Below are 51489 nucleotides of genomic sequence, written 5' to 3' on the forward strand. Positions count from 1 at the left end.
CGTGATCCGTCCGGGCGGGGCGGGGCAGCCGGAGGGCGCAGGCCGGCGGCCGGCGATGCCTGCTGTCGGACAGCCTCGCGCCGCAGTGCCTGCTCGAGCACGATCAGCCGCGTCGCCATGCGGGTCAGCTCGTCATGCACGGAGCCCTGAACGCCCTGCACGGCATGCTGCACCTCGCGCAACGCGTCGCGCTGGGTCTCCGCCTTGAGCACCCTGAACTCGGCCTCGATCGAGGTCAGGCGGTTGTTGACCGCCCTGATCGCCTCGGCGATCTCCTTCTGGCCGTCCTGCAGCGCGCGCACGTGATCGACCAGCCGCAGATGATCGGTCAGCTCCTCGACCGTCTTGCCGATATTGCTGCGGCCCCACATTACTTCACCGACCTCAGCAGGGTCCTGATCGTCGCCAGATGGTCCTCCGGCGATCCGAGCCGCGCCGAGATCGCGCTCATCAGATCCTTGCGCAGTTCCGACAGTTCGTCCTCAGGCACAATGCGCTCGACGGGTTCATCATAGGCCATCCGCCGCGGCTCGACCTCGACGGGGCGCGGCGCGACGTCGAAATAGGGTGGCCGCTCGTACACCGGGATGTGCGGCGCCTGACGCGATGACGTGACGCGCGCGAGACTCGGAAACCGTGGTGGCGGCGCGCGCGCCGGACGTTCAATCTGATCGATCAGCGCCGCCAGCGCGACGTCCATGTTGCTGTCGTCAGGCTCATCGTCGACAACGTAGGACGGCTTCCGCAGTGTCGCCCCATTCGCGGGCGATGATGACGTGAATGACGATGCGTGGTCGCGGAGTCGCGCGATGACCCGGCGGACTCGCGCGCCGAGACCTGGCTTCTCCCTGGCCGGTGTTCGCATCAACATGTCACTCTCCAGCTGAACAGCTTAGGCGAGCAGGGAAAAGCTTAGCAAGAGGCAGTCGTCGAGCTGCCAACAGGATGTATGGCGGTAGCCGGCGCAGATGCTTGCGCGCGCCGGTCCCGCACGTCCGTTGCCGGGGTGTCGTCTGCGCCCGCCTATAGTGCGACAGTGTGCATAAGAAGCGGCCGGCGCAGGCAGCCGGCGCTCGGGTTCCGGGGCGAGAGGTAAGGAACAACCGTGTGGTCGGGCCGTTCGGACATGACTGCGTCCCCTCCAACGCTCCGAGGTCCCCCGATGTATCACCACGTCAAGAAGCTGATGTTCACGGTTCGTGTCGACGAGCCCGATCCGCGCTTCGGCAACATGCTGCTCGAGCAGTTCGGCGGCGCCAATGGCGAGCTCGCCGCCGCCATGCAGTACTCGATCCAGGGCCTCAACTGCGAGGATCCCGACCGCAAGGACCTGTTGATGGACATCGGCACCGAGGAGCTCAGCCATCTCGAGGTCGTCGGCACCCTGGCGCGTCTGCATCTGAAGCCGTCGAAGTTCGATCGCGAGGCCGCCGAGGCCGATCCCTTGATCGCGATTGCCGGCGGTGGCGGTGTGAACCTGTTCAACTCGCAAGGCAATGCCTGGACCGCCGATTATCTGAAGATCACCGGCGAGCTCGACGTTGACCTGCGCAGCAACATCGCCGCCGAGGCGCGCGCCAAGATCGTCTACGAGCGGCTGATCAACTTCACCGACGATGCCGGCACCAAGGACGCGCTGCAGTTCCTGATGACGCGCGAGATCACCCACATGAAGGCGTTCGCGCTGGCGCTCGAGAGCATGGGCAAGCCGGCCTTCAGCATCGGCCGCCTCGCGCCGACGCCGGGCCTGGTCGACCAGTTCTTCAACGATTCCACGGGCTCCGGCGATCATGGCGAGATCGATACCCGCGGCCCCTGGAACGAGGGCGGCGACTGGGTCTTCACGGAGTCGCCGGCGATCCAAGCCGGTGAGCCCGGCGCGGCGTCGTCGATCGTCACCGAAAGCTCGCCGCCGGCCGACGAATCCGGCCTGAGCGATCTGCTGATGGACGAGCTGCGCGACATTCTCCATGCCGAGAAGCAGATCACCAAGGCGCTGCCGAAGATGGCCGAGGCCGCGCGCTTCGACCAGCTGCGCGAATTGTTCGAGCAGCATCTGGTCGAGACCGAAGCGCAGATCGAGCGCATCAACGAATGCTTCGAGCTGCTCGGCAAGACGCCGCGGGCAAAGCCCTGCAAGGGCATGATGGGCCTCATCGAGGAGGGCCAGGAGATCATGACCCAGGCCGAGGACAAGGAGGACGCCGCCGCCGATCTCGCGCTGATCGGCGCCGCGCAGCGCGTCGAGCACTACGAGATGTCGGGCTACACGACCGCGCGCAATCTCGCCTCCCAGCTCCGCCACAGCGCCGTCGTCGCGCTGCTGTCGAAGTCGCTGGCCGAGGAGGAGAATGTCGATCAGCTCCTCAACCAGGTCGCGCGCTCCTTGATGTCGGTCGCCAAGATGCCGGCTGCGATCGAGCAGGCGTGAGGCGGGGAGCGGGACCTGCGCGGCGCTTGCGCCATACAGGCCGCCGTGGCGCGCAGACGCCACCGTGGAGCGCAGCGCAGACAATGCGTCACAACAACTGTCATCGCCCGCGCAGGCGGACGATCGAGTACTCCGAAACGGTCGACTTCAGTCGAGACGCCGCGGCGTACTGGATACCCCGCCTGCGCGGGGTATGACGACCATTTTCAGGGCGCCGCGTGTGCCCTGAAGGAGGGGTCGAGCGTCACGCCTTCGGCCGATATGCTCTGCATCTTGCGAGCGCCGCTCTCTCCCCGGCCGTCATTCCCTGGCATTCACGCGCGAACGGCGCAGCCGTTCGACGCAGCGCGCGGGAGCCCGGAATCCATAACCACAGGCGATCATGGCCGGACGAGAGCCATCCCTTGCGAATCTTTCGCCCGCTTACTCCGTATAGCTGTGCACCCGCTCCGCCCTGCGGAAATGGTTCGTCGACAGGCAACGCCGCGCCCGGCTGATCTGCGCATCGGTGGCGCCGCGGCTGCGCGCATACATCTCGGCCACCTCGGCCGTGTATTTCTCCACGTAGTAGCGCACCTCCGAACAGGACATCCGGGTCTCAGGACCGGCCTCGTTGGCCGCCTGTACCTCGGACCCCATCGCCAGGATCAGAATCCCCGCACCGATCGCACCCCGCAACATCGACATCCTCCCCATTGTCGCAGCTGCCTGCTAACAGGCGTGACTCGGAGCGAGGGCGCAAATTAACAATGACACGCGCGTGACATCATCAGCGCAGTGTGGCTTCGCGGTGTCACCGGACGTGACGGTTGAGCATCGCTTGCAACCGTCGCCGGGCGGAATGGCCTGTCCCCGTGCCGCCCTGACAGTGTTGAGAGATCGAACGGTTCCGGCTTCGGAACCTACGCCTCCGGTCGAGACGGCATCATCAGCCCTGAGCGAAGGCGTGTCGCGCGTCCTGCGAGGCCTCAGGTCGTCACGGTCGTGCTCGCCGTGCCCGCGCTGCCCGAGACGCCGTTGCTCGCGGCGCTGTTGGTCGCGCCTTGCGCGTTGTAGGTCTGCGCGCCCTTGCTGCTGCCGTCCGAGCTGGCGGCAGTCTTGGTCACCTCGGTCGAACCGTCGGAATAGGTGATCGTCGTGGTGGTGACGCCGTCGAGCGTGATCGAGATCTCGCTGACGACGGTCTTGCCCGACGACGAGCCGCCGCTGCCGGAGGAGCTTTCCGACGTGCTGTCAGCCGAGCTCGTGGCCGACGAGGATGACGTCGCAGACGTCGCCGAGGTGGATGATGTGGCCGAGGTGGTCTGCGACGAAGGCGCCGCGAGGGGCGTCGTGACGGAGCTGATCGACATGGGACTCTCGCATGAAGAAAGGGCAGGTGCCGCACGGGGCGCGGCACGCTTCTTCAACGCAGCCTCCGCGCCAAGCTGGCGCAATGAGTTGCGTCTGAGTGTGTCCGGATGCTGCGGTCTTCATGCGGGGGCATCGCAACTTGCGGCCAGCCGCGCCGTCCGCGGTATAGTCTTCTGTCGCAGGGTGGCACACCGAGACGTTGCGGATCACCTTCGCGCCTCTCTTGCTCTCCCGGCGCAAGTTCGGACTGATGGCGAAGAGCGGGGAGAGTGATTGCCAAGCGCCGGCGCCGCGCTCTAGTCTCCCTCACGCATGACCGTCGCACTCTCTCCCCAGCAAGCCTCGCTCGTCGCGGAAACGGGTGCGCTGCACATCGCGGCCGCGCTCGATGCGTCCGCCCTGCGCGCTCTCTTCGAGGCGCTGTCCGGCCACGCACCGGAGCAGGCGGGCAGCCGGCTGCACGGCGTCGCGGCGCTCAGGCCGTTCCTCGCCAATGCCGGACCGGTCGGCGCCGCCGCTGCCGCGGTTCTCGGTGACGCCACTCGCCCGGTGCGGGCGGTCTATTTCGACAAGACGGCCGCGTCGAACTGGGCCGTGCCCTGGCATCAGGACCGCACCATCGTCGTCCGCGAGCGCATCGATGTCACCGGGTTCGGGCCCTGGACCATCAAGGGGGGCCTACAACACGTCGCGCCGCCCTATGAGGTGCTCGCGCGCATGGTCACCCTGCGCGTCCGTCTCGACGTCGTGCCGGACGGCAACGCGCCGCTGCTGATCGCTCCAGGCTCGCACCGCCTCGGTCGCATTTCGGAAGGCGATGTGGCCGCGACGGTCGCGCGCTGTGGCACGGCGACGTGCTGCGCCGACGTCGGTGACATCTGGCTCTACGCGACGCCGATCCTGCACGCTTCGGAGCCCTCAACCCAGCCCGGCCATCGCCGGGTGCTGCAGATCGATTTTGCCGCGGACGAACTGCCGGGCGGGCTGGAGTGGCTCGGGGTCTAGACGAAGAGAGGGGCCGAGCAGCCGCAAAGTCACCTGCGGTGGCGTGCGTGCGGAAAGCGTGTTCATTCGCCTGCGCGCTGACGATCCGCAGCCATCCTATTTGCCTATTTGCCTATTTGCCGAGGATCTTCTCCGCCGCGGTGACGATGCTGACCGTCGGATGCTCGGCGCAGTACTTGCCGAACTTCTTGGCGTTCTCGAGGAACACCTCGGTGTCGAAGATCGCCTCGTCCTGGTCGCCCTTGTACCAGCCGTCGAGCCAGATCAGCACCATCTTGATACCGTCGTCGCCGCTTTCGACGAACTGCTTGCAGCTCATGGTGGAGAGATCGAGAACGACGGCCGACGCCGGCGCGGACGACAGCATCAGGGCCGCGGCAAACAACGTCGCAACGACAGATTTCATATTCTTGCTCCGAATGGATTTGGTGAAAAACAACGAACTATGCAGAGGCTTCGCGAATGAGGAGCCGAACTGCGTGACCACGGTCGAGCCGGCACCTGAGCAGATAGAACTGGCTGGATCGATGGCGGAAGTCAAGAACGGCAGCGGCTTCAATCAGAGGAAGCGCGGCGGGCTACGCCTTCGGCTAGCTGGCCCATGCTCGCTCCATCTCTCCGAGGTAAGTGAGCACAGTTGAAGGCGAAGTTTTCGATTGACTCAATTGCAAGTAGATCAATGAGCAGCTAAGGTCTTCGTGCTGAACTTTGGGAGGTGCCGATGGAAAATCGCGAAGTACTCCTCGAGCAGGTCAGGCGCGCATACAAGGCGCGCGACACGGGGGCGTTGGACGACCTGATGGCAGAGTGTCATCCGGACGTGGTGTTCACACTGGCTGGCGACCGGAACGCCACCAAAATGTTGGGGTGTATGTGTGGTCACCCCCAAGTCAAGGAGGGCTTGGCCAAGCTCATCGATACGTTCGAGTTCGCGCAGCGAAATATCCTGACCGAACTGGTGGACAACGATCGCGTGGCCGTGCGTTCCCGCCTCACCGTGCGAAGCTGTCCGACGAATATGACGCGGGAAACCGAGATACTCGACCTCTTCAGAATTCAGGATGGGAAGATCGTCGAACTAATAGAGTTCGCCGACACGGCGCTCATCCAGACGATGGCGTCGTAAGCCGGTTGAGCGCTACGTGGCGACCACCAGAGCGGCTCGCACTGCGACCTGCGTGGTGCGGCGTCGGATCATTGTCCCGGAAATGGACATTGTCCCGGAAGTGAATGGCTGACTGGGGCAGGGCTTGAACTTTATCGGCAATCGACCTGGTTCCTTCGGGTTTGCCGGAGCGCAGGGAAGCGCGCTTCCGACCCGTCGGCCAAATCAGCTCGGTCGGGCCAACCCCTGTCAAGTCGTTCTGAAAAACATAAATCGCTTTGCGGCTTGCCCAAATCAGCATTATGGTTCGCGCATCCCGTTGCACGGTAGGGGACGGTTCGCGGTCGTCACGGACGTTGGCAGCGGGATGCGGTGGACGCGGGCGGCGCAGTGCTGTTGGCACGGACGAACGTTAGCCTGCGGACGGTGAAGGCGCGTGGTTCCGATACTCCGATGCTAGTATCCAGCGCAATGCGCGAGAAGCGCATTGTCGCGACATGGTGGCCAGAAAGCCCGGTGCACCAGGAAGAGCGCGCTATAGCCCGTTAAAACCATCGCGCGGGGAAGGCCGGGTGTTCTCGGCCAGACCTGTGGTGACTGCCGCCTGCTTTTTTTCTGCAGGCGGGCCACGGGCGCGGCCAGCGCCCGGCCTTCCCTGCGCCCTCCACTCGGTGAGGGCGGGTTTCGAGAGCATAGCTCGGGCGCGGAATGCGTCGCGAGGACGCGGATGCTCATCTCATCGCGACAGGCTGTTCGGATAGATGTTTGAGATGTGGATCAATGAAGCGGCGAACTCGGGACACCCTCCCCTGGAGGGGGAGGGTCGATCGCGTGCGTAGCGCGGGATCGGGATGGGGTGATCTCTCCGTTGGCACAAGCATCCGCGGACAGATCACCCCACCCCGCCTCACGCGTCGCTGCGCGCCCCGCGAGGCGACCCTCCAGGGGAGGGTGGGAGCCCGGCAGCGAGCTTTGGTGCGGGAGGCTGAACTCGCTGGTCTGGGTCGCGACGCTCGCCGCTCACGCCACCAGCACGGCCTCCGCCGCGAGCACGGCGTCGGCGCCGTCGGTGACGGTCTTTTCCAGGGACGGGGCCTGCACCGCGAAGGTCTCGGCGAAGAACCGGGCGAGCGCGACGTGACGCGCCCCCTCGGTCTCGCTCTCGCTGCGCGCGGCCAGCGCCTCGTTGGCCAGCATGCAGCCGCCGAGCGCCGAGCCGAACAGGCGCAGGTAAGGCGTGGCGCCGGCGAGCGCATCGTTCGGCGCGGTGCCGAGCTTGTCCAGCAGCCAGCGGCTGGAGCGGTCGAGCGCGCCGAGCGCCTCGCGCAGCTTGGCGCCAGTGGTGCCGAAGGCCGGATCGTTCGAGGCCTCGACGCGGCGGACGATCTCGGTGAGCTCGTCGAGCAGCTTGAACACCGAGGCGCCGCCGTTCGCACCCAGCTTGCGGGTGACGAGGTCGATCGCCTGGATGCCATTGGTGCCCTCGTAGATCGCGGTGATGCGCGCGTCGCGATAGTGCTGCGCGGCGCCGGTCTCCTCGATGAAGCCCATGCCGCCATGGATCTGCACGCCGAGATAGGCGACCTCGTTGCCGATGTCGGTGGAGAACGCCTTTGCGATCGGCGTCAGCAGCGCGCCGCGCGCGGCGGTTTCAGTGCGCACCGCCGGATCCTTGGCGCGCACGGACACGTCGAGTGCGACGGCGGTCGCGTAGCAGATCGAGCGAGACGCGGCGGTGAGGACGCGCATCTGCATCAGCATGCGCTTGACGTCGGGATGGGCGATGATCGCGTCCGAGCCGGTGCCCTTAGCTCCCACGGCGCGGCCCTGTTTGCGCTCCTGCGCGTAGGCCAGCGCCTGCTGATAGGCGCGATCGGCGACGCCGACACCTTCGAGGCCGACGCCGAGCCGCGCCTGGTTCATCATCGTGAACATGCAGCGCATGCCGGCGTTTTCTTCGCCAATGAGATAGCCGATGGCGCCGCCGTGATCGCCCATCGTCATGGTGCAGGTCGGCGAGGCGTGCATGCCGAGCTTGTGCTCGATGCCGGAGGCATAGATGTCGTTGCGGGCGCCGAGCGAGCCATCGGCGTTGACGAGGAATTTCGGGATCAGGAAGAGAGAGATGCCCTTGGTGCCGGCCGGCGCGTCCGGCAGCCGCGCGAGCACGAAATGCACGATGTTGTCGGTCATGTCGTGGTCGCCATAGGTGATGAAGATCTTGCTGCCGGTGATGCGGTAGGTGCCATCCGCGGCGCGCTCGGCGCGGGTGCGCAAGGCGCCGACGTCGGAGCCGGCCTGCGGCTCGGTGAGCTGCATCGTTCCGGTCCATTCGCCGGAGATCAGCTTGCCGAGATAGATGTCCTTCAGCTCCTTGCTGCCGTGGGCGTCGAGCGCCTCGATGGCCGACAAGGTCAGCAGCGGGCACAGGCCGAAGGCGACGTTGGCCGCGCTCCAGATCTCGGTGCAGGCGGCGTTGATGGCGAGCGGCAGGCCCTGGCCGCCATGCGCCTCGGGACCGGACACCGCGTTCCAGCCGGCCTCGGTCCAGCGCTTGTAGGCGTCCGGCCAGCCGGGCGCGGTGGTGACCTTCTTATCGGCGAGCTTGACGCCGTTCCTGTCGCCGATGTGGTTGAGCGGGGCGAGCACGTCGCTCGCGAATTTGCCGGCTTCCTCGAGCACGGCCGCGGTGATGTCGGGGTCGAAATCGCCGTAATGGCCGGCCTCGACCGCCGCCTTCAGCCCGGCGCCGTGGTTGAGGGCGAGCAGCATGTCGTTGAGCGGGGCGCGATAGGTCATGGCGTGTCCTCGGGGCTCGATGTGGCCGGTTTGGCCGCCGTCATCCCATGAAACCGGCCGGGTCTCAACTTTTTCGCGTGGCGCTGCGGCCGGGCGCCGCGGCGGCTTCCAACGAGCAGGATAAGGGCTTGCCGGCATTGACGAATTGGCCTGGGCGGCGGATCACCGGAGGGGCCTGCAAAATTCCTGCGGCGGCGCGGTTGAAATGGGCGGGCGCGCTCTGTAGACCACGGGCGCCGACCCGGAATCGCATGGCGCCCGCGCGCCACGCCGATCCGCCGGGCCTGATGGGGCGTAGCCAAGCGGTAAGGCAGCGGATTTTGATTCCGCCATTCGGAGGTTCGATCCCTCCCGCCCCAGCCAGATTTCTTCGCGATTTTGTTGTTCTGAAACTCTCAGGCGTCCCAGGAGTCTGGCCCTCCGAAGGCGGTTGCTGCGAAAAGATTGCCCTGCACTCTCTTGATGCCCGCTTGTTTCTGGCAGCCAATTTACTTGGAGCCGAGCGAGAGTCTGCGCTCCGCCCAGCCCGTCTTGCCACTTCTCGCGCAGGCATCAGACGCTGGCGAGCGAGATTCCGTCGACCGATCCACACCGAGGCCCGTCACCTCAATCCGGGTCGTCCAGCAGGGATCGGCGGACAGCATCCTCGGACAGGAGCCGGTCGAAATAGGCGATGGTCCTGGTCAGGCCTTCGGTAAGGCCAATCCTCGGCTGCCACGACAGGACAGCTTCGGCGCACGCAATGTCGGGCCGTCGCCGACATGGATCATCCACCGGTCGCTTCCCGCATACGATGGCAGACCGCGAATTGCACAAGTCGATGATGGTCCTGGCGAGTTCCTGGATCGAGATCTCGGCGGGGTTGCCGAGATTGACCGGCCCGGTCACATCGTCGGGTGTCGCGGCGAGGCGGACGAGCGCATCGACCATGTCGTCGACATAGCAGAACGATCGCGTCTGCGATCCGTTGCCATACAGGGTGATCGGCTTGCCGAGCAGCGCCTGGACGATGAAGTTCGAGACGACGCGCCCGTCGTGGGGGTGCATGCGAGGCCCGTAGGTATTGAAGATTCTGGCCACCTTGATCTGTAAGCGGTGCTGGCGCCAATAATCGAAGAACAGCGTCTCGGCGCAGCGCTTACCTTCATCATAACAGGACCGCGGACCGATCGGATTGACGTTGCCCCAATAATCCTCCGTCTGTGGATGCTTCTCCGGGTCGCCGTAGACTTCCGAGGTCGAGGCCTGAAGGATCATGGCCTTGAGCCGTTTCGCCAGCCCTAGCATGTTGATGGCGCCGTGAACGCTGGTCTTGGTCGTCTGCACGGGATCGTGCTGGTAATGGACCGGCGAGGCGGGGCAGGCGAGGTTGTAGATGCTGTCGACCTCGACATAGAGAGGAAACGTCACGTCGTGCCGAAGCAGCTCGAAATTCCTATCGTCGAGAAGGGGCTCGATATTGCGGCGTGTGCCGGTGAAGAAATTGTCGACGCAGACGACCTGATGGCCGTCGGAAATCAGTCGCTCGCACAGATGCGAACCGATGAAGCCGGCGCCGCCCGTAACCAAACTGTTCTCGCTGATGCGCCTGGACGCTCTTCTCGACACGATCCTTGCTCGTTAGAATGTTCAGCAACCAATAACAACCATAAGATGAGTCGAAGGGCAAGGCGACGGTCCCGCGGACTGTCGGCACAAGGAATGAACCGGCCGATGGTGAATTGTCTTTCGCGGCGCTGGCCGCCGCTTCACCCGCCTGCGGGCGCGTCGGTCTGAATTCATGGCGCGCATTCTCTATGGCGTGCATGGGACCGGCCGGGGGCACGCGATCCGCGCCTTGACCCTGGCTCAGCATTATTCCCAGCACGACTTCCTATTCGTCTGTCATGGAGAAGCGGCGCGCCTGCTCGGGGGCCAATTCCGGGTATTCGAGTGTCCCAATCCGGTTACGCCCGTGGGCTCGCATCGGGTCGATGCTCCGGCGGCGCTGCTGCGTACCGCCGCGACACTCAGCAATGGCGCACATTGGCGCCGCCGGGTCGAGCAGGCGGCCGAGGCCTTCGTCCCGGACTTTGCCATGACCGACTACGAGTTCTTCGTGCCGCGGGTGGCGCGCAGGATGGGTGTGGCCTGCCTGTCGCTCGACAACCAGCATGTCATCACCATGGGACGGATCGCATGCCCTCTGGGCCAGATGTCGAGCCGGTTAGCGACGGCTGCGGCGGTCCGGCTTCTGTTCAGTTCGGCCGACCAGTACCTCGTTTGCAATTTCTTCGACGTTCCCGCGCGGGCGGCGAGCCCCTGGCTTCGGCAACTGCCGCCGCTGCTGCGGCGCGACGTCGTTGCGCGCCGGCCGACGACGGGTGACCGCGTCGTCGCCTATCAGGGCTATCCGACGTTCCCGGCCTTCGTCGAGCATCTCGCCACGCTTGGCCGGCCTGTCCGCGTCTACGGCCTGGGCGAGCGCTGCAGCCTGGGGCGCGTCGACTTCAAGGCATTCGACGAGCAATCGTTTCTCGATGATCTGGCGTCCTGCGCCTTCGTCGTCTGCGGCGGTGGCCATACGCTCATCTCCGAGGCGCTGCATCTCGGCAAGCCGGTGTTGTCGATTCCGGTCCGTGGCGCCTTCGAGCAGTTTCTCAACGCGCACTATCTGGAGCGGCTCGGTTACGGCATGCGTGCCGATCTGGCGACTTTCTCGTCGCGGATCCTGCACGAATTCGAGGTGCGGCTGGAGAGCTATCGCGCCCGGATCGGTCACGGAGATTTCTGCGGCAACGATGCGGCCTTTGCTGCGATCGACGCGTTCATCGACGGCCGTTGGCGCCGCTCCCCGCGCTCCGGGCCTCGAGCACGGACTTGAACAGCGTTTCGTAGGCTTCGACCACGCGATCCGAGCCGTATTGCGACAGCGCGCGGATCGCGCCCGTCGCGGCAACGCGGGCCCGTTCCTCGGGATGGGCTATGACGTGGCCGATGACCTCGGCGAGCGCGTCGGGATTGCCGGGCGGCACCAGCCAGCCGTCGACGCCGGAGGTGATCAGGCTGCGAAGCCCATCGACCGGCGAGGTAATCACCGGTTTGCCCATGGCCATGGCCTCGAGGACCGCGAGCGGCAGACCCTCGAAATAAGTCGGATGAACGAAGATATCCATCGCGGCGATCCAGTCGCGAACGTTGCCGCGGTCGCCGGCGAAGACCACGTGATCGGCGATGCCGAGCGCGCGCGCCTGCTCCATGAGTTGCGCGCGATCGGGTCCGTCGCCGACCAGCCAGAGGCGAACGTCCGAACACGCCAGCTTTGCGAACGCCTCGAGGAGATCGGGGTGGGCCTTCTGTGGGTGCAACCGTGCGACCATGCCGAGGATGGTGGTGGCGCCGCCGCCATGGTCTCGGCGCAGGGCGGATGCTGCAACGGAACGGTCACGGTCGTCCGCATCGACCCCGTTCGGAATGACCTGAACCTGGTCGCGCCGGACACCTTCATGCGCGAGCGAGAAGGGAACGATTTCGGCGCTCTGGAAGGCCACGCGGTCGGCCCAGGCCGCGGTCTTGCGATCGAACCACAATTGCAGCTGCGGCTTGTCCGCGTAGCGGGCGGTCACAGTCGAGACAATCGGGGCGATGCCGGCGACGCGGGCGGCGGTACGTCCGATCAAATCGCCCCACGGGAGTTCGGTGTGGACGAGATCCGGCCGGCGCCGCCGCAATTCCGCGGCGAGGTGCCAAAGGCCGATCAGGCCGTACAGGCGCGGCCGCCCGATGATCTCGACGCTGGCTCCGGCGGCGCGCATGGCAGCGACGACCTCTTCGTTGAATATCTCGTTGAGGCAAATGATGTGCTGGATGTGGCCGCGCGCCGTGAGGCCGGCCACCACGCTGCGCAGCATGGTTTGAGCTCCGCCGCGGTCGAGATTGTCGAGGATATGAACGATCTTCATCGCAACGGGGCTCCCACGCGCAGTGCCGCGTCCTTCAGGCCGTCGCGATACAATGTCGCGTAGGCATCCGCCATGCCATCCAGTGAGAAATGCTCGCGAACGTGCCGCAAGCCTGCCTGGCCGATGTCGGCTGCCCGGGCGGGATCCGCCAGGATATCCATCATGCAACGTGCAAGAGCGTCGGCGTCGCCCGGTCTGACCATCCAGCCGGTCTTGCCGTGGATCACCAGTTCGCGGATGGCGTCGACATCGGAAGCGACCACCGGCCGGCTCGCGGCCATGGCCTCCATCAGTGCATTGGGCATGCCTTCCCACAAAGAGGGAAGCGCGAAGAGATCGACGGCATCGAGGATGTCGCGCACGTCGCGCCGGGTGCCCGCGAAGCGGACGAACGTCGTTATCCCGAGCTCGTCAGCTTCGCGCTCCAAGGCTGCTCGACACTCACCGTCGCCGACGAGCCACAGAACCGCGCCGGGGTAGCGTTCGCGAACGAGACGGAAGGCGCGCAACAGATATTGTTGTCCCTTGGACGGATGGAGGCGGGCGACGGTCGCGAGCACGGTCGCTTCCGCGGACGTCTGTAGTTCCCTGCGCACGTCGCCGGGTGGCCGGCGCGCCGTCGTGATCGAAACGCCATTGGGAATGTAGACGACCTGGCCTGCGCGTATACCCTCGTGGCGGATCGCAAACGGCACCGCCTCGCGGTCATTGAAGACGACCGCCCTGGCCAAGTGTGCGGTGCGGCGATCGAGCCACCTCTGCCAGCTTGGTTTGTCGACGTTCCGGCCACGGATGGTAGAAAAGACCGCCGGTACCCCCGTCAGCCATGCCAGCAAGCGGCCGATCATGTCGGAGGTCGGCAGTGCCGTCTGCACGACCTGTGCCGGCCAGGTCCGGAGCTCCTGCGCCAGGCGCAGCAATCCGGGTCCTGCCCACAGACGGCCTTCGCCGATGATTTGAACTTCGGCGTAAGGCGCCAGACGTTCGAGGATTTCGGGATGTGCGATTGCACGCATGCCGTAGACGCGCACTGCGAAACCGCGCGCGGCCAGCGCCGGCACCAGGAGAGTCAGCCAGTTCTGGGTCCCGCCGACACCAAGATCGTCGATGAAAATCGCGAGATTGATGAGCTTCTGCATTGCTGCTCAGTGAGCCTACGCTTCGTGACGACAGTACCGCGTCGGTCGGTTCCGTCGGCGGTTGGTCGGGGCGTCCACACGGCGGGGTCGGATGGCTGTGGACGTGGAAAATTGTCCAAAGACGTCATTGCCGCGAACCATTGACCGTATTCGGCCGCTGCCCGCAAGAGCGGCGCGAAATGTGGACGGCCGGCGGCGTTTTCATGACATGCTCGCCAAGATAGTATAATTTTCGTATGTCTAGTGTCGGCGGTAAGAGACAGTCGCCGGCAATACGGCTTTGGGGGCCGTGGTGGGAACGATTCCTAGGAAGGACCGTCCCCCCGGAGTGGAACTGCTGCCAGGGGCGAAGCGTGCTAGTTGGGGTCATTGACAGATATCTGACACGGCAGATTTTGCTTGCTTCGGCCGTCGCCGTTGCGGCTGTCGTCGCGCCGGTGATTCTGATCTCTCTGATCAGCCATCTGGGCGAAGAGGCGCTCTATACCAGCTTGGTGTGGCCCGCGCTCGCCAGCACTGGGCCGATGATCCTCTTCCATGTTCTCCCGGCGTTGGTTGCGATCGCGATCGTCTGGTCCTACGGCAGGTTTGCAGCAGATGGGATCCTGATCGTGATCTATTCGAGCGGTCGCTCGACCTTCGCTGCGCGGTTGCCGGGTTTTGCCGTCGCGTTCGCCGCGGTGGCGCTCGGCTATTTGCTGACCTGTTGGGTCGTTCCGCTAACCTCAGGGCATCTCCACGACGTGCTGTTCTCGCTGCGGCGCGGGGTAAATCCGGCGTTGCTCAAGGTCGGCGTTTTCAATCAGTTCGATCATGGTCGTCAGGTCTTCTATTTCAGGAACTACATCAAGGGCAACGAGCTTGCCGATGTCTTCATCCGGCAGGAGATGTCCGACGGCGAGGAGCGGGTCTTCAAAGCTCGTTACGCGGTGTTCGAAAGGCAGGGGGAAGAAAGCGGCTTAGTGCTGCTCGACGGGACCGTTCAGAGCTTGCGGAACGGACAGTCGGAGGTCAGGAGCGTCGCCTATGCTCGTATATTCGTACCACTGAACGAATATGGCTTCGGAGGCGTCAAGCGTGACTATACGATCATCGACGAAGTGCCCCTGCAGGACTTCCTCGATGGCCGCTCCAAGGCCATGGCCGACCCGGGGACGGCGCGCGAATGGATTCATGAGGCTCTCAACCGCCTGGGAATCCCGCTTCTCGCGCTCCTCCACACCTGGCTCGGCCTCGAACTGCTTCCCGTCTGGCGCAGCTTCGGCGACCGCCGAGGTCCGCGTGCCTTGCTCGTCTGCGCCGCGATCGGGGCGCTGCATTTCTTCATGGTGCTCACCATCGAGCAGACGCTGGTGGACTTGCGGACGACATGGGCGGTCGGCGGGCTCTTTCTGGCCGAGTTGGCGCTGGCACTCATCCTCGCCCTCAGGCGCCGCGGCGGGGCGATGGCCGCACCGTCCGCCACGCCCGCCGTTTCGATGCGGCTCGGAATGACCGGCGTGCCGGCGCTGCACGCCGGACTAGCTTTGTGGGACGGGGGCGCCGCCGTTTTTGCCAATGGACCGCACGATCAATTGCCGAACGCGATCGCGCCGCCGTGTCCTTGACGGGTAGTTCGGGCGACTCATCGATTACTTGGACGGATCGGCTTATGGACAACGGCGGAAACGGGATATTGGCGCGTGCAGATCGCCTCGGCAGCTCGCTGGAGAGGCTGGCCGATTCGCGAACCAACCCGCTGAGCATCGTCGTCGATGATGTCGTGGACACCGTCACCGCTATGGTCGCAGGCCGCCGAACGTTGATGTTCGGTACCAACAGCTATCTTGGGCTCAACTTCAATCCGGCGTGCATCGAGGCCTCGGTCGAGGCTGCGCGACACTACGGGACGGGCTCCACGGCTTCGCGGGTCGCTGCAGGCAATCACCGTCTCCACGTGATGCTCGAGGAGGACATCGCGACCCTCTATGGTCGGCGCGACGCGGTGATTTTCAGCACGGGATTCATGGCCAATCTGGGCGTGACTTCGGCGCTCGCCCGCAAGGGCGACATGATTTTTGTCGATGCCCATTGCCACGCCAGCATCTTCGATGCCTGTCGGTTGAGTGGCGCCCAGGTGGAGAGCTTCGCTCACAATGACCGCAGCGATCTCGACAGCCGATTTGCGCGCAGCAACGTCCCTGGACCGCAGACGTTGGTGATCTGCGAGGGGCTCTACAGCGTTCGAGGCGACCTTGGCGAGCTCAAGGGGCTGACGACCGTCGCGCGGCGCCATGGAGCGGTGGTCATCGTCGACGAGGCCCATTCGCTCGGCATCTATGGGCGCTACGGCCGCGGCATCGCCGAACACCTCGGCGTCGAAGCCAATGTCGATGTGATCGTCGGCACCTTCAGCAAGAGCCTTGGCGGAATCGGTGGCTACGCCGTGAGCGATTCGAGTGCGTTGCGCGCGCTGCGCTTCATGAGCAGGCCGTATCTCTACACCGCATCGCTCCCACCTCCGATCGTGGCGGCGGCGCGGCGGGCGCTTCACCTCATCGGAGGGGAGCCGAAATTGCGGGACGACCTCTGGCGCAACGCGCGAGCCATGCATGACGGCCTCGCCGGGATCGGCATCCGGCCATGCGCGGACCCCGGCCCCGTGGGGAGCATCCGGATGCCGGGGCTGGCCGCCGGCTATGAATTCTGGAAGGCACTGCTCGATCGCGGCATCTACGTCAATTTGCTGGTGCCGCCGGCGACACCCGACGGAGACGTGGTGTTGCGCTTCAGCGTCTCCGCTGCCCACACGCCGGATCAGATCCGGGCGGCGGTCGACGCCGTAGCCGAGGTGTCGAAGTTGGTGAAGCTGGCTTGATTGGAAGATGATGCTGGCGCCGCACGGCGTCGCGGCTTCGGATCGGGCTTGATGGGACGACGACGGTCGGGAAGTCATGGCAAAGACGAGCAGCCTGGGGATACTAACTGCGGCGCGCTACGCGCGACGAGTCCTTCCGCATCCATGGATCGCAACCAAGCTGATCCAGATGGAGGCTGACAAGCGGATTTTCAGCAAGTTCCGGATCAGTCGTGCGGAAGGCGAGGCCGGTAGGATTCGCCAAGCGAGCTTCCGTCTGACCGACCGCTGCAATCTGCGCTGCCATACCTGCGGCCAGTGGGGCGACAATGGCTATCTGCTCAACTCCAGCCTTCGGCATCTGAAGGAGCGCGAGATCCCGACCGGTCGCTATCTCGAATTGCTGCACGACCTCGTCGACCATGGTCATGGCCCGCTGGTCTACTTCTGGGGCGGCGAGCCGATGCTCTATGACGGCATCCTCGACCTGATCGAGGGCGCTACCGAACTCGGGCTGCCGGTGAGCATCGCGACCAACGGTACGCGGGTGGCTGCCTCCGCCGAACGGCTGGCCAAGGCGCCGCTCTTCCTGTTGCAGGTGTCGGTCGACGGCCATCGCGCTGACCTGCACAATGCGCTGCGACCGGCCGCGGGGGGCGGCGGCGACAATTTCCACGAGCTTTGCCGCGGGCTGGATGCGGTTGCCGAGGCGCGAGCGAAGCACGGCCGCGGGCTGCCCTTCATCGCCGCCCTGACCGTGATCTCGCAGGCCAACTGCAAGCATCTGGTCGACATCTACGATGCCTTTCGGGACAAGGTCGATCTGTTTGTCTTCTATCTGTCATGGTGGATCGACCAAGGTAACGCGGAGGCGCACGAGAAGGATTTCTTTCGCCGCTTCGGCTTCTATCCGACCCGCCATCACGGCTGGGTCGGAAACTGGAAGCCCAGCAGCACGGAGGCGCTGGACGATCAGCTACGGGCGGTGATGGAACGATCGTCCGGCTGGTCATCGCCTGCGGTCGCGTTGATTCCGCCGATCTCCGGCTCTGACAAGCTGACGACGTATTACACCGATCACCAGGAGCACTTCGGCTATGACGAATGTGCGGCGATCTTCCAGGCGGTCGAGATCAACAGCAACGGCGATGTCTCGCCGTGCCGCGACTACCACGACTACGTCGTCGGCAACGTCAAGACGTCGACGATCACCGAATTATGGAATTCCGAGCCGTACAGGAAGTTCCGGGCGAGCATCGGTCGCGACGGGCTCATGCCGGTCTGCGCCCGCTGTTGCGGTCTGATGGGATACTAAGCGGCTGCGGTCGGCAGGATCTGGAGGGAGTTCATGGCAGCGACACGATGCAACGTCCTCCTCGTTTATCCTCGCTTCGATCTGACGTCGTTCTGGAGCCTGACGACGACGTGCCGGATCGCCGGCAAGCGGCGCATGGAGCCGCCGCTCGGCCTGATCACCGTCGCGGCGATGCTGCCGAAGGAATGGTCGGTCCGCCTCATCGATCGCAATGCGGAGGAGGTCGGCGAATGCGATCTCGCCTGGGCCGACATGGTCATGACCGGCGGCATGATCCCGCAGCGGGCCGACACGCTGCGCCTGATCGAACTCGGTCAATCCCGCGGCAAACCGGTTGTCGTCGGCGGGCCGGACATCACCTCCAGTCCGGATGCCTACAGTCATGCGGACTTTCGCATGCCGGGTGAGGTCGAAGCGACGATGGCCGCCTTCATAGAGTCCTGGGATGCGGGCGAGCGCCGCGGGCTGTTCGAGGCGGAGAAATTCACCGTCGATGTGACCAAGAGTCCGCTCCCGCGTTTCGACCTTCTCAAGCTCGACCATTATCTGGCTTTGTCCGTCCAGTTTTCGCGGGGCTGTCCGTTCATCTGCGAGTTCTGCGACATCATCGAGCTCTACGGACGGGTGCCGCGCGCCAAGACCGTTGAACAGTTGCTCGGCGAGCTGGAGAATCTCTACCGGCTCGGTTATCGCGGCCATGTCGATTTCGTCGACGACAATCTGATCGGCAACAAGAAGGCGGTGAAGCAGTTTCTGCCGCATCTATGCGCCTGGCAAAAGGCGCACGGCTATCCCTTCACGTTCAGCACGCAGGCCTCGATCAACCTCGCCGACGACGACGTCCTCCTGCACTTGATGCGCGACGCGAATTTCGGGGCGGTCTTCATTGGGATCGAAAGCCCCAACGAGGACGCACTGCTGTCCACCCAGAAGAAGCAGAATATGCGGCGCAATCTCGCCGACTGCGTCCACAAGATCTACCGTGCCGGAATGTTCGTGACCGCAGGTTTCGTGGTTGGATTCGACAACGAACACGAGCGGATCGCCGACGAGATGGTCTCCTGCATCGAAACGGCCGGGCTGCCGATCTGTATGGTCGGCCTGCTGACCGCGCTGCCGCAGACCCAGCTCTCGCGACGACTCGAACGCGAGGGGCGGCTGAACCCTGAGGTCGATTTCAGCTTCGTCAGCAGCGCCGATGGCGGCGATCAATGCACCGAGGGCCTCAATTTCCGAACCGCCCGGGCGCGGCGCGACGTGTTGGGCGACTACCGCTCGATATTGGAACGGGTCAATCGGCCTGCGGCCTTCTTCGGCCGGATCCGGGCGGTCGCCCGCCTGCTGGTCCCGGCTCGCATCAATGCCTCGGTGCCCTGGCGGGTGGTTTTGAACGATGCGGCGACGGTCGTGCGCCTGCTCTGGTTCGTGGCCGCGCGGCGGCCGGACCTCCTGAGCGGATTCCTTGCGACCATCGCCGAATGCGCAATCCGCAATCCGAGGGCGCTCAAACAGGTGGTCTCGCTATTTCTACTCTACCTCCATGTTGGGCCGTTCTCCAAAGAGGTGATCGCAAGCCTGAACCGGCAGATCGGATCAATCGATGCCGGCCTTGCGCGGCGGCATGAACCGCCGGCGGCGATCGGTCAGGCGGCGGTCCGATCGGGCCTCTGATCAGGCGGTCTTGTCAGGCGGTCTAGTCAGGTGGTCTAGTCAGGTGGTCTAGTCAGGTGGTCTTGGCGGGAACGTCGAACGGCAGTCCGGCCCAGGTCACGCGGCGGTCGAGCAGCGCCTTCAGCCACATCACGGGAAGCAGGACTTCCCGGCACAATCCAGAGAGTGGGGACATCCAGGACCAGCCCCAGCCTTTGGCCGCGAAGAAGGTGACGTCGAGCAAGACCCAGCCGAGCAGGGTCGCGCCCGCCATCAGCCACCATGGCATTCCGAAGGCTGCAGCGCCCACGGCACCGCACAGGGCCGTGAAAGCGCCGCTGACCAGCGGTTCGGCGCAGAAGGCCAGCGACGCCTGGATTCGACGAATGACCATCCAGCGCTGGTGGCGGTCCCAGACTTCGCTGAACGGCCGCCGGCCGATCGGCTGACGGATCTCCTTGGCGGCGAACACCGTTCGCAGGCCGAGGCGTGCCAGCCCTTGCGACAGCGCGTGATCGTCGCCGAAGGCCGAAGCCATCAATCCGATGCCGCCCGCCCGCGCCAGATCTCGCCGGTCGAACAGCATGACCTTGCCGAAGCCGACGTTTGCGCCGGCGGCGGACAGTGCCAGCGTCAGCGGAGCGGCCTGCCCATTGAGGAATGCTCGCTCGAGTTCGGCGGCGAATCCGGTCGGGGCGACGGCAACCGGGATCGCGCAGACGAGGCCGACGCCGGCGGTCAGGTTCGTCATCAGATCGGCGAGTTGGTCGGGGCTCAGGAGAATGTTCGAATCCTTGATCAGGATCAGGTCGTGCTGCGCCGCTGCGATGGCCGGCGCGAGATTGCTGACTTTCGGGTTCGGAGTGATGCGCTCGTTTCCGGTCAGGATCCGCGCGCCGACCGCCGGGAATTGCGCAGCGACCTGCCGGGCGATCTCGATCATCGGCGAGTGGTCTTCCGCGGCGGCGACCAGAATCTCGCTTTGCGGATAGACTTGCGCGAAGGCGGACGTGAAGGCCGCTTCGGCTTCGAACTCCAGCCGGCGGATTGGGATCACGATCGAGACCGGCGGTCGATCATGTCGCGTAGCCAACCTGTGCCGTAAGCGAGGGTGCGCCAATGCGGCAGAGATGGTCGTGATGCGAAGAGCGCAGGAGATCGCCCACCATGCCGCTGCGGCGACTGAGAGCATCGGGAGCGCGTCCATCTCCGGCGCCTGTCACTCGTTGTAGAGTTCGGTGCGCTCGGGCACGTCGACATGGACTGCGGCGAACGCAAGGTCGGTCAAGCGCCGCGGCAACAGGCGGGTCAAATGCAGACCGAAGGCCAGCAGGCGGGGGAATGCGATGACCGCATCGCCGCGCTCCAGCCGCCGCCGTATGATGGCGGCTGCACGGTCGGCACTCATGATGAGGGGCTTCGGACAGACGGTGTCGCGGTTGAGCGCCGTGTCGACGAATCCAGGCGCAACGGTGCTGATGGTGACGCCCTGGGCGGCAAGAGTAGGACGAAGCGACTCGGCATAGGCGTGAAGGCCGGCCTTGCTGGCGCTGTATGCGGGACAGGAGGGCAGGCCGCGCAAGGCGCCGATCGACCCGATGACGGCGATCGTCCCGCGCCCGCGCATGCACATCCGCTCCGCCAGGGGATCGATGGTGTTGATGGCGCCGATCAGGTTGATTGCGATCACGTTGCGCACGACGGCCGGATCTTCCCGCAGCCGGCCGATGCCGAGCCCAGCGGTGACCCCGGCGCCGGCGATCGCGAGCCCGATCGGGGCGGCGTCGTCGATGGCGCGGATCCATCCCGCCATTCGATCGCGATCCCGGACATCGATTGATGCGGTCGTGACGGCTGCGCCTTTGGCCCGGCATTGTGTTGCCGTTTCTTCCAGGCGGCCCTCGTCCCGACCGGACAGCGCCATGTGGATCCCCGGCGCGGCATAGTTCATCGCGAGCGCGCGGCCGATGCCGCTGCTGGCTCCGGTGATGACGATCGAGCTGGGAGCGGACATGATGTGCGATCCTCAGCCGTCGTGGCGCGCCGCGATTTCAGCGACGCATGCTGCGTACCCCGCATCGGTCGAGACGATGACGCGCAGGATCAACTGCTCGGCGCGACCGCTACTCGGCACGTCCGATGGCATTCGCTTGACAACACGACCGGAGAAGAGGAGGCGGCTGCCAACTGGAACGGGCAACAGGAAATTGCCATGGATGCGATTGATCCGCAGTGCCGGTATCCAGTCGCGGAGCGCGCCTTCGATCTGCCCCATCGCCAGCATGCCGTGGATTATCAGGCCGTCGAGACCCGCGGCGCGAGCCGTCGCGGGATCGCTGTGGAGCGGATTGTCGTCGAGCGATGCCGCCGCGTAGCTCTCGGTCTGCGCGATGTCGATCGGCCCGGTCTCGATCACCGGAAAGCTCGAGTCCGGCATCGGGCGCGAGCGGAGTGCGGCGTCGCGTGCTGCGTCGGGACGAAACGTGCGCAACAGCGTGTCGAGCGTTGCGACGATCCGCCCTTCGGAATCGCACACGGTCCCGCGCAAGAGCGTCCGGTCCGTTGGGGTCCGCTCGCGACGGGCTTCGACTGCGAAGCCGTAGTCGCGATCGGGGCCGAGGCCTTCATGATAGGTGAAGGTCTGCGATTGCTGCACGACGATTTCATCGGTGAGCCCGAGCCTGCCGATCACGGTTGGTCGGATTGCGGGAAGGCTGAGCCAGCGGATCGGAAACGCAAACGGTACGGGGCCGAAGCCGCGCTGCAGCCCCAGCGCGGACACGAAGGCAGCGACGTCCGCCCTGTCAGCCCGGACCGCAATCGGACCGATGCTGACCTGATCCTGCGCGCTGTCCGGCCCGCTCACATCAGATCCCTCAGGGTCAATCCGCCCGCGCGACAGCGAGGCATGCGTTGACGCCTCCGAAGGCGAAGGAGTTCGAGATGGCGACGCGGATCGGCATTGCGCGCGCCGCATTGGCGACCGGGTCGATGCCGCATTTCGCATCGGCACCGAGCCAGTTGATGGTCGGCGGCGCAATGTTGTCGCGCATCGCCATGATGGTGATCGCCAGTTCGATCGCCCCGCCGGCGCCCAGTGCGTGGCCGTGGATCGGCTTCGTGGACGACACTGCGAGGCGGGGCAGCCGGTCGCTGAACACGCGCTGCAGCGCCTCGGCCTCGGCGATATCGTTGGCGACGGTGCCGGTGCCATGGGCGTTGACATAGTCGATATCGCCGGGCGTCAGCCCGGCGTCGGCGATCGCCTGTTCGATCGCGGACCGAGCGCCATTGGGGTCGGGACGAACGATGTCGAAAGCATCGCTCGACGTGCCATAGCCGACGATCTCGGCCAGCGGTTCGACGTTGCGTCGGCGCGCGGTCTCGAGTTTTTCGATCACCATGATGGCGGCGCCCTCGCCGAGCACCATGCCGTTGCGGCCGGTGGAGAAGGGCCGACAGGCATCCGGGGTCAGCACTCGCAGCAATTCCCAGGTGCGGATATTCAGCGCGGTCATCGACGATTCGCTGCCGCCAACGATCGCCCGCTCCACCGCGCCGGACCGGACCAGCGAGGTACCTACTCCGATCGCCTGGGCCGACGAGGCGCAGGCGCTCGTGATGGTGAAGGTCGGGCCAGTGCAGCCGTAGCGTATGCTCAGGTGCGAGGTGGCGGCGCTGCTCATGATGCGCGGAATGGCCAGCGGATTGAGACGGGACTTCGTCGCGTAGGCGCTGTAGCACTGCTCGTCGATGGTGGTGATGCCGCCGACGCCGGTTCCGAGAATCACGGCGGTCGTCGGCCCCTGGCGCTCCTCGCGCGCAAGGCCTGCCTGGGACAGGGCTTCGTCCGCAGCGACGATGGCAAGCTGCGCGTATCGGTCGCAGAACGGCAGAACCTTGGCCTCGACATAGCTCTCCGGGGCGAAGGATTTGATCTGCGCTGCGAGCTTGATCTGGTTCGAGCCCGGCCGCTCGAACTCGAGCGGTCCCACGGCGCTTTGTCCGTCGCGGGCTGCGCGCCAGAGGGCGTCAATGCCCTTGCCGGTCGCGCAAGCCGCGCCCATGCCAGTGACGACGACGCGAGGGCGCGACACGTCAGCTGCGCTCCACCAGAATGCGGGCTTCGATCTGTTGCACGAATCCGCTCAGGTCCTTGACGTCAGCGATGCCGCCGTCGATCGGCACATAGACGCCGAACTTCTCCTCGATCGCCATCAGGATCATGACGACGTCGATGGATTGGATCTCGAGACTCTCCAGCGTCGCATCGGGGGTCGTCTTGGCCGGGTCGATCTTCCCTTCGCTGACAATGACTTCAAGGATCTGGTCGGCCAGGGAGGCGGCAAGAGCGGCCTTTTCCACATTCGATTGGGTCAATCGTGCCTCCGATTGCGTGCCAAGTTGCGCTGCCTAGTTACGGCAACTTCAAGTCAGTCTACAATGCTCTTCTCGTAGACTCCATAGGTGTGGGACTGTCGCAATCCGATCCGCGTCAGGGATTGCGCCAGGGGGTTGTTGTCGAGAACCCACCCCGCTATTGCCCGGTCGATGCCCAGCGTCGATCCGCGCTTCCAGAGTTCCTCGACCATGACGGCCGCAATCGCTGCGCGGAGAGCGCTGCTGCGGTATTTCGAGGCCATGCCGAGCAGGACAATTCTGAAGGAACGGTACTTCGCGCGTTTGATGCGGATGAACAGCTTGAGCCAGCCGACGAGGCTCGGGACAGGCCCGAGCCCGGCGGCGACATCGAACAAGTTGGGAATCGCCAGCATGAATGCTGCGGGCTCGCCATCGACCTCGATGAAGAATCCAGCGTCCGAAAACAGCATCGGCTTGAATTGGGCCGTCAGTGCACGCACATCGGACTGCGTGGTCGGGGTGAAGCCCCAATTGTCCTGCCAACCATCGTTGAAGATCTGCCTCGCCAGCTCCATGTCGGCGTCGAGGGCGTCGAGATGAATGTCGCGCGTGGTGATGCCGGCGTGACGTCGCATGGAGGAGAATCGTTCGAAACGCCCCTCGGTGCCGACGTCCATTCTATTGTACTCGAAGCAGAGCAACTCTCGGACGAGCGCGTATCCGGCGTCGCGAACGCGACCATCGAGATAGCCGGGATGCCATGGGAACAGCGTCATCGGCGGCTCCTGTTGCCCTTCCAGGAGGAGGCCAGATTCGCCATTGATCGACAGCAGGAACGGTCCCCGAGCCACCTTGCGCCGCTGCTGACGCAGCCAAGCCTCCGCGGCCACGAACAGCGCGTTGACGACGTCGCCGTCGTCGATCGCGTCGAGACACCCGAACAGTCCGATGTCGGCCGCTTCCGGCCCGGTGGCAGCGTGATCGATCTGGGCCGAGATGCGTCCCTGCGGCCGACCATTCCGCATGGCGATCCAATAGGCTGCCTGCCCATGCGTGAAGAATGAGTTGTGCCGGGGATCAAGCATCTGCCGCCGTTCGTAGTCGAGCGGAGCGACGAAACCCGGCATCCCGTTGTAGATCACTCGCGGCAGGACGATGAAATCGTGTAGTTGCGCGCGGGTGTGGACCTGCTCGATCGTCAGCGGCGACGAGGTCGTGCGGCGATGCACCACCGCAGAAGAGGAGCGGCCGTTCTCGCCGGTTGCGGTCATGTGCGGTCTCGGGGCAAGGCAGCGGGATGGGGGCTGCCGTGGCGGTCGGGCCCTTCGGCCCCACCGCCGAGGAACCAAAGCCACTGGGCCGCGGTTCGAGCCGTATTGTAATGCGCGCGCATCTGGGCATGTCCCTGACGCGCAATGCGATCCAGCCGCACATCATCGTTCCAGATCTGCCGAATCGCGTCGCGCCATTGATCCGCGGTCTGCGCCGACGGCATGCCGCAGATCTCGCTGAAGGCGACAACATCCGGCGACCGGGCGTCGCCGATGGCCGGACATCCCCGGGCGAACAGGCCACGCATGCGGCCGGCAGACTTGAGATAGGAATCGGGAACTGACGGCCGCGCCGGGACGATGCCCAGCCGGGCCTGGGCTGCCAGCGCGCACAGCGCTTTGGGCGACCAGGCGGCGTAGCGGACTGGCAGAGCACCCCACTGTTCGCTCCGCTCCGGAAGGTTCGTGAGGATGACCAGTTCGGCATCGGTGTCGCGGCCGAGCGAAGCGAGCGCGTCCTTCAGGGCGACGAGACCATCGAGGCTTTCCCGCGTACCATGCCACAACAAGAGTGGCGGTCGTTGCGAGGGTGCCGCAGCGTCGAGCGCGGCGCCGCCGCTTTCGATGAGATCGACCGTTTCGGTCTCCTCGATGAACCAGGTGCGGGAATGGGCAGTCCCTAAGAACGATGCGAATACCGGAGAGGAAACCGAGACGACATGAGCGAAGCGGTCGAGATTCGCCCAGACCCGATCCGCGTCGTCGGGCTGCAGCAGGACGGTACGATGCGGTGAGCACAGGCCACGCGGCGGGACCGCCTTGAGGCAGAGCAGCCAATCCACCGGCGCTGTGGGGAGGCCTCCGGCATCGATCTGCCAAGGCAGACCGAGAGCTGCGACTTGACGGCGCAACTCCGGTACGACCCGATCGACATGGATGGCGGTGCTGGGCCATGGATTGGGTGTCCAGAAGTGAATGCGGAGTGGCGCGCGGCGCGGGTCGGGCGGCGGTTCCTCCGGGACAGGTACGAACCGGCCCGTTGTCCGTCCGCCGTGATGCGCCGCCAGCATGTGCCGGAAGCGAAGCTTGGCCGGCAGAAGCGGCGCCCAGCGGGGCAATGTGTTGTCCCAGATCAAGAAAGAATACCGGTACGAATTGTATTCAACGATTCCGTCGTTCTTCTCTACCGTTCTTCGCCCCGGATTGATAGATATCGGACATCTTCAAGGTTGCAATTGCCAGGGCCTGCTCGTTGATGTTTGATGGCATGGCCTTCGTCCGCAGTCTGCGCAGATGCCATCACTCGCCATCAAAGTCGAGAACGTCTCCAAAGCCTATACGGTCTGGTCGTCGCCGGCGGCGCGCCTACATGGGCCGATGCTCGGGCGGCTTGGCCAACTGCCGTTCCTGCCGGCCGCGGTGCGAGACACCTGCGAGCGATTGTCGCATGGCGCCGTGCGCAACTACTACGCCCTGCATGACGTCTCGCTCGAGGTGCGGCGCGGCGCCAGTGTCGGCATCATCGGCCGCAATGGTTCAGGCAAGAGCACGCTCTTGCAGCTGCTCGCTGGGACGCTGACGCCGAGCCAGGGCGAGATCGCCGTCGTCGGCAGCATTGCCGCCATGCTCGAGCTTGGCAGCGGCTTCGATCCGGACTTTTCGGGGCGTGAGAATGTCTATCTGAATGCGGCCATCCGCGGTATGAGCCGGCGGCAAACCGACGCGAAATTCGACGAAATCGCCGCGTTTGCGGACATCGGCGACTTCATCGACCAACCGACCAAGACCTATTCCAGCGGCATGACCGTCCGTCTGGCGTTCGCCACCTCCGCCTGTCTCAAGCCGGAGGTGCTGCTGGTTGATGAGGCGCTGAGCGTCGGCGACATCTTCTTCCAGCAGAAATGCATCCGCCACATGAGGGAGGCGATGGCCGATGTCACCAAGGTCTTCGTCACGCACGACCTCCAGGCGATCCGCAGCGTGACCGAATACGCCTATGTGCTCGACCGCGGCGAAATCGTCTTCGCCGGAAGCTCCAGGGATGCAGTCGATTTCTACATCAGGATGTCGCACCGCGTCTCCGACGGACGCGACCGTTCCGTGGCGGACGCCGGCTCCGCAGCGCTGGGCAGACGCTCCGCGCCGGGCGCGGACATGGACGCGAACAGGTTCGAGCGGCTGCCATGGATTGATCTCAAATCGTCGCAATTGAGCGGGGCGGGGGACGTTCTGATCAGGCGGGTCGCCGTCACCAAACCTGATCTTGCTCCGGCCGGTATGGTTCAGGCGGGGGACCGGATCAGCGTCGACCTGTTGCTGGGGTGCGCCGCAACGAAGACGCACGTGATCGTCGGCTATCTGCTCAGCGACCGTCACGGCAATCAAATCTGCGGCGAGAACAGTTGTAGCCTCGCTCGCGGCGTCGTCGCACTCGATCCCGGCGAACACCTGGTGCGGCTCGAATTTGTCTGGCCGGAAATCCAGCCGGGCGACTACACCCTTACGGTCGGCATTGGCGAGGGGACGGATCCGCTGCGGCACGTCGTCCAATGCTGGGCTCATAACGTCGTCAAGCTCAACGCCATCAGTCCTGGTCGGGCGATCCACGGCATCTTCAACAACCCGATAACGAAGCTCGACATCGTGCCGCTTGGCGGTTCCACGGCCTGGCCAGCCCCCGGTTCGGCAGCGCCTCCATCAATCCGGTGTGGCGTATGATCGAGCCCGAGCATTCCGCCGACTTGTCGCAGCAACCAGCCTGGGTCGTCAGCGAACCAGCTTACGAGTCGGATGTCCTGAACCCGCAGCTCGCGATATCCCCCTGGCAGGGGCACCGCGACTTCGCCTATGATCTGGTCGGCTTTTCGCGGCCGCGCCTGATCGTCGAACTCGGCGTTCACTACGGCTGCTCCTATTTTGCCTTCTGCCAGGCGGTCAAAGATCGCGATCTGCCGAGCCGGGTCGTCGGCATCGATACGTGGGAAGGCGACGAGCACTGCGGCCACTACGGCGGCGAAGTGTACGAGACGGCAGCGAAGACGATGGCTGGCTCGTTCGCCGATGATCGCTTTGTGCTGTATCGCGCCCGCTTTGATCAGGCGACGGAAGCGTTCGACGACGATTCGATCGATCTGCTGCATATCGACGGCCTGCACACCTATGATGCGGTTCGCAGCGATTTCACCACCTGGTTGCCAAAGCTTGCCCCGGACGGAATCGTCCTGATGCACGATATCGCGCCGTCATCGGGCTACGAGTCCGCCCGTTTCTGGGCAGAGATCAAGCAGCGCCATCCGCACCTCGAATTCCTGAACCGGTGGGGGCTCGGCATCCTCTTTCCCAAGGGCGAACGCTGGTACCGCGCCGGGCTCGCGGAAGGCGTGCCGGACAAGATCCGCGGCTATCTCTACCGCGGCGAATGGCTCGTCGAGCGCTACCGCGCCGCCATCGACTTGCAATGGCAGAGGGAGCAGACCGACCGCTGGTGGCAGGAAAGCGAGAGATTCAAACAGCGCGTCGGCGAGCTGGAAAGACGGCAGCCTTCTGGCTGGTTGCGCGCGATCGGCCTCGTTCGTCGCTCCGACGGTGATTGACGAGATGGATTGGGGATATCGGCAGATGGATGACACTGTTGCGGTGATCACGCGGACCAGGAACCGTCCGTTGCTGTTGCCGCGCGCCCTGGACAGCGTGCTGGACCAGAGCTTCGAGAATTGGATTCACGTCGTGGTCAACGACGGCGGCGATCCTGCCACGGTCGACGGACTGATCGCCCAGCGCACGGGCCGCTATGCAGGTCGTTGCCACGTCATCCACAATAATACATCGCGCGGCATGGAAGCCGCGTCAAATCAAGGCGTTGAAGCGTCATCCAGCCGCTATATCGTTATTCACGACGATGATGACGCATGGCGACCGGACTTCCTCAGTAAGACCGTGGCCTATATGGAGGCGAATGCGACGTTTCCGAAACTGGCCGGCGTGATCACCCACACGGAGAGAGTCGTCGAATCCATAAAGGAGGACCGGATCGAGACCGTGCAACGACATGATTTCAATTCCTGGGTGAAGGGGGTGCATTTGTTTCGCATGCTGGCGCAAAACATGTTCCCGCCGATCTCGTTCCTGTTCAGGAGAGATGCGCTGGTGAAGATCGGCCCGTTCCGGGAGGATCTTCCAGTTCTGGGTGACTGGGAATTCAATGTCCGATTCCTGCAATCCTTCGAGATCGGAGTGCTGTGCGAATGCCTGGCCTATTATCACCATCGTTTGCCGGCAGGCGCGGTCGAATACAGCAATTCGGTCGTCGATCAGAGCCACCAGCATGAGAACTACAGCGTCTTCCTCCGCAACGAATGGCTTCGTCAGGAACTGAATAGCGGCCGCACCGGGATCGGCACCCTGGCCAATATTTCGTGGCAGATGTTTCTATTGGAGGCGTGGCTTCGAAAGCGGCGCCAGGACAAGGGCTTTCTTCATCGCGTCTTTCGCCGAAGAAAATTCGATTGAGCATGCAAAGCTACATGGACGCGGAACTCCAATCCAGACTTGATGACGCCGACGTCGTTTCATTCGACGTCTTCGATACGTCGATTCTTCGCGCGTTGGCGGAGCCCGATGATCTCTTTCTGTTGATGGAGCCGGCAGTGCGCCGCAGGCTCGGCGCAGATTCAATACAGTTCGCGGCGGCGCGGCGCGATGCGGAGCGGTTGGCGCGCGAACGTGCCTGGCAAAGCCATCGTGCCCGGGAAGTCACGTTGGACGAAATCTACGGCACCCTTTCCGAGACCCTGGCTATCGATTCGGAGTTATCTAAGGCTGTTGCTCAAATGGAGATCGAGGCGGAGCTCGACGTCTGCCGGCGCAATCCGTTCATTCATGATGCCTATCGCTGGTGCCGCGATCGCGGCAAGCGAATCGCCTTCATCTCCGATTCGTACCTTCCGGAGCACGTGATCGCCGATCTGCTGCGGAATGCCGGCTACGACGGCCATGAAGCCTTGCTGGTTTCGTCGGTCTCGAAGAAGACGAAGTCAACCGGCGAGCTCCATGCCGAAGCGCGAGCGCGCCTGCCCGGTGAAGGTCAGCGCTGGCTCCACATCGGCGACAATGTCCGCGCGGATATCGAGATGGGACGGAAGCATGGAATGTCGACCTGGCATTACCGGCGCTGCATGGACGCGTATATGAGCTCTCATCGCGCCTCGAAGGTGTGGAAGACATCGGAGCCTGCATCTGCGGCAAGGTCGGTCGCGCAGGGGCTGATCGCCAACCGGATCACTCATGCAAGGCGGAACGCCGTGCCGGTCTCGCGCGAGGAGAGCTTTTGGGAGGATTTCGGCTATGTAACGGCCGGTCCGCTGTTTGTCGGCTTCACGGAATGGTTGATTGAGCAGGCTAAGGCGCGCCAGTTGGACGCCCTGTATTTCCTGGCCCGTGAAGGGCTCGTTATGCAGCAGGTCTATGACAAGCTGGCCGCCGCGACGGATGGAGCGGTCAAAGAGACTCACTATCTTTATGGTTCGAGGCGTGCGCTTAACGTGGCGGCGATCAAGGACCTCAATGAGGATGTCATCCGGTTTCTGTCGGGCGGGACATCGGTGCTTACAGCAGCGCAATTCATCGAGCGCGCTGGCGTCGACTGGCGCAAACATCAGGGAGCTTTCGGTGCGGCTGGATTTAGCGGCCCCGACCACGAGGTCAAGACGGAAGCGGACTATGGACGCCTGCGGCAATTGTTCCTCGGGCTTGCAGGACCGATCTGCGAGAACGCGCGCGAGGAACGTGAGGTTCTGCTGGACTATTTGAGCGCTTCCGGTCTGGTGGGGGGCCGCCGCGTTGGCCTGATCGACGTCGGGTGGCATGGTACGATGCAGCGGTCGATCACCGATATGCTGCGCGAGAGGAGGGATTGCCCGGAGATTACCGGACTCTACCTCGGCACATATGGGTTCGCGCACGAGATCGTTCTGCCCGACGAGAAATATCCCCACGACGCCTATCTTTTCCGGCGGGGCGAACCGGACGACTACCGGCGCTTGATCTGGGAGGGGGTCGAAGTCGTCGAATTGTTGTTTTCGGCGACGGAGGGCACGATCGTTCGTATGGAGCGCGACGCCGACGGCAACTATTTTCCCGTTAGGGCGTCCACCGATCTCGAGCCCTACAGGGTCGAGAGTATCGTGCGCATGCAACAAGGGGCGATGCAATTCGTCGACGACTATCTGGCGCTGAAGGTCCGGTTTCCGGACCTCGCCTTGTCCAAGGACGCGGCGGCGGCGCAATTGAAGCGCTTCCTGCAGTATCCGACCGAAGCCGAGGCGCGTCATGTCGGCGATATTCCGCACGGAGAAGGATTCGGTGCCGTATACGCAAGACGACTGCTGGCCTATCCGCACAGTCTGCGGATGCTGGCGCGACCGCAGTCGTTCCGATGGGTGCTCCGGCACGATTATTGGCACGCCGGCCGCAATCGTCGCGGCTCACCGGTGCAGCGCGCGGTTTATTGGCTTCTGACCCGGTAATCCCGCGGACGTCGACGCCGGCGCGGCCAACCCGCCGGCGACGCCCTCCGCCTTGGTCCCATGGTCATCGCCCACAGTCCGCGCTCGTTCCATCAGCGCGAGATCGCGCGACGTCAACCCAAGGATCAGGAAGAACAGGATCACGCCCGCATATCCGAACCGATAATCCGGCACGACGATGAGGGGAAGCAGCATGACCTGATAGGCGATAGCCACGGCCAGATAGACCATCCACTCCGGTCGACGCCGATGCAGCTTCAGCCGCACTATGGCCGCCAGAAGGACGACGGCTCCGATCATCGGCAGCCAATGGCTGGAGAGCCATTGAGGCGCGGCATCGAGATAGGCATTCACCATTCCGTTCGCCTTCGGCCAAAAGAGGTGAATACGAGGATTTGAATCGATGCCGGGATGGTACGTCCAATGCCCGCGCAGGTACTCGCGCACGATGACGCTACGGGTGTCGAGATATGCGAGCGGATAGGCCACAACGGCGCTCTCCCAGCGGCGACGCAGCTCTGCCAAGTCGTCGCCGACGACGAACCGCACCATTTCGCTTTCGGGATTCGCCCATGCGATCGGAGACAGGCTGTCGCTCCAGTAGTGCCGCTGCAGCACAGCAAGATCGTTGGCGGGAAAGCTCGCGGGAGTCAGCAAGAGCTGATCGGTCCGGATCGAAATGCCGGCGAGGTCGAACAGAAAGATCCCGCCCTCGGCATGCCGGGCTTCAGGCTTGACGACTTTTGCGACGAACAGGCCTAGCGCGGCGGCGGTGAGGAGCAAGACCCCGGCGAAGCGGACGGCGGGGAGCAATTTTCGTCCGGCCAGGACGTACTCACCCCAAATGAACAGCGGCAGCAGGAGAACGGTCTCCGGGCGTATCGATGGCGCCAGCGCAATCAGGGCTGCGCGCGTATGGACGAGCCTGGTTGGCGCGGCCGCCGAGGACATCGCGAAGGTCGCGACGAATAGCGCGGCCACCCAGGTGTCCTTAGAGACCGCAACGAGGTGGTTGAGTACGGGGGGGAACAACGAGAATCCGAACGCGGCCAGCAACGCCGCCGGCGACGAAAGGCCATTGGCGCGTAAGGTGAGGACGACCGCATAAACGATCGCGAAGACGATCAGCGTGGTATGCCCCGCGACCAGGGCCGGAGAGGCGCCGATCGTTCTCCACAGCCAGGCCACGAGAGGAGCGTGCCAGTCGTGAAAGCGGTCGCCGAGTGCCTGGCCGTACAGGTCGAGCGCATCGGCATTCATCCGTCCGGGAAACGAGGGCAACGCGATCAGCGCTGATCCGACGAAGGTCAAGAGCGCCAGAGCCCAAGGCGGAAAGCGATCCTGATGCTCGGTCGTCATGAGCGCTGTGCCTGAGAAGGATGCGGAATCGTCGCTGTCGGCTTGCGAAATTCAGCTATTTGCTTGCACTCGTTTGGCGCTACTGTCAAACTTGTTGATACTTATGGTTTCGTAGCGGGGGCGACGTAACATGGCGGCCGTGCAGCAATCGCGAGATCATTTTTCCTGGCCGCAACTGCTGTTGCCGTGGGAAATCGTGCGCAGACTGGTCGCGCACGGCACGCTGCTTCGGCAGTTTACCTTGCGGGATATTCTGGCGCGCTACCGCGGCTCGTATCTGGGCGTTGTCTGGTCGCTGTTGCGGCCGCTGGGGATGCTGACTGTCTATGTGGTCGTCTTCGGCTTCATCCTGCAGCCGCAACTCGGCGGTGGCGCGGGCAAGCTGGACTTCGTGCTCTCGATGTTCTGCGGGCTGATCCTATTCGATTTCTTCGCCGAGGCGGTCGGACGCTCGCCCGCTCTGGTCGTCTCGAAACCTAACTTCGTCACCAAGGTGGTTTTCCCGCTGGAGATTCTGTCGCTGTCGGCCGTGGCGGCCGCGCTCGTGCAGATGATCGTCAGCTTCGTCCCATTCTTCTGTGGCGTCCTGCTGGCGCACGGTACGGTTCCGGCCACGGCGACGCTGCTTCCGCTCGTGGTCGCGCCGTTGATCTGCTTTGCATTGGGCTTTAGCTGGCTGCTGTCCAGTCTCGGCGTGTTTGTCAGGGATCTCAACGCGATGGTGCCATTGTTGCTGACAGTGCTCATGTTTGCCAGCGCGATCTTCTATTCGCTGAGCAGTGTCCCCCCGGAATTCCGATGGTTGTTCAATCTCAATCCGATTGCCGCGCTGGTCGATGATGCGCGCAAGGTCGCCGTGCTGGGGCTTGCGCCGGAATGGGGGAGGCTGGGCGCGATGTTCGCCGCTGGCGTCGTTGTCGCTGTCGCTGGCTATGCTTTCTTCATGCGCACGAAGCGCGGCTTCGCCGACGTGGTCTGACGGTCTGCGGACGCGATGAACAGCACAACGTGCGCTTCGGCCGGGGCGATGAAGGCGCCCACACCGTTCCGATTGGCAATTCTGTTCGACGATGCCGACGCGGCATCGCTGGCGCGAGCCGCCACCTTGCGCGACGGTTTCGATCCCACTTGGTTTGCGCCGGAACTCTGGCCGGCCGGAGTCACGCGGTTCTCCGGCCTGATGCGGCTGGCTTGGCAGTTGCGTAGCCGTCGGCCCGCGGCTCTCTACGCGCCGTCGTCGCGCGGTGCGAACTGGGGCGCCGTTTTGGGCGTCCTGTTCGGCATTCCCGTCGTGACGGACAGTCCCCAACCCGGCATTGCGCGCCTCGTGCGGCTGGTTCGCGGCCGCTATGCCGCTGTGGGCTTGGATGCAGCGGCGTCTTCAGCCAAAACATCTTCTGCCAAGACGTTGGCGCTGCCAGCCATCGAGGGCGTCGAGCATGTCCTGCGCGGGGTCCTGCAGATGGGATCGTCGTGGACGACGACGGGCGACGGGCGGCTGCCGATCGAGTTGGCGCTGGGCACCAGGAACGGCGGATCGGCGATGGCCGATCGGATCGAAGAGCGTGGCGTCAGTCGTCCCGACCGGTCGGTGCGCGTCGTCGGCCGGCCGACCTTGACGGTGTTCCTCCCCGAGCGGCGGATCGCGACCGGAACGGCGATCGTCATCTGTCCGGGCGGCGGCTATGCCGGCGTCACCATCGACAAGGAAGGTCATGACGTCGCGCGCTGGCTGGCGGCGCGGGGCATCGCCGGCCTTGTCCTGAAATACCGGTTGCCGCAATCGGATCGGGCGGACACCGCCCTGCCGTTGCCGATGGCCGATCTCGACGAAGCGCTGGGGGTAACGCGCGCCCATGCGACGGTGTGGGGGATCCGCTCCGATCGGATCGGCGCCATGGGCTTCTCGGCCGGCGGGCATATGGTGGCATGGGCCTCGCGGTCGGCGGGATCGCCGGCCTTTGCCATCCTGGTCTACCCCGTAATCTCAATGGATCGAGCCATTACCCATGCTGGATCACGCAAGGCCCTGCTCGGGAAGTCTCCATCCGATGCCGTGGCCGGACGTTACTCGTTTGAGCGGGCCGTCACGCCAGGCGTCTGTCCGACATTTGTCGTTCACGCTCGGGACGACACCGTCGCCAAGCCAGAGAATAGCTTCGTCTATCTTGAGGCGCTGCGCGCGGCGACCGTGCCTGTGGAGGCCATGATCTGTGATCACGGCGGCCATGGCTTTGGCCTCGGAATTCATGGCGGCGAGGTCGCAAACTGGCCGGATCGTTGCCTTGAGTGGATCGCTACGACGACTGCAGCACGTTGGAGGTCGTCACCCGAATGAGCGGGACTCGAGCAAGCCGGTCGACCACAACGATAACCCATGGTATCGATCGAAAGGTGTCTTGTCGATATTTGATCGCATTGGTTGAGGTTGCGGGGCGGGAAGGTTGCGGCTGAAGAAAGCGAGTTCTTGCATGGGTGCTGGGCGGCGGATTCTTGTTACGGGCGGAGCCGGATACATCGGGTCACATTGTTGCAAGGCAGTTAGGGAAGCTGGATTTGAGCCTGTCTGCTACGACAACCTTGCAATCGGCCATCGATCGTTTGTGAACTGGGGACCACTTGTTACGGGGGACATCCTGAACGAACGGAGCCTCGTTGCAGCGCTAAGGGAGTTTGAGATCCAGGCCGTTATTCATTTGGCGGCATCGAGCCTGGTGGGTGAGTCTGTATCGCATCCTCACATTTATTATCGTAACAACGTGGTCGGCACGCTGACGCTGCTCGACTCCATGCGCAAGGCCGGATGCTCCAACATTGTTTTTTCGAGCACCGGCGCAGTCTATGGCGAAGTACCTCTGATGCCCATCAGAGAAGCCCAAGCAGGGCATGCCGTAAATCCATACGGCAGATCGAAATGGATGGCCGAGCAGATCATCGGGGACTTCGAGGCTTCATATGGGTTCAACGCGATTCGGTTGCGCTATTTCAATGCTTGCGGGGCAGATGATTGCGGGCTCATCGGCGAACTTCGGGACCCCGAAACTCATCTGATTCCGCGGGCGCTGATGGTCATTCAGGGACACCTGGATGAGTTCGCCGTCTACGGGGATGATTACGATACTCCCGATGGATCGGCAGTCCGGGACTACATTCATGTCAGCGATTTGGCAGATGCGCATGTGAGGGCGATCCATGCCTTGATGAGAAACGAAAGGAAAATTGTCGGACGAGCGTTCAATCTCGGAACCGGCAAGGGTTATTCGGTCAAAGAGGTGTTGCACGCCATTGAGCGGGAAACCGGTTCTGCGCCGCCCACAACGATGAAGGATCGTCGCCCCGGTGACCCCTCCACGTTGGTGGCGGACCCCACAGCTGCCAACGACGATCTCCAGTTCCGCCCATTGCGATCGGACCTGCATACGATCATCAGGTCAGCCTGGGCATGGCATACGAAGGCGCATCCTCGCCGGGTCCGCGAGCTTTGACCAAGGGGAGCCGCCGTGCGTCCTTCTTTCCGGCTGCCGGCCATGTCAAAGTCGCGAACGACGCGGCCCACCGGCGAGATCGGCCAGCAGCTCTCGAGCATCCAGTCCGCCCCCCCCAGCAATCGGTCGGTGCCGTCCGCGAGATCGGCATCACGATCGAGAAGCTGCAGGAGATTTCGTCGACGATCGCATCGGCCGTGGAGCAGCAGGGCGCTGTCACGCAGGATATCTCGCGCAATGTCCAGCACGCGGCGGCGGGAACGCAGCTGGTCTCGGCCAACATTGCGGATGTGCAGCGTGGCGCAGTCGACGCCGGAACCGCCGCATCCCAGGTTCTGTCCGCCGGGTACTAGGACTAGAATCTGCGCCAAATTCAGAATTGGCGTTGATTTACAGCGGACGCCCGTAGCTTTTGATCCCGCCATTCGGAGGTTCGATCCCTCCCGCCCCAGCCAGGTCGAGCGCCCGACAGGCAGGGCTGGATATCGCCCGCGGGACAATGTCGCCGGTACGTCCGATGTTTCGGGTGCCTGCGACGGCAAAATTCCGGAAGTCCAGACAAACCGCGCGCTGTGCCTTGACCGCCCGCCGCGTGATGGTTCACAAATCGTAGCAAACTGAAGGACATGCAGGCGCCCCATGCTGCGCCGCTCCGCTGGCACGATTGCTGCTTAATGAGCCGCCAAACGAGCGCCAGCTCCAGAACAACAGATGCGAGGGACGTCCGGATGCCAGCCCACAGCCCATCCCTCACCTGAGATCCGGCGACAGGCGATTCCGCCTGCGCAGCTTCGCGGGTCCGCCCCCCGGCCCGGCCCGCGTCCGGACGCATGACGTTGCTCCGGCATGCAATGGAGCCGGCGCGGAAGCGGGTCATAGGCAGACCAGAGAGATAGACCGAGTAAGATCAGGGAGAGAAGATACGATGTCTGCAACCACCACAGCGGCCGCGGCGCCACCGCAGAAGCCGTTCTACCGGGTCCTCTATGTGCAGGTCCTGTTCGCGATCGTGCTCGGTGTCATCGTCGGCTGGCTCTGGCCCGAGCTCGGCAAGAACGAATGGATCAAGGCGCTGGGCGACGGCTTCGTCAAGCTGATCAAGATGGTGATCGCGCCGGTCATCTTCTGCACCGTCGTGTCGGGCATCGCGCACGTCTCCGAGGTCAAGAAGGTCGGGCGCGTTGCCGTCAAGGCGCTGATCTATTTCGAGATCGTCTCGACCTTCGCGCTTGCGCTCGGGCTCATCGTCGGCAATTTCATTCAGCCGGGGGCAGGGTTCCAGGGCCAGAGCAACGCCGGCACCGCCGCCGTCGCCAACTACGCCAAGCAGGCGAGCGAGATGAAGTCGGTCGACTTCGTGCTTCACATCATCCCGGACACGGTGGTCGGAGCGTTCGCGCAGGGCGATATCCTGCAGGTGCTGCTGTTCTCGATCCTGTTCGGCATCGCCCTGATGACGCTCGGTGAGCGCGGCCATACGATGCGCGCCTTCATCGACGACGCCGCGCACGCGATCTTCGGCGTCATCGCCCTCGTGGTGAAGGCCGCTCCGATCGGTGCCTTCGGCGCCATGGCCTTCACCATCGGTCGCTACGGGCCGCAGGCGCTCGGCAACCTCGCCGGCCTGATCGCGACCTTCTATCTCACGTCACTCGCTTTCGTCGTGATCGTGCTCGGCATCATCGCCCGCATCGCCGGATTCTCGATCTTCAAGTTCCTCAAATACATCAAGGACGAGCTGCTGATCGTGCTCGGCACCTCGTCATCCGAGAGCGCGCTGCCGCAGATGATGGAGAAGCTGGAGCGGCTCGGCTGTTCCAAGCCGGTCGTCGGCCTGGTGGTTCCGACCGGCTACTCGTTCAATCTCGACGGCACCAACATCTACATGACGCTGGCGACGCTGTTCATCGCGCAGGCGATGAACGTTCACCTCTCCTTCGGCGAGCAGATCACGATCCTGCTGGTCGCGATGCTGACCTCGAAGGGCGCCTCGGGCATCACCGGCGCCGGCTTCATCACCCTGGCCGGAACGCTTGCGGCTGTGCGGCCGGAGCTCGTTCCGGGCATGGCGATCGTGCTCGGCATCGACAAGTTCATGAGCGAGTGCCGCGCACTGACCAATCTGTGCGGCAACGGCGTCGCCTGCGTGATCGTGGCGTGGTGGGAAGGCGAGCTCGATCGCGACAAGCTGCGCATCGCGCTCGATCGCGATATCGATCCCGCCGATGTCGAAGTCGCAGTCACCACGGGATAGGCCTGCGGTCGCGGTGGGCGCTGCTGTCGCATTCCAGCGTCGGTAGCGCCGGCCGCGGCCCTGCCCAATCGCGATGCCGCCAACATCTCGGATAATCTGCTAAGGTGGCGGCGGGCAGGGGTTTACCGTGGAGGCATCCTGCCTGGTGCCGCAAGGCCGGCATGGTCTGACCATCGCGACGATACGGCGTATCGTGAACATGGTCGCGCTGGCTGGGGCGGTGGTGCCGAAGTGATGACGCAACCGGAGTGACATCGCAGTCATTCCGTCGCGCCGCGGTCACCCTCGGGGAGGTTGGATGATGGCCGTTGCGCAGTCTGGTGTTCCTCGCATCGTGATCGTCGGCGGTGGCGCCGGCGGCTTGGAGCTCGCGACCCGGCTCGGAGACAGATACGGCGGCAAGGGCAAGCTCGACGTCACGCTGGTCGAGCGCAACCGTACCCATGTCTGGAAGCCGAAGCTGCACGAGATCGCGGCCGGCAGCATGGACATCTCCGCGCACGAGGTCGACTATCTCGCCCAGGCCTATTGGCACGGCTTTCACTACCGCATCGGCGACATGATCGGCCTCGATCGCGACAAGCGCGAGGTGCTGGTGGCGCCCTACCTCGACGCCGAGGGGCGCGAGGTCACGCCGCAGCGGACCATCCCCTATGACGTGCTCGTCATTTCCATCGGCAGCCAGAACAACGATTTCGGCACGCCGGGCGTGGTCGATCACGCCATCAAGCTGGAGTCGCAGCGCGACGCCAGGCGCTTCCACGAGCGCATGGTCAACGCCTGCATCCGCGTCCATTCGCAGTCGTCGCCGATCGCGCCGCACCAGCTGAAGGTCGCGATTATCGGCGCCGGTGCGACCGGCGTCGAATTGGCCGCGGAGCTGCATCGCACGACGCGCGAGGTGGTGGCCTATGGTCTCGACCAGGTCGACGCCGAGAAGGACATCAGGATCACGCTGATCGAGGCCGCGGGCCGGGTGTTGCCGGCATTGCCCGAGCGGGTCTCGCGCGAGACCGAGAAGCTGCTCGCAAAGCTCGGCGTCGAGGTCCTGGTTGGCGCCAAGGTCGCCGAGGTCGGCGCCGACAAGGTCAGCCTTGCCGACGGCCGTGTCATCCCGGCCGAGCTGATCGTCTGGGCCGCGGGCGTCAAGGCGCCCGACTTCCTGAAGGACATTGCGGGCCTGGAGACCAACCGCATCAACCAGCTCGTGGTCAGGCAGACCCTGCAGACCACGCGCGACGAGCGCGTCTTCGCGATCGGCGACTGTTCGGCCTGCTCCTGGGGCGAGCGCGGCAACGTGCCGCCGCGGGCGCAGGCGGCGCATCAGCAGGCGTCGCATCTCTACAAGCAGATTCCGCGCTTCGTCAGGGGCGAGCCGCTGGCGGACTACCGCTATCACGATTTCGGCTCGCTGGTGTCGCTCGGCGAGTTCAGCACGGTCGGCTCGATGATGGGCGCGCTGGTCGGCGGCAATCTGGTGTTCGAAGGCCTGTTCGCGCGGATGATGTATCTCTCGCTCTACAAGATGCACGAATACGCGCTGCACGGGCTCGCGAAGGTGTCGCTGGACACGCTGGCGCGCCTGATCACCCGCCGCACCGAGCCGCACGTCAAGCTGCACTGACGAGGGCGCCTTGGCGTCGGCCCGGCCGATTTTGTTGTCGCCTATTGCCCGGCAAGACCTTAGACTTGCAGCACAATTACGGATACGGCAGCCGCGGCCCGGTACACGGGCCTGGGAAGTGATGGGCCTGGAACGTGATGGGCCTGGAAAAGGGAATGACGGACCTTCCATTCCGGATCGGCCTCGAGGGACATCCCGACGTCACCGCGGTGGTCGGCAGGCGCGCGGGCTGGGTCGCTCGCGGAGTGATGGCGGCTGCGCTGGTCGGCGTCGTGGCATGGCTCGGCTATGCCATTGCCTTTTCCCGCGGGCTCGATCAGCGGCACGCCGCGGCCCAGCAGCGGCTGGCGGTCGAGGCCGCGCAGCTCGACGGCTACCTCTCGCGCTTCGAATATCTGCCCTCGCTGCTGGAGACCTCGCCCGATGTCTTCCGGCTGCTCGGCACGCCGGACGATCGCGCGCTGCAGCAGAGCGTCAGCCTGCATCTGAAGTCGATCAACCTGCTGGCCGGCGCCGACAACCTCTATGTCCTCACCGTCGCCGGTGATGCGATCGCCGCCGCCGACTTCGATCAGCCGGGGACGCCGGTCGGCAGCAACCTGTCCTACCGCCCCTATATGCGCCAAGCGCTGGCGACCGGCCGCGGCGTGTTCTTCGGCATCGGTATCACCAGCGCGCGCGCCGGCTATTACCTGTCCTATGCCGTCAAGCAAGAGGGACGGACCATCGGCGTCGCCGTCGTCAAGGTCAATCTCGATGCCTTCGAGCGCGAATGGCGCAACCGCGGTGCCGACATGCTGCTGGTCGACGCCCGCGGCGTCACCATTCTCGCCTCGCGCGAGGAATGGCGCTTCCGCCCGCTGACGCCGCTCTCGGTCGACGCGCTCGAGGAGATCGCGACGTCCAAGCCCTATGGCAGCTCCAGCCTCGCGCCGCTCGGCTGGAGCTTCATGGAGAGGACCGATCGCGGCGGCCAGGTCGCGACCGAGCGCGGCGCGGTCTACAGCGTCGACGAGCGTCCGCTCAACGGGCGACAATGGCAGCTGCTGCTGCTCGACGACGAGGCGCCGATCCGGCGGACGGCCTTGATCATCGGCACGCTCTCGGGTCTCGCCAGCATCGTGGCGCTGCTGGCGTTCGGCCTGCTGGCGCAGCGACGCCGCGAGATCCGGCAGCGGCTGGCGAGCCAGGCCGCGCTGCAGGCCGCCAATGACAGGCTGGAAATGCGGGTGCAGGAGCGCACCGCCGAATTGCGCGCCGCGCAGGACGAACTCGTCCATGCCGGCAAGCTCGCCGTGCTCGGCCAGATGTCGGCCGGCATGGTGCACGAGATCAACCAGCCGCTGGCGGCGCTGCAGACCGCCTCCGACAATGCCGTGCAATTCGTCGATCGCGGCATGATCGGCGAGGCCCGCGGCAATCTCATCCGCATCGGCGAGCTGGTCCGCCGGCTGGCGCGCCTGACCGGCCAGCTGCGCGTGTTCGCCTACAAATCGAACGCGCCGCTCGATGCCGTCTCGGTCGAGCAGGCGCTGTCCGAGACGCTCAAGATCCTCGGCGCGCGGGTGAAGGACGGCAATGTCGACGTCACCATAGATCTCGCGCCCGAGCTTCATGTCAGGGCCGATCAGATCCGGCTCGAGCAACTGCTCTGCAACATCATCGCCAACGCGCTCGATGCCGTCGAGGGCGCCGCGCGGAAGTCCATCCACATCCGCGCCGTGCGTGAGGAGGGCCAGTGCCGCATCACCATCGCCAACAGCGGCCCAGCGATCGCCGCCGATGTCCTGCCGCGCCTGTTCGAGCCCTTCGTGACGACCAAGCCGGCCGGCAAGGGTCTCGGACTTGGGCTCGTGATCGCCAATCACATCGCGCGGTCGTTCGGCGGCGAGCTGCGGGCGCGGAATCTCGTGCCGTCCGGCGCCGAGTTCATTGTGCTGCTGCCGCTTGCCGATTGAAGAGGTTCCCGCATGACTCCTGAGCAACCGGTCGGCGTGATCTATGTCGAGGACGACGAGGATGTCCGCATCGGCGCCGTCCAGGCGCTGCAGCTCGCCGGGCTCTCGGTCACGCCGTTCGCCTCCGCCGAAGCCGCAGGCACGACCGTTCGCGCCGACATGCCGTTCGTGGTGGTCTCCGACGTGCGGCTGCGCGGCAAGAGCGGCACCGAGTGGCTGTCCGAGCTGCACCGGCTCGATCCGGACCTGCCGGTCATCCTGGTCACCGGACACGGCGATATCTCGATGGCCGTGGAAGCGATGCGCAACGGCGCCTATGACTTCATCGAGAAGCCGTGCTCGTCGGAGCAACTCGTCTCCGTCGTTCGCCGCGCGCTCGACAAGCGCCGCCTGACGCTCGAAGTCCGCGCGTTGCGCTCGGCGCTCGCCGACCGCCAGGGCATCGAGGCGAGCCTGCTCGGGCGCTCGCCGCAGATCCAGGAGGTGCGCCGCCTGGTCTCGACCCTGGCCTCGACCAATGTCGACGTGACGATCTATGGCGAGACCGGCACCGGCAAGGACGTCGTCGCCCGCTGCCTGCACGCTCACAGCGCCCGGCGCGGCGGCAACTATGTCGCGGTGAATTGCGGCGGCCTGCCGGAGTCGCTGGTCGAGAGCGAATTGTTCGGCCACGAGGCCGGCGCCTTCACCGGCGCGACCAAGCAGCGGATCGGCAAGATCGAATATGCCCATGGCGGCACGCTGTTCCTCGACGAAATCGAGAGCATGCCGCTCAGCGTGCAGGTGAAGCTGCTGCGGGCGTTGCAGGACCGCTCGGTCGAGCGCGTCGGCTCCAACAAGCCTGTGGCGGTGGATTGCCGCGTGGTGGCGGCCAGCAAGGCCAATCTGTTCGAGCTCAGCGAGCAGAAGCTGTTCCGCGCCGATCTGTATTATCGTCTCGGCGTCGCGTTCATCGAGCTGCCTCCGTTGCGCGAACGCCGCGAGGATATCCCGATCCTGTTCGAGCACTTCACCCTCGAGGCTGCCAAGCGGTTCGAGCGCGACGCGCCGATCGTGAATGAGCAGACCATGTCGCTGCTGCTCGGCTACTCATGGCCGGGCAACGTGCGCGAGCTGCGCAACGTCGCCGACCGCTTCGTGCTCGGTGTGCTCGACCGCAAGGTCCTCGACCGCTCGGGCGCCGCGGCCTCGGAGCTGTCGCTGCCACGGCAGCTGGAGAACATCGAGCGCTCGATCATCGAGGATGCGTTGCGCCGCAAGCTCGGCGACGTGCCGGCGACTGCGGCGCTGCTGAGCATTCCGAAGCAGACGCTTTACGACAAGATCAAACGGCTGGCCGTGAAGGTCGACGGCATCCGCGAGGGCGGGCCGCTGCGGCCGCAGTCCTGACCGTGGCTGGTCTTGCGGCGGCAGGAGGGCATCTGTTCCATGCCGGCGATCAGGAACGAATGCTGGACACCGCTTGTTGAAAGATCATGACAGGCAGAGACACCCGCGACCTGCGCTCCGGCGCCTACGACCCCGTCAGCAAGGACGGTCTGCCGCAGTCGCACCAGGTCAAGGACAAAACGACGCCCCACCAGCAGGAGCAGTGGGGCGCCGACGTGCGCGCCGAGCCGTTACCCGGCACCGAGCCGGTGCTTCCGGAAGGGCTCATGCGCGAGCGGCGTGGTCCGCTCAATCGCAATACTGGTCGCCGCGACACTGACTAGTGCGCGGCGACCCAGCGCGCCTACTTCGCCGCGATCACCATGATCTCGACGGTGTATTGCGGCGCAGCCAGCTTGGCTTCGACCGTGGCGCGCGCCGGGGTATTGCCGGCCGAGACCCAGCCATCCCACACGGCGTTCATTTCGCCGAAGGTCTTGATGTCGGTGAGGTAGATCGTCGCGGACAACAGCTTCGACTTGTCGGTGCCGGCCTTGGCGAGGTGGCCGTCGATGATCGAGAGAATCTCCTCGGTCTGCTTGGTGACGCTTTCACCGGCCGTCTTCTGCGCGACGACTCCCGCGAGATAGACGGTATTGCCGTGAACGACGACCTGGCTCATGCGCGGGCCAATTTCGAAACGCTGGATCGACATCGAAGAACTCCTCAAAAGGTCAATTCGGGGCTTCTCCCTAGCGCGTGCGACGCGGCGACGCCAGTCGGCTGAACGGCCACTTTCGCCAGCTTGGAGCGTGCGACCTTGCGTTGTCGACCGCGCCGCGGCACACGGACCGCGGGGCGTTTCACGATGACCCGGCCTTGTCGCGCTGCAAAGCGGGCTTGCCCATGGGGCAGGCAAAGGCGGGGCGTTTTCCGCGCTTGCACAGATATTTGAGACATGAAACATTCTCCGCGAGGTTCCTTTTTGAAATGGCGGAGGGGCGTGATGCGGAAACGGTTGATGCTGGCGGCACTCGCGGCGATGGCTTTGGTGACGAGCGCGGGGCCGACATTCGCACAGCAGACGATCCGCGTCGGCTGGACCATCCCGGCGGAAGAATCCAAATACTGGATGATGAAGCGGCCGACCGAATTTCCGGATCTCGGCAAGACCTACAACATCGAATGGACCCAGTTCCAGGGAACGGCACCGATGACGCAGGCGCTCGCCGCCGGCGCGCTCGACTGTGCCACGCAAGCGCCGCTGTCACTGGCGAACGGCGTCGTCGGCGGCGGCCTCAAGGCCTACATCGTCGCCCAGCACGTCTATGAGAAGCCGGGCGGCTTCTCGGTCTACTGGGCGGTCAAGGACGATTCCCCGATCAAGACCATCGCCGATCTCAAGGGCAAGACGGTCGGCATTTCCGTGATCGGCGGCGGCACGCAAGGGCCGTTCAACATGCTGCTGAAGCAGGCCGGGCTCGATCCGGCCAAGGACATCAAGCTGGTCGAAGTCGGCTTCGCGGTGTCGGAGGATGCGCTGCGCCAGGGCCGTGTCGACGCCGTCAATATGAATCAACCCTTTGCCGCGCGCGCCGAGGCCAAGGGCGGCACCCGCAAGCTGTTCTCGCTGTCCGAGGCGATGCCGAACATCGTCCACATCCTCGAGGCCTGCCGCGCCGACTTCGTCGACAAGAACCCGGAGCTGGTGAAGGCCTATGTCCGCGACATCACGACCGGCATGAAGAAGGCGCTCGCCAATCGCGACGAGACCTTGAAGGTGGTGTCGGAGGTCATGAAGGCGCCGGTCGCCGTGATCGACACCTATCTGCTGAAGGACAATGATTTTGGCCGCGATCCGGTGGCCGCGCCGAACTTCCCGGCGATCCAGAAGATGCTCGACATCTACGCCGAGACCGGCATGCTGCCGAAGCTCGACGTCGCCCAGTTCAAGCATCCCACGATCGTCGCGCCGATCCAGTAGGCGGCTTCACGCGGAGCCTTGTCGATGAGGAAGCTGCGATCGCGTGTGACGGTGGAAGGGCTCGATCGCGCTCCGCACCGGGCCTTCATGCGCGCGATGGGGCTGGACGATGCCGACATCGCCAAGCCGATGATCGGCGTCGTTAGCCAGAAGGGCGAGCAGACGCCCTGCAACATGACGCACGATTTCCAGGTCGATGCGGCGAAGACGGGCGTCTCCGAAACCGGCGGCACGCCGCGGGAATTCGCCACCGTCTCGGTCTCCGACGGCATCAGCATGAACCACGAGGGGATGAAGTTCTCTCTGTTCTCGCGCGAGCTGATTGCCGACTCGATCGAGGCCGTGGTCCATGGCCTGGCCTATGACGCGCTGATCGGCTTCGGCGGCTGCGACAAGACCTTGCCCGGCGTCATGATGGGGATGGTCCGCTGCAACGTTCCGTCGATCTTCATCTATGGCGGCAGCGCGCTGCCCGGCAAGTACCGGGGCAGGACGCTCACGGTGCTCGACTCGTATGAAGCGGTCGGCAGCTACATGACCGGCGAGATCGATGCCGACACGCTCGAGGGCATCGAGCGGTCCTGCCTGCCGACGATCGGCGCCTGCGCCGGGCAGTTCACCGCCAACACCATGGGCATGCTGTCGGAGGCGATGGGCCTGTCGATGCCCAACGTCTCGATGATCCCCGGAATCTATGCCGAGCGCGCGCACGTCGCGCGGCAGGCCGGACGCATGATCATGCAGATGCTCGCGCGTGGCGGCCCGCTGCCGCGCGACATCGTGACCCGGAAGGCGCTGGAGAACGGGGCGGCCATCGTCGCGGCTACCGGCGGCTCCACCAACGCCGCGCTGCATCTGCCGGCGATCGCCAATGAGGCCGGCATCCGCTTCACCCTCGACGATGTCGGTGAGGTGTTCGCGCGCACGCCGCTGATCGGCAATCTCAGGCCGGGCGGCAAGTACACGGCGAAGGACGTCTACGATATCGGCGGCGCCGCCGTGGTGATCCGCGCGCTGATCGAGAGCGGCCACATCGACGGCTCCTGCATCACTGTCACGGGCCGCACGCTGGCTGATGAATACGGCTCGGCCAACCCGCCGGACGGCGAGATCGTCTTCAGCCCGGCCAAGCCGATCATGGCGGATGGCGGCGTGGCCGTCCTCAAGGGCAACCTCGCGCCCGACGGCGCCGTCATCAAGATTGCCGGCCTCAAGAACCTGGTGTTCGAGGGCCGCGCGCGGGTGTTCGAGGACGAGGAGGCCTGCGTCGCCGCGGTCCGCGCACGCAACTATCAGGAGGGCGAGGTGCTGATCATCCGCAACGAAGGTCCGGTCGGCGGTCCGGGGATGCGCGAGATGCTCGGCGTCACCGCGCTGATCTATGGCCAGGGCATGGGCGAGAAGGTCGCGCTGATCACCGACGGCCGCTTCTCCGGCGCCACCCGCGGCATGTGCATCGGCTATGTCTCGCCGGAAGCCTTCGTCGGCGGTCCGCTGGCGCTGGTGCAAGACGGCGATCCGATCCGCATCGATGCCAAGGCGCGCACGCTCGATGTGCTGCTTGATGACGTTGAGCTGGCTTCGCGCCGCAAGCACTGGACGCAGCGGCCGCCGCGGCACCGCGCGGGAGCGCTGGCGAAGTATGCGAAATTGGTCGGGCAGGCGCCGCTCGGCGCCGTCACGCATGAGGGACCGGCCGAATGGCCCTGGTTCGATCAGGAGCAGCAATGAGCGGCGCGCGTGGGACGATTGGCAGGGTTCTTGCTAATCTGCGGCAGTCTTCATGCCTGATATCACGGAGCCTCTAAGCGTGCTGCATCGGAAAGAGAAGCCGACATGGGCGTGACCCCGATCCGACCCGGCCAGCTCGCGGGCACTCCGCTCGGCCGCCGCGCGGCCACGCCGATCATCGAGATCGATCACGTGTCGCAGGTGTTCAAGACGTCGTCGCGCCGCGATCACACCGCGCTGTCGGACATTTCGCTTTCGGTCGGCGAGGGCGCCTTCGTCTCCATCCTCGGGCCCTCCGGCTGCGGCAAGTCGACCTTGCTCTACATCGTCGGCGGCTTCGTCAGCCCCACCAAAGGCACGGCGAAGATGAAGGGCAAGCCGATCACCGGTCCCGGCACCGATCGCGGCCCGGTGTTCCAGGAGTTCGCGCTGTTTCCCTGGAAGAGCGTGCTCGGCAACGTCATGTATGGTCCGCTGCAGCAGGGCAAGAAGCCGGCGAAGGCCGAGGCGCTCGCGCGGACTTTGCTCGCCATGGTCGGACTCACCGGCTTCGAGAAATTCTATCCCAAGGAGCTCTCCGGCGGCATGAAGCAGCGCGTCGCGCTGGCCCGCACGCTGGCCTACGGGCCGGAGGTGCTGCTGATGGACGAGCCGTTCGGCGCGCTCGACGCGCATACGCGCACGCGGCTGCAGAACGACCTGCTCGACATCTGGGAGCGCGACCGTAAGACGGTGCTGTTCGTGACCCACTCGGTCGAGGAAGCCGTGTTCCTGTCCGACAAGGTCGTCATGATGTCGCGCTCGCCCGGCCGCATCCGCGAGGTGATCGACATCGATCTGCCCAGGCCGCGTCGCCGCGAGGAGCTGCTGCTGGACCCGCGCTACCAGAAATACATCGTCGACATCGAGCGCATGTTCGACGATTCCGGTGACAACGAGCTGCCGTCATGAACGGCCTGCTGAAGCCGCTCGCGCCGGTGCTGGCTTGCTGCGGTCTGCTGCTGGCGTGGCAGCTCGCCTCGCTCGGGCTGAAGAACGACAGCTTTCCGACCGCGCTGGAATCGCTGCGTGCGATCCCGCCGATCCTCACCGACAAGGAATCCCTGATCAACATCCTGGCCTCGCTGCGGCGGATGACGATCGGCTTCGCGCTGGCGCTTGCGTTCTCGATTCCGCTCGGGCTCCTGATGGGGCGCAGCCGGTCGACAGCCGCCTTCTTCAATCCGCTGCTGATGCTGATCTACCCGGTGCCGAAGGCGGCGCTGATGCCGATCATCATGCTGTGGCTCGGCGTCGGAGACATCTCCAAGACGCTGGTGATCTTCCTCGGCGTCAGCCTTCCGGTGATCTACCACAGCTTCGAGGGCGCCAAGGCGGTCGAGGAGAAGATGTTGTGGTCGGGCGCGGCGATGGGACTCTCGGCCGGCGAGCGCCTGCTGCGCATTGTCCTGCCCGCGGCGCTTCCGGAGATCCTCACCGGTTGCCGCACTGGAATCGTGCTGGCGCTGATCACGATGGTGACGAGCGAGATGATCGCGCGGCAATCCGGCGCCGGCAACATCCTGTTCAACGCGCTCGACATGGGCCAGTACGACACGGTGTTCGCGATGATCATCATCATCGGCGCCATGGGCATCTGCCTCGATGCAGCGTTCGAGGTCGTCAGGCGCTGGCTGGTGCGCTGGTCCGAGCCGCAGTTCGACATGCCGCTGAGCTTCTCATGACGCGCACCTCCAACGACATCCTCCTTGGCGCCGCGCCGATCGTGCTGGTCCTGCTGCTGTGGCAGGGGCTTGTGTCGTTCGGCTATGCGCCGCCGACCCTGCTGCCGCCGCCGGGGCAGGTGTTTTTGCGGATGGGCCAGCAGCTCACCAGCGTCACCTTCCAGCAGGACATCGTGGCAACGCTGTTCCGGCTGTTCGCGGGCTTTGCGATCGCCGTGATGCTCGGTGTTTCCCTGGGAATTGCCGCTGCGGTGAGCCCGCCTGTCAACGCCGCCGTCAAGCCGATCGTGCGCGTGCTGGCGCCGCTGCCGAAGGTCGCGCTCTATCCGGCGTTCCTGCTGCTGCTCGGCTTCGGCCACGAATCCAAGATCATGCTGGTGGCGGCGGACGCGCTGTTTCCGATCCTGCTGTCGACCTACTACGGCGCGACGACCGTCGAGCAGAAGCTGATCTGGTCGGCGCTCGCGGCCGGCACGCCGCCGCGCGACGTGCTGTGGAAGGTGGTGCTGCCGGCCGCGATGCCGTCGATCCTGACCGGCTGCCGCATCGGCCTCGTGATCTCCTGCATCGTCGTGTTCCTGGCCGAGATGATCACCTCGACCGACGGGCTCGGCCACGTGCTGGTGACCGCCGCGCGCACCTTCCAGGCTGTCGACATGTTCGTGCCGCTGATCACGATCTCGCTGCTGGGCCTCATTCTCAACGGCCTGCTGCAGGGCCTGCGCGCTTATCTGCTGCGCGGCTTCCCCTCAGTCTGATAACAACACCAACAACAATCGGGAGAACGTACCATGCTGGCGGATCGCATCGAGGCGAAATGGATCGACGCATTCTGCGAGATCTTCGAGCGCTGTGCCGTCAAGGCGGGTGACACCGCCGCGATCCTGTCGGAAACGCAGTCGCGCGCCCTCAACGTCCACCTTGCGGAGTTGGCGCTGTTGCGGATGGGGGCGCGTCCGTTCCATGTCGTGGTGCCGACCCCGCGCAACCGCTATCCGGTGCCGGTGCGCTCGACCGGTGCGTCGGAGGCGATCGGCAAGCTCGGGCCGGTGGTCTCAGCGCTGCAGCAGGCCGGCTTTGTCGTCGACTGCACCATCGAAGGCTTGATGCATGCGGTGGAGACGCCGGAGATCCTGAAGGCCGGCGCGCGCATCCTGGTGATCTCCAACGAACATCCCGAGGCGCTCGAGCGCATGGTGCCTGACTCTGCGCTCGAGAAGCGCGTGCGCGCCGCCGCCAAGATGCTGCGCGGCACCAAGCGGATGCGCGTGACCTCGAAGGCCGGCACCGATCTCGACGTGATCATGGAGGGCGCCTCGACCGTCGGCGTCTGGGGCTGGACCGACCGTCCCGGCACGCTGGCGCATTGGCCGGGCGGCATCGTCGTCAGCTTCCCCAGGAGCAAATCGGTCAACGGCACCATCGTGATGGCGCCCGGCGACATCAACCTCACCTTCAAGCGCTATCTCACGTCACCGGTGACGATGACCCTCTGCGACGACTACGTCACCGGGCTGGACGGCGAGGGTGCCGATGCCGCGATGATGCGTTCCTATCTCGCCTCCTGGGGCGACCGCGAGGCCTATGCGGTGTCGCATGTCGGCTGGGGCATGAACCCCGGCGCGCGCTACGAGGCGCTGACCATGTACGACCAGCGCGACACCAACGGCACCGAGCTGCGCGCCGTCCCCGGCAATTTCCTGTTCTCCACCGGCGCCAACGAATTCGCCGGCCGCTACACGGCTGGCCATTTCGACCTGCCGATGATGGGCACCACGATCGAGCTGGACGGTGTGGCCGTGATCAAGGAGGGCGTGCTGCAGGACGTGTTCGGATAGTTCTCGTTGTGGCTCGCGAGCACGCGCCCAGCGGGCAGTGTACTCCCCTCTCCCTTGCGGGGAGGGGAGCGCACCGTCACCGTGGTGGGTAGATCGCCCTAAATGGCGAAGCGTCCGCGATGAGCAACGGAAGATGCCCGGGGCGTATTCTGAAAAAAATAATTTACTTGCTATTTTTCGGAATTCATGGTTCTCTCTCGCCATCCCGCCTCACTGCGGAGGGGCGTTGCGCGCGATCGTCACGACACGCGAGGCGGGGAGCGATGGCCGCGAGAGATCGCAGCGTCCTCTCATGAGGGCGCGGACGAACGATCGATTGCGGACGTGAAGTCGCAGCGTCCTGACACCCCGAAGCTGGTGTTACGTTCGCGACGGCGCTAACGCGCCGCGCGGATCATGGTGGCCAACAAGCCGGTGCACCAGGGAGACTGCG

Annotated in this window: 44 protein-coding genes, 1 tRNA gene and 1 pseudogene (1 of these 46 running past the window's edge); 28 read left to right on the forward strand and 18 right to left on the reverse strand. The window is 64.8% G+C overall.

Annotation, left to right across the window (positions count from 1 at the left end; translation table 11 throughout):
• Both QX126_RS17430 and QX126_RS17435 read right to left on the reverse strand, forming a co-directional pair.
• A protein-coding gene (locus QX126_RS17430) for a hypothetical protein (RefSeq protein ID WP_315740870.1) crosses the window boundary here: on the reverse strand, window positions 1–371 show its 5' portion. 4 nt of this gene lie to the left of the window's left edge; only the first 371 of its 375 coding nucleotides appear in the window; it begins with the start codon at window positions 369–371; its stop codon lies beyond the left edge, outside the window.
• Window positions 371–700 (reverse strand): hypothetical protein, encoded by a 330-nt coding sequence (locus tag QX126_RS17435; RefSeq protein ID WP_315782525.1) that lies wholly within the window; start codon window positions 698–700, stop codon window positions 371–373. Before QX126_RS17435 ends, QX126_RS17430 begins: the two co-directional genes overlap by 1 nt.
• A gap of 462 nt (window positions 701–1162) precedes the next feature.
• Between QX126_RS17435 and QX126_RS17440 the strand changes: the two genes are divergently transcribed.
• Window positions 1163–2431: a DUF892 family protein gene (locus tag QX126_RS17440; protein WP_315782527.1), complete on the forward strand. Its 1269-nt coding sequence runs from the start codon at window positions 1163–1165 to the stop codon at window positions 2429–2431.
• Between the two features lie 423 nt (window positions 2432–2854).
• Here the strand turns inward: QX126_RS17440 and QX126_RS17445 are convergent, their stop codons facing one another.
• Both QX126_RS17445 and QX126_RS17450 read right to left on the reverse strand, forming a co-directional pair.
• Window positions 2855–3112 carry a hypothetical protein gene (locus QX126_RS17445; protein WP_315782529.1) on the reverse strand — a complete coding sequence of 86 codons (258 nt, stop codon included), beginning with the start codon at window positions 3110–3112 and terminating at the stop codon, window positions 2855–2857.
• Between the two features lie 287 nt (window positions 3113–3399).
• Entirely contained in the window at window positions 3400–3783 is a 384-nt protein-coding gene (locus QX126_RS17450; RefSeq protein ID WP_315782531.1) for a hypothetical protein, read from the reverse strand.
• Window positions 3784–4096: 313 nt separating this feature from the next.
• On the opposite strand from QX126_RS17450, the gene QX126_RS17455 reads away from it, so the two are divergent.
• On the forward strand, window positions 4097–4789 hold the full coding sequence (locus QX126_RS17455) for a phytanoyl-CoA dioxygenase family protein (protein WP_315782533.1): 693 nt from the start codon (window positions 4097–4099) through the stop codon (window positions 4787–4789).
• Window positions 4790–4901: 112 nt separating this feature from the next.
• Here QX126_RS17455 and QX126_RS17460 read toward each other — a convergent pair whose 3' ends face one another.
• Complete coding sequence (locus QX126_RS17460; protein WP_315772939.1) at window positions 4902–5195, reverse strand: HdeA/HdeB family chaperone; 294 nt, start codon at window positions 5193–5195, stop codon at window positions 4902–4904.
• Window positions 5196–5510: 315 nt separating this feature from the next.
• Here QX126_RS17460 and QX126_RS17465 point away from each other — a divergent pair, with 315 nt between their 5' ends.
• Window positions 5511–5915 (forward strand): nuclear transport factor 2 family protein, encoded by a 405-nt coding sequence (locus QX126_RS17465; RefSeq protein ID WP_315740864.1) that lies wholly within the window; start codon window positions 5511–5513, stop codon window positions 5913–5915.
• 999 nt (window positions 5916–6914) lie between these two features.
• On the opposite strand, the gene QX126_RS17470 is transcribed toward QX126_RS17465, so the two are convergent.
• Window positions 6915–8693 (reverse strand): acyl-CoA dehydrogenase, encoded by a 1779-nt coding sequence (locus QX126_RS17470; protein ID WP_315782535.1) that lies wholly within the window; start codon window positions 8691–8693, stop codon window positions 6915–6917.
• A 288-nt stretch (window positions 8694–8981) separates the two neighbouring features.
• Between QX126_RS17470 and QX126_RS17475 the strand changes: the two genes are divergently transcribed.
• Window positions 8982–9056: transfer RNA gene (locus QX126_RS17475), tRNA-Gln, on the forward strand.
• A 243-nt stretch (window positions 9057–9299) separates the two neighbouring features.
• Here QX126_RS17475 and QX126_RS17480 read toward each other — a convergent pair.
• The gene (locus QX126_RS17480) at window positions 9300–10301 is read right to left on the reverse strand and encodes a UDP-glucuronic acid decarboxylase family protein (protein ID WP_315741074.1); all 1002 of its coding nucleotides are present in this window, start codon (window positions 10299–10301) and stop codon (window positions 9300–9302) included.
• Window positions 10302–10473: 172 nt separating this feature from the next.
• Here QX126_RS17480 and QX126_RS17485 point away from each other — a divergent pair, with 172 nt between their 5' ends.
• A complete protein-coding gene (locus QX126_RS17485) occupies window positions 10474–11556 on the forward strand; it encodes a glycosyltransferase family protein (RefSeq protein ID WP_315782537.1) in 1083 nt (360 codons plus the stop codon).
• Here the strand turns inward: QX126_RS17485 and QX126_RS17490 are convergent.
• Window positions 11501–12634: a glycosyltransferase gene (locus QX126_RS17490; RefSeq protein ID WP_315782539.1), complete on the reverse strand. Its 1134-nt coding sequence runs from the start codon at window positions 12632–12634 to the stop codon at window positions 11501–11503. The genes QX126_RS17485 and QX126_RS17490 overlap by 56 nt on opposite strands.
• Entirely contained in the window at window positions 12631–13773 is a 1143-nt protein-coding gene (locus QX126_RS17495) for a glycosyltransferase (protein ID WP_315776278.1), read from the reverse strand. Before QX126_RS17495 ends, QX126_RS17490 begins: the two co-directional genes overlap by 4 nt.
• Window positions 13774–14126: 353 nt before the next feature.
• Between QX126_RS17495 and QX126_RS17500 the strand changes: the two genes are divergently transcribed.
• The 4 genes from QX126_RS17500 to QX126_RS17515 all read left to right on the forward strand — a co-directional run bounded on the left by QX126_RS17500 (window position 14127) and on the right by QX126_RS17515 (window position 19595).
• Window positions 14127–15380, forward strand: coding sequence for an LptF/LptG family permease (locus QX126_RS17500; protein WP_315782541.1), 1254 nt, complete (start codon window positions 14127–14129; stop codon window positions 15378–15380).
• Window positions 15381–15424: 44 nt separating this feature from the next.
• Window positions 15425–16630, forward strand: a complete 1206-nt coding sequence (locus QX126_RS17505; RefSeq protein WP_315776280.1) for a pyridoxal phosphate-dependent aminotransferase family protein — start codon at window positions 15425–15427, stop codon at window positions 16628–16630.
• 76 nt (window positions 16631–16706) lie between these two features.
• A complete protein-coding gene (locus QX126_RS17510; protein WP_315717191.1) occupies window positions 16707–17924 on the forward strand; it encodes a radical SAM protein in 1218 nt (405 codons plus the stop codon).
• Between the two features lie 135 nt (window positions 17925–18059).
• A complete protein-coding gene (locus QX126_RS17515; protein WP_315782543.1) occupies window positions 18060–19595 on the forward strand; it encodes a B12-binding domain-containing radical SAM protein in 1536 nt (511 codons plus the stop codon).
• A 52-nt stretch (window positions 19596–19647) separates the two neighbouring features.
• On the opposite strand, the gene QX126_RS17520 is transcribed toward QX126_RS17515, so the two are convergent.
• Genes QX126_RS17520 through QX126_RS17550 form a run of 7 tightly spaced genes read right to left on the reverse strand, consistent with a single transcriptional unit; the run spans window position 19648 to window position 26343 of the window.
• Entirely contained in the window at window positions 19648–20781 is a 1134-nt protein-coding gene (locus QX126_RS17520; protein ID WP_315782545.1) for a glycosyltransferase, read from the reverse strand.
• A gap of 12 nt (window positions 20782–20793) precedes the next feature.
• Window positions 20794–21588: an SDR family NAD(P)-dependent oxidoreductase gene (locus QX126_RS17525; RefSeq protein WP_315782547.1), complete on the reverse strand. Its 795-nt coding sequence runs from the start codon at window positions 21586–21588 to the stop codon at window positions 20794–20796.
• Between the two features lie 12 nt (window positions 21589–21600).
• The gene (locus tag QX126_RS17530; protein WP_315782549.1) at window positions 21601–22551 is read right to left on the reverse strand and encodes a MaoC family dehydratase; all 951 of its coding nucleotides are present in this window, start codon (window positions 22549–22551) and stop codon (window positions 21601–21603) included.
• The gene (locus QX126_RS17535) at window positions 22457–23671 is read right to left on the reverse strand and encodes a beta-ketoacyl-[acyl-carrier-protein] synthase family protein (protein ID WP_315717187.1); all 1215 of its coding nucleotides are present in this window, start codon (window positions 23669–23671) and stop codon (window positions 22457–22459) included. The genes QX126_RS17530 and QX126_RS17535 overlap by 95 nt, the downstream gene beginning before the upstream one ends.
• Before the next feature lies 1 nt (window position 23672).
• The gene (locus QX126_RS17540) at window positions 23673–23954 is read right to left on the reverse strand and encodes an acyl carrier protein (RefSeq protein ID WP_315776286.1); all 282 of its coding nucleotides are present in this window, start codon (window positions 23952–23954) and stop codon (window positions 23673–23675) included.
• A gap of 53 nt (window positions 23955–24007) precedes the next feature.
• Window positions 24008–25207 carry a hypothetical protein gene (locus tag QX126_RS17545; RefSeq protein ID WP_315782551.1) on the reverse strand — a complete coding sequence of 400 codons (1200 nt, stop codon included), beginning with the start codon at window positions 25205–25207 and terminating at the stop codon, window positions 24008–24010.
• Entirely contained in the window at window positions 25204–26343 is a 1140-nt protein-coding gene (locus QX126_RS17550; protein WP_315782553.1) for a glycosyltransferase, read from the reverse strand. The genes QX126_RS17545 and QX126_RS17550 overlap by 4 nt, the downstream gene beginning before the upstream one ends.
• Window positions 26344–26500: 157 nt before the next feature.
• Between QX126_RS17550 and QX126_RS17555 the strand changes: the two genes are divergently transcribed.
• From QX126_RS17555 to QX126_RS17570, 4 genes are read left to right on the forward strand one after another with little or no spacing between them, the layout of a single operon-like run.
• On the forward strand, window positions 26501–27925 hold the full coding sequence (locus QX126_RS17555) for an ABC transporter ATP-binding protein (RefSeq protein WP_315782555.1): 1425 nt from the start codon (window positions 26501–26503) through the stop codon (window positions 27923–27925).
• The gene (locus QX126_RS17560; RefSeq protein WP_315782557.1) at window positions 27922–28800 is read left to right on the forward strand and encodes a class I SAM-dependent methyltransferase; all 879 of its coding nucleotides are present in this window, start codon (window positions 27922–27924) and stop codon (window positions 28798–28800) included. Before QX126_RS17555 ends, QX126_RS17560 begins: the two co-directional genes overlap by 4 nt.
• A 25-nt stretch (window positions 28801–28825) precedes the next feature.
• Entirely contained in the window at window positions 28826–29716 is an 891-nt protein-coding gene (locus QX126_RS17565; RefSeq protein WP_315782559.1) for a glycosyltransferase family 2 protein, read from the forward strand.
• A gap of 2 nt (window positions 29717–29718) precedes the next feature.
• Window positions 29719–31731 carry a hypothetical protein gene (locus tag QX126_RS17570; RefSeq protein ID WP_315782561.1) on the forward strand — a complete coding sequence of 671 codons (2013 nt, stop codon included), beginning with the start codon at window positions 29719–29721 and terminating at the stop codon, window positions 31729–31731.
• On the opposite strand, the gene QX126_RS17575 is transcribed toward QX126_RS17570, so the two are convergent.
• On the reverse strand, window positions 31690–33090 hold the full coding sequence (locus QX126_RS17575; RefSeq protein WP_315782563.1) for a hypothetical protein: 1401 nt from the start codon (window positions 33088–33090) through the stop codon (window positions 31690–31692). The two genes, QX126_RS17570 and QX126_RS17575, sit on opposite strands and share 42 nt — an antisense overlap.
• Window positions 33091–33220: 130 nt before the next feature.
• Between QX126_RS17575 and QX126_RS17580 the strand changes: the two genes are divergently transcribed.
• The 9 genes and pseudogenes from QX126_RS17580 (at window position 33221) to QX126_RS17620 (ending at window position 44123) form a co-directional block, all read left to right on the forward strand.
• Window positions 33221–34069 (forward strand): ABC transporter permease, encoded by an 849-nt coding sequence (locus tag QX126_RS17580; protein WP_315776295.1) that lies wholly within the window; start codon window positions 33221–33223, stop codon window positions 34067–34069.
• A 126-nt stretch (window positions 34070–34195) separates the two neighbouring features.
• On the forward strand, window positions 34196–35428 hold the full coding sequence (locus tag QX126_RS17585; protein ID WP_315782565.1) for an alpha/beta hydrolase: 1233 nt from the start codon (window positions 34196–34198) through the stop codon (window positions 35426–35428).
• 133 nt (window positions 35429–35561) lie between these two features.
• Window positions 35562–36575, forward strand: coding sequence for a UDP-glucose 4-epimerase GalE (galE, locus tag QX126_RS17590; RefSeq protein WP_315782596.1), 1014 nt, complete (start codon window positions 35562–35564; stop codon window positions 36573–36575).
• A gap of 3 nt (window positions 36576–36578) precedes the next feature.
• Window positions 36579–36919, forward strand: a pseudogene (locus QX126_RS17595) (methyl-accepting chemotaxis protein); the annotation flags it as partial.
• Between the two features lie 581 nt (window positions 36920–37500).
• A complete protein-coding gene (locus QX126_RS17600; RefSeq protein WP_315741096.1) occupies window positions 37501–38829 on the forward strand; it encodes a dicarboxylate/amino acid:cation symporter in 1329 nt (442 codons plus the stop codon).
• 301 nt (window positions 38830–39130) lie between these two features.
• The gene (locus QX126_RS17605) at window positions 39131–40453 is read left to right on the forward strand and encodes an NAD(P)/FAD-dependent oxidoreductase (protein WP_315782567.1); all 1323 of its coding nucleotides are present in this window, start codon (window positions 39131–39133) and stop codon (window positions 40451–40453) included.
• Between the two features lie 155 nt (window positions 40454–40608).
• Window positions 40609–42411, forward strand: a complete 1803-nt coding sequence (locus QX126_RS17610; RefSeq protein ID WP_315782569.1) for an ATP-binding protein — start codon at window positions 40609–40611, stop codon at window positions 42409–42411.
• A 12-nt stretch (window positions 42412–42423) separates the two neighbouring features.
• The gene (locus QX126_RS17615; protein ID WP_315782571.1) at window positions 42424–43800 is read left to right on the forward strand and encodes a sigma-54 dependent transcriptional regulator; all 1377 of its coding nucleotides are present in this window, start codon (window positions 42424–42426) and stop codon (window positions 43798–43800) included.
• A gap of 86 nt (window positions 43801–43886) precedes the next feature.
• Window positions 43887–44123 (forward strand): hypothetical protein, encoded by a 237-nt coding sequence (locus tag QX126_RS17620; protein WP_315782573.1) that lies wholly within the window; start codon window positions 43887–43889, stop codon window positions 44121–44123.
• Between the two features lie 20 nt (window positions 44124–44143).
• Here QX126_RS17620 and QX126_RS17625 read toward each other — a convergent pair whose 3' ends face one another.
• Window positions 44144–44494, reverse strand: a complete 351-nt coding sequence (locus tag QX126_RS17625; protein ID WP_315741101.1) for a RidA family protein — start codon at window positions 44492–44494, stop codon at window positions 44144–44146.
• A gap of 291 nt (window positions 44495–44785) precedes the next feature.
• On the opposite strand from QX126_RS17625, the gene QX126_RS17630 reads away from it, so the two are divergent.
• From QX126_RS17630 to QX126_RS17655, 6 genes are all read left to right on the forward strand, one after another.
• A complete protein-coding gene (locus tag QX126_RS17630; protein WP_315773042.1) occupies window positions 44786–45763 on the forward strand; it encodes an ABC transporter substrate-binding protein in 978 nt (325 codons plus the stop codon).
• 24 nt (window positions 45764–45787) lie between these two features.
• The gene (gene ilvD, locus QX126_RS17635) at window positions 45788–47494 is read left to right on the forward strand and encodes a dihydroxy-acid dehydratase (protein WP_315782575.1); all 1707 of its coding nucleotides are present in this window, start codon (window positions 45788–45790) and stop codon (window positions 47492–47494) included.
• Between the two features lie 105 nt (window positions 47495–47599).
• Window positions 47600–48445, forward strand: coding sequence for an ABC transporter ATP-binding protein (locus tag QX126_RS17640; RefSeq protein WP_315782577.1), 846 nt, complete (start codon window positions 47600–47602; stop codon window positions 48443–48445).
• Window positions 48442–49218 carry an ABC transporter permease gene (locus QX126_RS17645; RefSeq protein ID WP_315782579.1) on the forward strand — a complete coding sequence of 259 codons (777 nt, stop codon included), beginning with the start codon at window positions 48442–48444 and terminating at the stop codon, window positions 49216–49218. The genes QX126_RS17640 and QX126_RS17645 overlap by 4 nt, the downstream gene beginning before the upstream one ends.
• Window positions 49215–49976: an ABC transporter permease gene (locus tag QX126_RS17650; RefSeq protein ID WP_315782581.1), complete on the forward strand. Its 762-nt coding sequence runs from the start codon at window positions 49215–49217 to the stop codon at window positions 49974–49976. The genes QX126_RS17645 and QX126_RS17650 overlap by 4 nt, the downstream gene beginning before the upstream one ends.
• Window positions 49977–50009: 33 nt before the next feature.
• Entirely contained in the window at window positions 50010–51056 is a 1047-nt protein-coding gene (locus tag QX126_RS17655; RefSeq protein WP_315782583.1) for a peptidase M29, read from the forward strand.
• Window positions 51057–51489: the final 433 nt, after the last annotated feature.

The organism is Bradyrhizobium sp. SZCCHNPS1003 (assembly GCF_032381555.1).
Classification (GTDB): domain Bacteria; phylum Pseudomonadota; class Alphaproteobacteria; order Rhizobiales; family Xanthobacteraceae; genus Bradyrhizobium.

What these genes read in the sequence shown, in the direction of transcription:
- QX126_RS17485 (WP_315782537.1), top strand. Translation starts at nt 10,474, where the DNA reads ATGGCGCGCATTCTCTATGGCGTGCATGGGACCGGCCGGGGGCACGCG.
- QX126_RS17460 (WP_315772939.1), bottom strand. Translation starts at nt 5,195, where the DNA reads ATGAAATCTGTCGTTGCGACGTTGTTTGCCGCGGCCCTGATGCTGTCG.
- QX126_RS17615 (WP_315782571.1), top strand. Translation starts at nt 42,424, where the DNA reads ATGACTCCTGAGCAACCGGTCGGCGTGATCTATGTCGAGGACGACGAG.
- QX126_RS17495 (WP_315776278.1), bottom strand. Translation starts at nt 13,773, where the DNA reads ATGCAGAAGCTCATCAATCTCGCGATTTTCATCGACGATCTTGGTGTC.
- QX126_RS17490 (WP_315782539.1), bottom strand. Translation starts at nt 12,634, where the DNA reads ATGAAGATCGTTCATATCCTCGACAATCTCGACCGCGGCGGAGCTCAA.
- QX126_RS17580 (WP_315776295.1), top strand. Translation starts at nt 33,221, where the DNA reads ATGGCGGCCGTGCAGCAATCGCGAGATCATTTTTCCTGGCCGCAACTG.
- QX126_RS17445 (WP_315782529.1), bottom strand. Translation starts at nt 3,112, where the DNA reads ATGTTGCGGGGTGCGATCGGTGCGGGGATTCTGATCCTGGCGATGGGG.
- QX126_RS17575 (WP_315782563.1), bottom strand. Translation starts at nt 33,090, where the DNA reads ATGACGACCGAGCATCAGGATCGCTTTCCGCCTTGGGCTCTGGCGCTC.
- QX126_RS17610 (WP_315782569.1), top strand. Translation starts at nt 40,609, where the DNA reads ATGACGGACCTTCCATTCCGGATCGGCCTCGAGGGACATCCCGACGTC.
- QX126_RS17520 (WP_315782545.1), bottom strand. Translation starts at nt 20,781, where the DNA reads ATGGACGCGCTCCCGATGCTCTCAGTCGCCGCAGCGGCATGGTGGGCG.
- QX126_RS17625 (WP_315741101.1), bottom strand. Translation starts at nt 44,494, where the DNA reads ATGTCGATCCAGCGTTTCGAAATTGGCCCGCGCATGAGCCAGGTCGTC.
- QX126_RS17435 (WP_315782525.1), bottom strand. Translation starts at nt 700, where the DNA reads ATGGACGTCGCGCTGGCGGCGCTGATCGATCAGATTGAACGTCCGGCG.
- QX126_RS17525 (WP_315782547.1), bottom strand. Translation starts at nt 21,588, where the DNA reads ATGTCCGCTCCCAGCTCGATCGTCATCACCGGAGCCAGCAGCGGCATC.
- QX126_RS17555 (WP_315782555.1), top strand. Translation starts at nt 26,501, where the DNA reads ATGCCATCACTCGCCATCAAAGTCGAGAACGTCTCCAAAGCCTATACG.
- QX126_RS17655 (WP_315782583.1), top strand. Translation starts at nt 50,010, where the DNA reads ATGCTGGCGGATCGCATCGAGGCGAAATGGATCGACGCATTCTGCGAG.
- QX126_RS17565 (WP_315782559.1), top strand. Translation starts at nt 28,826, where the DNA reads ATGGATGACACTGTTGCGGTGATCACGCGGACCAGGAACCGTCCGTTG.
- QX126_RS17515 (WP_315782543.1), top strand. Translation starts at nt 18,060, where the DNA reads ATGGAGCCGCCGCTCGGCCTGATCACCGTCGCGGCGATGCTGCCGAAG.
- QX126_RS17505 (WP_315776280.1), top strand. Translation starts at nt 15,425, where the DNA reads ATGGACAACGGCGGAAACGGGATATTGGCGCGTGCAGATCGCCTCGGC.
- galE (WP_315782596.1), top strand. Translation starts at nt 35,562, where the DNA reads ATGGGTGCTGGGCGGCGGATTCTTGTTACGGGCGGAGCCGGATACATC.
- QX126_RS17560 (WP_315782557.1), top strand. Translation starts at nt 27,922, where the DNA reads ATGATCGAGCCCGAGCATTCCGCCGACTTGTCGCAGCAACCAGCCTGG.
- QX126_RS17600 (WP_315741096.1), top strand. Translation starts at nt 37,501, where the DNA reads ATGTCTGCAACCACCACAGCGGCCGCGGCGCCACCGCAGAAGCCGTTC.
- QX126_RS17470 (WP_315782535.1), bottom strand. Translation starts at nt 8,693, where the DNA reads ATGACCTATCGCGCCCCGCTCAACGACATGCTGCTCGCCCTCAACCAC.
- QX126_RS17570 (WP_315782561.1), top strand. Translation starts at nt 29,719, where the DNA reads ATGCAAAGCTACATGGACGCGGAACTCCAATCCAGACTTGATGACGCC.
- QX126_RS17605 (WP_315782567.1), top strand. Translation starts at nt 39,131, where the DNA reads ATGGCCGTTGCGCAGTCTGGTGTTCCTCGCATCGTGATCGTCGGCGGT.
- QX126_RS17530 (WP_315782549.1), bottom strand. Translation starts at nt 22,551, where the DNA reads ATGCGGCGCGCGCAATGCCGATCCGCGTCGCCATCTCGAACTCCTTCG.
- QX126_RS17640 (WP_315782577.1), top strand. Translation starts at nt 47,600, where the DNA reads ATGGGCGTGACCCCGATCCGACCCGGCCAGCTCGCGGGCACTCCGCTC.
- QX126_RS17620 (WP_315782573.1), top strand. Translation starts at nt 43,887, where the DNA reads ATGACAGGCAGAGACACCCGCGACCTGCGCTCCGGCGCCTACGACCCC.
- QX126_RS17440 (WP_315782527.1), top strand. Translation starts at nt 1,163, where the DNA reads ATGTATCACCACGTCAAGAAGCTGATGTTCACGGTTCGTGTCGACGAG.
- QX126_RS17465 (WP_315740864.1), top strand. Translation starts at nt 5,511, where the DNA reads ATGGAAAATCGCGAAGTACTCCTCGAGCAGGTCAGGCGCGCATACAAG.
- ilvD (WP_315782575.1), top strand. Translation starts at nt 45,788, where the DNA reads ATGAGGAAGCTGCGATCGCGTGTGACGGTGGAAGGGCTCGATCGCGCT.
- QX126_RS17645 (WP_315782579.1), top strand. Translation starts at nt 48,442, where the DNA reads ATGAACGGCCTGCTGAAGCCGCTCGCGCCGGTGCTGGCTTGCTGCGGT.
- QX126_RS17545 (WP_315782551.1), bottom strand. Translation starts at nt 25,207, where the DNA reads ATGACCGCAACCGGCGAGAACGGCCGCTCCTCTTCTGCGGTGGTGCAT.
- QX126_RS17650 (WP_315782581.1), top strand. Translation starts at nt 49,215, where the DNA reads ATGACGCGCACCTCCAACGACATCCTCCTTGGCGCCGCGCCGATCGTG.
- QX126_RS17450 (WP_315782531.1), bottom strand. Translation starts at nt 3,783, where the DNA reads ATGTCGATCAGCTCCGTCACGACGCCCCTCGCGGCGCCTTCGTCGCAG.
- QX126_RS17510 (WP_315717191.1), top strand. Translation starts at nt 16,707, where the DNA reads ATGGCAAAGACGAGCAGCCTGGGGATACTAACTGCGGCGCGCTACGCG.
- QX126_RS17455 (WP_315782533.1), top strand. Translation starts at nt 4,097, where the DNA reads ATGACCGTCGCACTCTCTCCCCAGCAAGCCTCGCTCGTCGCGGAAACG.
- QX126_RS17630 (WP_315773042.1), top strand. Translation starts at nt 44,786, where the DNA reads ATGCGGAAACGGTTGATGCTGGCGGCACTCGCGGCGATGGCTTTGGTG.